At 73.0% G+C, this 55,669-nt stretch carries 52 protein-coding genes and 1 CRISPR repeat array (1 of these 53 cut by a window edge); of the genes, 25 read left to right on the forward strand and 27 right to left on the reverse strand.

From position 1 onward, the window contains the following. Positions 1 to 374: 374 nt before the first annotated feature. A complete protein-coding gene (locus ACH4E8_RS16820) occupies positions 375 to 1,037 on the reverse strand; it encodes a hypothetical protein (RefSeq protein WP_398448765.1) in 663 nt (220 codons plus the stop codon). A 275-nt stretch (positions 1,038 to 1,312) separates the two neighbouring features. Between ACH4E8_RS16820 and ACH4E8_RS16825 the strand changes: the two genes are divergently transcribed. The 10 genes from ACH4E8_RS16825 to ACH4E8_RS16870 all read left to right on the forward strand — a co-directional run bounded on the left by ACH4E8_RS16825 (position 1,313) and on the right by ACH4E8_RS16870 (position 11,773). After that, positions 1,313 to 2,551, forward strand: a complete 1,239-nt coding sequence (locus tag ACH4E8_RS16825) for a sensor histidine kinase (RefSeq protein WP_398448767.1) — start codon at positions 1,313 to 1,315, stop codon at positions 2,549 to 2,551. Next, on the forward strand, positions 2,548 to 3,195 hold the full coding sequence (locus ACH4E8_RS16830; protein WP_398448770.1) for a response regulator: 648 nt from the start codon (positions 2,548 to 2,550) through the stop codon (positions 3,193 to 3,195). Before ACH4E8_RS16825 ends, ACH4E8_RS16830 begins: the two co-directional genes overlap by 4 nt. A gap of 86 nt (positions 3,196 to 3,281) precedes the next feature. Then, entirely contained in the window at positions 3,282 to 3,893 is a 612-nt protein-coding gene (locus ACH4E8_RS16835; protein WP_398448772.1) for a dihydrofolate reductase family protein, read from the forward strand. Between the two features lie 164 nt (positions 3,894 to 4,057). Further along, positions 4,058 to 4,486, forward strand: coding sequence for a DUF3151 domain-containing protein (locus ACH4E8_RS16840; protein WP_398448774.1), 429 nt, complete (start codon positions 4,058 to 4,060; stop codon positions 4,484 to 4,486). A gap of 227 nt (positions 4,487 to 4,713) precedes the next feature. Continuing rightward, positions 4,714 to 5,571, forward strand: a complete 858-nt coding sequence (locus ACH4E8_RS16845) for a tryptophan 2,3-dioxygenase family protein (RefSeq protein WP_398448776.1) — start codon at positions 4,714 to 4,716, stop codon at positions 5,569 to 5,571. Next, positions 5,564 to 6,844, forward strand: a complete 1,281-nt coding sequence (gene kynU / locus ACH4E8_RS16850; RefSeq protein ID WP_398448778.1) for a kynureninase — start codon at positions 5,564 to 5,566, stop codon at positions 6,842 to 6,844. The genes ACH4E8_RS16845 and kynU overlap by 8 nt, the downstream gene beginning before the upstream one ends. Before the next feature lie 367 nt (positions 6,845 to 7,211). After that, positions 7,212 to 8,126, forward strand: a complete 915-nt coding sequence (locus tag ACH4E8_RS16855; protein ID WP_398448781.1) for an alpha/beta hydrolase family protein — start codon at positions 7,212 to 7,214, stop codon at positions 8,124 to 8,126. 72 nt (positions 8,127 to 8,198) lie between these two features. Then, entirely contained in the window at positions 8,199 to 9,020 is an 822-nt protein-coding gene (locus ACH4E8_RS16860; protein ID WP_398448782.1) for an NAD(P)H-binding protein, read from the forward strand. 387 nt (positions 9,021 to 9,407) lie between these two features. Beyond that, positions 9,408 to 10,127, forward strand: coding sequence for a response regulator transcription factor (locus ACH4E8_RS16865; protein ID WP_398448784.1), 720 nt, complete (start codon positions 9,408 to 9,410; stop codon positions 10,125 to 10,127). Continuing rightward, positions 10,124 to 11,773, forward strand: coding sequence for a sensor histidine kinase (locus ACH4E8_RS16870; protein WP_398448787.1), 1,650 nt, complete (start codon positions 10,124 to 10,126; stop codon positions 11,771 to 11,773). Before ACH4E8_RS16865 ends, ACH4E8_RS16870 begins: the two co-directional genes overlap by 4 nt. Positions 11,774 to 11,988: 215 nt before the next feature. On the opposite strand, the gene ACH4E8_RS16875 is transcribed toward ACH4E8_RS16870, so the two are convergent. Then, positions 11,989 to 12,483 (reverse strand): GbsR/MarR family transcriptional regulator, encoded by a 495-nt coding sequence (locus tag ACH4E8_RS16875; protein WP_398448789.1) that lies wholly within the window; start codon positions 12,481 to 12,483, stop codon positions 11,989 to 11,991. 105 nt (positions 12,484 to 12,588) lie between these two features. Here ACH4E8_RS16875 and ACH4E8_RS16880 point away from each other — a divergent pair, with 105 nt between their 5' ends. Next, complete coding sequence (locus ACH4E8_RS16880) at positions 12,589 to 13,539, forward strand: ATP-binding cassette domain-containing protein (RefSeq protein WP_398448790.1); 951 nt, start codon at positions 12,589 to 12,591, stop codon at positions 13,537 to 13,539. Further along, on the forward strand, positions 13,536 to 15,170 hold the full coding sequence (locus ACH4E8_RS16885; RefSeq protein WP_398448791.1) for an ABC transporter permease: 1,635 nt from the start codon (positions 13,536 to 13,538) through the stop codon (positions 15,168 to 15,170). The genes ACH4E8_RS16880 and ACH4E8_RS16885 overlap by 4 nt, the downstream gene beginning before the upstream one ends. Before the next feature lie 222 nt (positions 15,171 to 15,392). Here the strand turns inward: ACH4E8_RS16885 and ACH4E8_RS16890 are convergent, their stop codons facing one another. The 5 genes from ACH4E8_RS16890 to ACH4E8_RS16910 all read right to left on the reverse strand — a co-directional run bounded on the left by ACH4E8_RS16890 (position 15,393) and on the right by ACH4E8_RS16910 (position 20,523). After that, positions 15,393 to 15,749: a GntR family transcriptional regulator gene (locus ACH4E8_RS16890; RefSeq protein ID WP_398448792.1), complete on the reverse strand. Its 357-nt coding sequence runs from the start codon at positions 15,747 to 15,749 to the stop codon at positions 15,393 to 15,395. A gap of 1 nt (position 15,750) precedes the next feature. Beyond that, positions 15,751 to 16,758, reverse strand: a complete 1,008-nt coding sequence (locus tag ACH4E8_RS16895) for a DUF1648 domain-containing protein (protein ID WP_398448793.1) — start codon at positions 16,756 to 16,758, stop codon at positions 15,751 to 15,753. Between the two features lie 245 nt (positions 16,759 to 17,003). Beyond that, positions 17,004 to 18,209 carry a cytochrome P450 gene (locus ACH4E8_RS16900; RefSeq protein WP_398448794.1) on the reverse strand — a complete coding sequence of 402 codons (1,206 nt, stop codon included), beginning with the start codon at positions 18,207 to 18,209 and terminating at the stop codon, positions 17,004 to 17,006. Between the two features lie 260 nt (positions 18,210 to 18,469). Continuing rightward, entirely contained in the window at positions 18,470 to 19,117 is a 648-nt protein-coding gene (locus ACH4E8_RS16905) for a response regulator (RefSeq protein WP_398449217.1), read from the reverse strand. 20 nt (positions 19,118 to 19,137) lie between these two features. Next, positions 19,138 to 20,523, reverse strand: a complete 1,386-nt coding sequence (locus ACH4E8_RS16910) for a sensor histidine kinase (protein ID WP_398449219.1) — start codon at positions 20,521 to 20,523, stop codon at positions 19,138 to 19,140. Between the two features lie 223 nt (positions 20,524 to 20,746). Between ACH4E8_RS16910 and ACH4E8_RS16915 the strand changes: the two genes are divergently transcribed. Continuing rightward, entirely contained in the window at positions 20,747 to 21,007 is a 261-nt protein-coding gene (locus ACH4E8_RS16915) for a hypothetical protein (RefSeq protein WP_398448795.1), read from the forward strand. 20 nt (positions 21,008 to 21,027) lie between these two features. Here ACH4E8_RS16915 and ACH4E8_RS16920 read toward each other — a convergent pair whose 3' ends face one another. The 3 genes from ACH4E8_RS16920 to ACH4E8_RS16930 form a co-directional block, all read right to left on the reverse strand. Then, entirely contained in the window at positions 21,028 to 21,519 is a 492-nt protein-coding gene (locus ACH4E8_RS16920; RefSeq protein WP_398448796.1) for a hypothetical protein, read from the reverse strand. Positions 21,520 to 21,673: 154 nt separating this feature from the next. Continuing rightward, positions 21,674 to 22,249 carry an HD family hydrolase gene (locus ACH4E8_RS16925; protein ID WP_398448798.1) on the reverse strand — a complete coding sequence of 192 codons (576 nt, stop codon included), beginning with the start codon at positions 22,247 to 22,249 and terminating at the stop codon, positions 21,674 to 21,676. Positions 22,250 to 22,262: 13 nt separating this feature from the next. Further along, complete coding sequence (locus ACH4E8_RS16930) at positions 22,263 to 23,369, reverse strand: helix-turn-helix domain-containing protein (RefSeq protein ID WP_398448800.1); 1,107 nt, start codon at positions 23,367 to 23,369, stop codon at positions 22,263 to 22,265. 390 nt (positions 23,370 to 23,759) lie between these two features. On the opposite strand from ACH4E8_RS16930, the gene ACH4E8_RS16935 reads away from it, so the two are divergent. Together ACH4E8_RS16935 and ACH4E8_RS16940 are read left to right on the forward strand one after the other, a co-directional pair. Then, positions 23,760 to 24,092, forward strand: a complete 333-nt coding sequence (locus ACH4E8_RS16935; protein WP_398448802.1) for a hypothetical protein — start codon at positions 23,760 to 23,762, stop codon at positions 24,090 to 24,092. Between the two features lie 135 nt (positions 24,093 to 24,227). Next, positions 24,228 to 24,542 carry a hypothetical protein gene (locus ACH4E8_RS16940; protein ID WP_398448804.1) on the forward strand — a complete coding sequence of 105 codons (315 nt, stop codon included), beginning with the start codon at positions 24,228 to 24,230 and terminating at the stop codon, positions 24,540 to 24,542. A gap of 174 nt (positions 24,543 to 24,716) precedes the next feature. Here ACH4E8_RS16940 and ACH4E8_RS16945 read toward each other — a convergent pair whose 3' ends face one another. The 4 genes from ACH4E8_RS16945 to ACH4E8_RS16960 form a co-directional block, all read right to left on the reverse strand. Beyond that, complete coding sequence (locus ACH4E8_RS16945; protein ID WP_398448806.1) at positions 24,717 to 25,391, reverse strand: HAD-IA family hydrolase; 675 nt, start codon at positions 25,389 to 25,391, stop codon at positions 24,717 to 24,719. Next, the gene (locus tag ACH4E8_RS16950; protein ID WP_398448808.1) at positions 25,388 to 26,182 is read right to left on the reverse strand and encodes an SAM-dependent methyltransferase; all 795 of its coding nucleotides are present in this window, start codon (positions 26,180 to 26,182) and stop codon (positions 25,388 to 25,390) included. The genes ACH4E8_RS16945 and ACH4E8_RS16950 overlap by 4 nt, the downstream gene beginning before the upstream one ends. Positions 26,183 to 26,254: 72 nt before the next feature. Continuing rightward, positions 26,255 to 26,954: a CRISPR direct-repeat array (repeat unit 27 nt; unit sequence CGGACCACCCCCGCCCGCGCGGGGACC). A 190-nt stretch (positions 26,955 to 27,144) separates the two neighbouring features. Further along, positions 27,145 to 28,491, reverse strand: coding sequence for an MFS transporter (locus tag ACH4E8_RS16955; protein ID WP_398448810.1), 1,347 nt, complete (start codon positions 28,489 to 28,491; stop codon positions 27,145 to 27,147). After that, positions 28,488 to 29,162: an ArsR/SmtB family transcription factor gene (locus tag ACH4E8_RS16960; protein WP_398448812.1), complete on the reverse strand. Its 675-nt coding sequence runs from the start codon at positions 29,160 to 29,162 to the stop codon at positions 28,488 to 28,490. The genes ACH4E8_RS16955 and ACH4E8_RS16960 overlap by 4 nt, the downstream gene beginning before the upstream one ends. Positions 29,163 to 29,346: 184 nt before the next feature. Here ACH4E8_RS16960 and ACH4E8_RS16965 point away from each other — a divergent pair, with 184 nt between their 5' ends. Then, the gene (locus tag ACH4E8_RS16965; RefSeq protein WP_398448814.1) at positions 29,347 to 29,820 is read left to right on the forward strand and encodes a MarR family winged helix-turn-helix transcriptional regulator; all 474 of its coding nucleotides are present in this window, start codon (positions 29,347 to 29,349) and stop codon (positions 29,818 to 29,820) included. Between the two features lie 151 nt (positions 29,821 to 29,971). Continuing rightward, on the forward strand, positions 29,972 to 30,619 hold the full coding sequence (locus ACH4E8_RS16970; protein ID WP_398448816.1) for an isochorismatase family protein: 648 nt from the start codon (positions 29,972 to 29,974) through the stop codon (positions 30,617 to 30,619). A gap of 97 nt (positions 30,620 to 30,716) precedes the next feature. On the opposite strand, the gene ACH4E8_RS16975 is transcribed toward ACH4E8_RS16970, so the two are convergent. Beyond that, entirely contained in the window at positions 30,717 to 31,610 is an 894-nt protein-coding gene (locus ACH4E8_RS16975; protein WP_398448818.1) for a diacylglycerol kinase, read from the reverse strand. A 164-nt stretch (positions 31,611 to 31,774) separates the two neighbouring features. Here ACH4E8_RS16975 and ACH4E8_RS16980 point away from each other — a divergent pair, with 164 nt between their 5' ends. The 3 genes from ACH4E8_RS16980 to ACH4E8_RS16990 all read left to right on the forward strand — a co-directional run bounded on the left by ACH4E8_RS16980 (position 31,775) and on the right by ACH4E8_RS16990 (position 35,949). Then, the gene (locus ACH4E8_RS16980; RefSeq protein WP_398448820.1) at positions 31,775 to 33,058 is read left to right on the forward strand and encodes an adenylosuccinate synthase; all 1,284 of its coding nucleotides are present in this window, start codon (positions 31,775 to 31,777) and stop codon (positions 33,056 to 33,058) included. 326 nt (positions 33,059 to 33,384) lie between these two features. Next, complete coding sequence (locus ACH4E8_RS16985) at positions 33,385 to 33,945, forward strand: RICIN domain-containing protein (protein ID WP_398448822.1); 561 nt, start codon at positions 33,385 to 33,387, stop codon at positions 33,943 to 33,945. 360 nt (positions 33,946 to 34,305) lie between these two features. Then, on the forward strand, positions 34,306 to 35,949 hold the full coding sequence (locus ACH4E8_RS16990) for a TlrC/CarA/OleB/SrmB family ABC-F type ribosomal protection protein (RefSeq protein ID WP_398448824.1): 1,644 nt from the start codon (positions 34,306 to 34,308) through the stop codon (positions 35,947 to 35,949). Between the two features lie 61 nt (positions 35,950 to 36,010). Here ACH4E8_RS16990 and ACH4E8_RS16995 read toward each other — a convergent pair whose 3' ends face one another. Beyond that, entirely contained in the window at positions 36,011 to 36,745 is a 735-nt protein-coding gene (locus ACH4E8_RS16995) for a TetR/AcrR family transcriptional regulator (RefSeq protein ID WP_398448826.1), read from the reverse strand. 86 nt (positions 36,746 to 36,831) lie between these two features. On the opposite strand from ACH4E8_RS16995, the gene ACH4E8_RS17000 reads away from it, so the two are divergent. Then, positions 36,832 to 38,334, forward strand: a complete 1,503-nt coding sequence (locus ACH4E8_RS17000; RefSeq protein ID WP_398448828.1) for an MFS transporter — start codon at positions 36,832 to 36,834, stop codon at positions 38,332 to 38,334. 7 nt (positions 38,335 to 38,341) lie between these two features. Here the strand turns inward: ACH4E8_RS17000 and ACH4E8_RS17005 are convergent, their stop codons facing one another. Both ACH4E8_RS17005 and ACH4E8_RS17010 read right to left on the reverse strand, forming a co-directional pair. Then, positions 38,342 to 38,728 (reverse strand): cupin domain-containing protein, encoded by a 387-nt coding sequence (locus ACH4E8_RS17005; protein WP_398448830.1) that lies wholly within the window; start codon positions 38,726 to 38,728, stop codon positions 38,342 to 38,344. A gap of 8 nt (positions 38,729 to 38,736) precedes the next feature. After that, on the reverse strand, positions 38,737 to 39,633 hold the full coding sequence (locus ACH4E8_RS17010; RefSeq protein ID WP_398448832.1) for an alpha/beta hydrolase: 897 nt from the start codon (positions 39,631 to 39,633) through the stop codon (positions 38,737 to 38,739). A 117-nt stretch (positions 39,634 to 39,750) separates the two neighbouring features. Between ACH4E8_RS17010 and ACH4E8_RS17015 the strand changes: the two genes are divergently transcribed. Next, the gene (locus ACH4E8_RS17015) at positions 39,751 to 40,791 is read left to right on the forward strand and encodes a helix-turn-helix domain-containing protein (protein WP_398448834.1); all 1,041 of its coding nucleotides are present in this window, start codon (positions 39,751 to 39,753) and stop codon (positions 40,789 to 40,791) included. 595 nt (positions 40,792 to 41,386) lie between these two features. Here ACH4E8_RS17015 and ACH4E8_RS17020 read toward each other — a convergent pair. From ACH4E8_RS17020 to ACH4E8_RS17030, 3 genes are all read right to left on the reverse strand, one after another. Continuing rightward, positions 41,387 to 42,067: a DUF998 domain-containing protein gene (locus ACH4E8_RS17020; RefSeq protein ID WP_398448836.1), complete on the reverse strand. Its 681-nt coding sequence runs from the start codon at positions 42,065 to 42,067 to the stop codon at positions 41,387 to 41,389. 154 nt (positions 42,068 to 42,221) lie between these two features. Then, positions 42,222 to 42,557, reverse strand: coding sequence for a hypothetical protein (locus ACH4E8_RS17025; protein ID WP_398448838.1), 336 nt, complete (start codon positions 42,555 to 42,557; stop codon positions 42,222 to 42,224). 138 nt (positions 42,558 to 42,695) lie between these two features. Next, a complete protein-coding gene (locus ACH4E8_RS17030) occupies positions 42,696 to 43,685 on the reverse strand; it encodes a LysR family transcriptional regulator (RefSeq protein WP_398448840.1) in 990 nt (329 codons plus the stop codon). A 206-nt stretch (positions 43,686 to 43,891) separates the two neighbouring features. Between ACH4E8_RS17030 and ACH4E8_RS17035 the strand changes: the two genes are divergently transcribed. Then, entirely contained in the window at positions 43,892 to 44,314 is a 423-nt protein-coding gene (locus tag ACH4E8_RS17035) for a RidA family protein (protein WP_398449221.1), read from the forward strand. Continuing rightward, positions 44,311 to 45,171, forward strand: a complete 861-nt coding sequence (locus ACH4E8_RS17040; protein ID WP_398448842.1) for an NAD(P)-dependent oxidoreductase — start codon at positions 44,311 to 44,313, stop codon at positions 45,169 to 45,171. The genes ACH4E8_RS17035 and ACH4E8_RS17040 overlap by 4 nt, the downstream gene beginning before the upstream one ends. Before the next feature lie 103 nt (positions 45,172 to 45,274). Here the strand turns inward: ACH4E8_RS17040 and ACH4E8_RS17045 are convergent, their stop codons facing one another. From ACH4E8_RS17045 to ACH4E8_RS17065, 5 genes are all read right to left on the reverse strand, one after another. Then, the gene (locus ACH4E8_RS17045) at positions 45,275 to 46,117 is read right to left on the reverse strand and encodes a hypothetical protein (RefSeq protein ID WP_398448844.1); all 843 of its coding nucleotides are present in this window, start codon (positions 46,115 to 46,117) and stop codon (positions 45,275 to 45,277) included. Between the two features lie 32 nt (positions 46,118 to 46,149). Beyond that, positions 46,150 to 49,617 carry a hypothetical protein gene (locus tag ACH4E8_RS17050; protein ID WP_398448846.1) on the reverse strand — a complete coding sequence of 1,156 codons (3,468 nt, stop codon included), beginning with the start codon at positions 49,615 to 49,617 and terminating at the stop codon, positions 46,150 to 46,152. A gap of 267 nt (positions 49,618 to 49,884) precedes the next feature. Beyond that, the gene (locus ACH4E8_RS17055) at positions 49,885 to 50,811 is read right to left on the reverse strand and encodes a DMT family transporter (RefSeq protein WP_398448848.1); all 927 of its coding nucleotides are present in this window, start codon (positions 50,809 to 50,811) and stop codon (positions 49,885 to 49,887) included. A gap of 415 nt (positions 50,812 to 51,226) precedes the next feature. Beyond that, positions 51,227 to 53,107: an ABC transporter ATP-binding protein gene (locus ACH4E8_RS17060; RefSeq protein WP_398448850.1), complete on the reverse strand. Its 1,881-nt coding sequence runs from the start codon at positions 53,105 to 53,107 to the stop codon at positions 51,227 to 51,229. Between the two features lie 34 nt (positions 53,108 to 53,141). Further along, a complete protein-coding gene (locus tag ACH4E8_RS17065) occupies positions 53,142 to 53,846 on the reverse strand; it encodes a TetR/AcrR family transcriptional regulator (protein WP_398448852.1) in 705 nt (234 codons plus the stop codon). Between the two features lie 106 nt (positions 53,847 to 53,952). Between ACH4E8_RS17065 and ACH4E8_RS17070 the strand changes: the two genes are divergently transcribed. Beyond that, a complete protein-coding gene (locus tag ACH4E8_RS17070; RefSeq protein WP_398448854.1) occupies positions 53,953 to 55,158 on the forward strand; it encodes a hypothetical protein in 1,206 nt (401 codons plus the stop codon). 14 nt (positions 55,159 to 55,172) lie between these two features. Here the strand turns inward: ACH4E8_RS17070 and ACH4E8_RS17075 are convergent, their stop codons facing one another. Continuing rightward, on the reverse strand, positions 55,173 to 55,669 hold the 3' portion of the coding sequence (locus tag ACH4E8_RS17075) for a methyltransferase domain-containing protein (protein WP_398448856.1). The gene runs 604 nt beyond the window's last position; only the last 497 of its 1,101 coding nucleotides appear in the window; the start codon falls outside the window, past its right edge; the stop codon is at positions 55,173 to 55,175.

Below are 55,669 nucleotides of genomic sequence, written 5' to 3' on the forward strand. Positions count from 1 at the left end.
CCCGCGCCCCTAAATGCCCTCGCCGTTTCCCTTGCGGGGGTGTTGGTCTGTGCGGCCTCGTGGTGGGCTGGTCGCGCAGTTCCTCCGGGGGGACCCCACCTACGCCGAGGGCGTGGTGGTACCCCCAGCGCCCCTGTTTCGCTTGCCCTGACACTTGCCTGCCGCCCGGGGGGGGGCTCCTGGGGGGATGCGTGGGAGCCCTGTCCATCACGCCGCCGGGATGCGGGGGAGTTTTTAGGGGCGCGGGGAACTGCGCGACAAGCCCACCACCGGGTCGCAGGAGGCAATGGTCCGACAGGGAAACGGCGAGGGCACTTTGGGCCCTGGGGCCTGGGGCCGCCCTCCGGCGGTGAAGGCGCATGCGTCGGCATGGGCTAGCGCTTGGGCGTCGGGATCGCGCCGGACGGCAAAGGGGGCAGGTCGGTGTGGGCGACCTCGTAGCCGCCCTTGACCACGGGGGCGAAGGGCGCGGGGGCGAGGCAGGTCCCCACGCCCCCGTCGGGGCGGCCGTCGACGTTGACGACGCCCCAGCTGAAGCCGAGCCGGTCCGGTCGGCCGTGCTCGCCCTGCTGGATGCTGATGCCGACGCGCTTGCCGTCCTCGCCGGTGTTGGACTTGCGGACGACCGCGGAGAGCGTGGCCGTCTTGCCGCCCGTGACCAGGCAGTCCACGTCGGCTATCGCCCACCCGGTCCGGTCGGTGTCCGGGTCGTAGTGGCTGAACTTGAGGGTGCCGTCGGCGTCGGTCGGCAGGCCCTTCGGGGCGCCGGGGACCGGGTCGGTGAAGGGGGTGGCCTTCGCGTCGACCGAGAAGCGGATGGTGTCGTTGGCGGAGTACGAGAAGTAGATCTGCGCGGAGCCGCGGACGCTCGCGACGTCGGCCGCCTTCTGCGGCTCCCACTTCTGCGGCTCCCACTTCTGGAGCTTCGCCGGCTGCGCGGGGCCGGCGTGCGCGGTGGTGGCGGTGGCGATGCCGTCGAGCAGCGCGGTGGCGACGCCGAGGGCGGCGACGGTGCGGGTGGTGGCGGTGAAGCGCATGGCTGACTCCTGTGCCGAGGGGCGTACCGGTGACTGCGGTGCTCGTGGACGCGGTGCTCGTAGAGCTGCTTGCTGGCACCGCTGCTTGAACGATCACCAGCCTCGTCGTCCGCCCCCGTCCACGGCCATCCACCGATCGGTAGAAAGAACGGGCGCCTTGGGTGGATGCGCTCTGCCGATCGGGGGATGCGGCGGCCGCGGCCCGCCCCCGTACGCTGACGATCACGCACAGGGGATCGGGGGATCCCAGCGGATCAGGGGATCGGGGGAGGCCCGTGGAATTGGCTGCCGGCGCACCGCCGTGGAGCGCGGTCGTCGCCCTGCCCGCCGTCGCCGGCGCGGCGGTCGTCGTGTGGGCGCTGCTGAGGGTGCGCAAGGCCCCGGACGTACGGGCCCGGCTCGCCGCCCCGACCGCGGTGTGCGCCCTGGCCTCGTTGACCTCCACCGTCACGTCCGTCGCCGTCGGCGCGACCGCGGGCGGCGTGGGCACCGCCGGGGAGACCCGCGGGTACTGGAGCCTGGCGGAGGCCGGCGTACTGCTGCTGTTGATCGTGGCCGTGGTCCGCTGGTCGCCGGCGCGGGAGCGGCGGTACGCGGTCGCGCTCGCCGGGTTGGCGGTGGTGGTGTGGCCCGCGGCCCTGATCGAGGGGGCGTTCCTGGAGCGGGTGGGCGCGGCGGCGTTCTGGCTGCTGCCGGTGGCGGGCGCGGTGGCGACGGGCACGTATCCGCGGTTGGCGGCCCGGCGGCGCGCGGATGAGGTCGCCCGTGCTCGGCGTGCCCAGCGGCTCCAGCTCTCGCGCGACCTGCACGACTTCGTGGCGCACGACGTCAGCGGGATCGTGGTGCAGGCGCAGGCCGCGCTGTTCGTCGCGGCGAGCGACCCGGCTCAGGCGGTGCCCGCGCTGGAACGCATCGAGCGCGCCGGGCTGAGCGCGCTGGCGGCGATGGACCGTACGGTCGCGCTGCTCGGCGACGCCTCTGACGCCTCCGACTCTGATGCCTCCGACTCCGACGCCTCCGACGAGTCCGACGCCGCGTCGCGGGCGCTTCCCGGGCTCGACGCGCTGCCCGCGCTGGTTGCGGAGTTCGGCGCGACGGGCGGCCTGGACGCCCGCCTTGAGGTGTCGCCGGCCGCGGCCGACGCACTGCCGCGGGAGACGGGCACGGTCGCGTACCGCGTGGTGGTGGAGGCACTGACGAACGTACGCCGGCATGCGCCCGGCGCGCGTCGGGTGGACGTACGGGTCGTCCGGACGGCCGCAGCGGTCGAGGTCAGCGTCGTCAACGGCCCGGGCGCGGGCGGTCGGCGGCCGCTGTCGTCGCGCCGGGCGCGCGGCAGCGGCGGCCTCGGCATCCCCGCGCTCACCGAACACGCCGCGGCCGCCGGCGGCGCCCTCGCCGCGGGTCCGACCGCGGACGGGGGTTGGCGGCTGGCCGTCACGTTCCCCGACGCCTTCCCCCCGCGCCCGACGGACCCGCACCGGAAAGCCCCGCACCCGAGAGAGTCGCCGTGACCACCCGAATCCTCCTCGCCGACGACCAGGACGACGTCCGCCACGGCTTCCGGCTGATCCTCGACTCCCAGCCCGACATGACCGTGGTCGGCGAGGCTGCGGACGGCCTCACCGCGGTCGATTCGGCCCGCGAACTCCGGCCCGACCTGGTCGTCGCGGACATCCGCATGCCCGGCCTGGACGGCCTGGAGGTCACCCGCCGACTGGCCGGCCCCGGCGTCGCGGACCCGGTGCGGGTGCTGGTGGTGACCACGTTCGACCACGACGACTACGTCCGTACGGCCCTGCGGGACGGGGCGTGCGGCTTCCTGCTGAAGCGCTCAGGCCCCGGGCTGCTGATCGAGGGGGTGCGGGCGGCGATGGCGGGGGACGTGTTGATCAGCCCGCAATTGACGGTGCGGCTGCTGAGCGGGGCCGGGCCCGAGGAGGCGGCCGGCCCGGGGGAGGCGTCCCCGCTGACGGCGCGGGAGGAGGAGATCGCCCGGCTGGTGGCCGAGGGCCTGACGAACGCGGAGATCGGCGCGGCGCTGTTCATCGCCGCGGGCACGGTGAAGACGCACGTCGCGAACGTCCAGACGAAACTGGGAGCGCGGAACCGCGTGGGCATCGCGGCCTGGTCCTGGTCCCGGGCGCGTTCGCGGTAGCGCCGCGGCGGGCGATGAGTTTGTGCCCGCCGCACGGTCCAACCTCGGAGAAGCGTCCTTTCAGCGGCCGAAGTGAGTGGTGCTCGATGAAGCTGGTTGTGCAGCAGTTCCTGACGCTCGACGGCGTCTCCCAAGGTCCGGGGTCCCCGGACGAGGACACCAGCGACGGATTCACCGCGGGCGGCTGGTTCGTACCGCACTTGGACGAGGAGTTCGAGCGGCTGGCCACCCGGTGGCTCGGCGAGGCGGACGCGTTCCTGTTCGGCCGGCGCACGTACCAGAACTTCGCCCGGGACTGGCCGAAGATGACCGACCACCCCGGCGCGAGCATCCTGAACGGCCTGCCGAAGTACGTGGCCTCCCGCACCCTGACCGAGGCCGAGTGGAACCCGACCACGATCCTCTCCGGCGACGTCCCCGCCCAGGTGGCCGAAGTGAAGCGGCAGCCCGGCCGGGAACTCCAGATCCACGGCAGCGCCCGCCTGGCCCAGTCCCTGCTGGCCGCGGGCCTGGTCGACACGTTCCGCCTGGCGATCGCCCCGGTCGTGGTCGGCCAGGGCCGCCGCCTCTTCCCCGCCGGCGGCGCCCCGGCCGGCCTCCGCCCCGTCAGCCACGAGACGACTCCCGGCGGTCTGACGGTGCACGTCTTCGAGTCGTCGGGCCGCCCGGAGTACGGGACGTACGGCGCGGACGCGTAGCGGCCCGGACCGGTCCGCAGCCCCTGCGCACCGGCGGCGACTGACCGGCGGTCGCGCCGACGACCGGATTGCGCCCGCTCCGTACGGGCGCGGCGGAACGGCGACTCCACCGTCGCTCCTCGCGCATGCGGAACACCCGCACCGCATGCGCGAGACTGGGACGCATGGCCATTCACGAGAACCTGCTCGGGGGACCCCCTCCGACCCACCTGCCCGACGACCCCGCGCCGCGCGAACTGCTCGCCTCCGGGGTCGACCCCTCCGAGGTCGCCGCGAAGTACCCGACGTCGTCCCTGGCCTGGGCGCAGCTCGCGGACGACGCGTTCGCGAAGGGGCGGGCCGTCGAGTCGTACGCGTACGCCCGGACGGGGTACCACCGCGGGCTGGACGCGCTGCGGCGCAGCGGCTGGAAGGGGCACGGGCCCGTGCCCTGGGAGCACGAGCCGAACCGCGGTTTCCTGCGGGCCCTGAACGCGCTCGCGCGCGCCGCGGGTGCGATCGGGGAGCAGGAGGAGTACGAGCGCTGCGCGACGTTCCTGCGGGACTCCTCGCCGCTCGCCGCGGACACCCTCGACGCGAGCCCGACCGGCTGAGCCGGGACGACGCCGTAGGGCGTCGTACGCGCCTTGCGCCCGGGTAGCACCCCGTACGACCGCCGCCGTCACCCGGACGGCCCCGCGCCCGACCCGTGCCCGACGATCTTCAGGACGCAGATGCCTGGAGGGGGCACGGGTCAGCGCCTAATATGCGCCGTAGGGGACCGGGGCTCCCAAGCCAACAGGAAGGAGCGGACCGCTACCCGGACAGTCAGGAGACAGCGATGTCCCAGTCCGCAGCAGCCGCCGCGCATGACGCGCGGGACGCGACCGCCCTCCCGCACCTGGATTTCGCGGGTACGACTCCTTACGAGGACTACGTCCAGGCCGACGTCCTCACCCACCTCCAGCGCACCCTCTCCGACGACCCCGGAGAGATGGTCTTCCTGGTCACCACCCAGGTGATGGAGCTGTGGTTCACCGTCATCGTCCACGAGTGGGAGACCGCGACCGGCGCCCTGCGCGAGGACCGCGTCCCGGTGGCGATAGACGCCCTGAAGCGCTCCGTGCGCGAACTGGAGGCGCTGAACGCCTCCTGGCGACCCCTCGGACAGCTCACGCCCGCGCAGTTCAACGCGTACCGCAGCGCGCTCGGCGAGGGGTCCGGCTTCCAGTCGGCGATGTACCGGCGCATGGAGTTCCTGCTCGGCGAGAAGTCCGCGTCCATGCTGGTGCCGCACAGGGGCGCGCCCCGGGTGCACGCCGAACTGACGGCGGCGCTCGCGCAGCCGAGCCTGTACGACGAGGTGCTCCGGCTACTCGCCCGGCGCGGCAAGGCGGTGCCGCAGGCCGTGCTGGAGCGGGACCTCTCGCAGCGGTACGACGCGGACGCCGGCGTCGAGGCCGTGTGGGCGGAGATCTACGCGAACCCCGACGCCGAGGGCGAACTGCTCCGCCTCGGCGAAGCGCTCACCGACGTCGGCGAACTGGTGTGGCGCTGGCGCAACGACCACCTCGTGGCGACCCGGCGCGCCATGGGCGCGAAGCCCGGCACGGGCGGTTCCGCCGGTGTGGCCTGGCTGGAGAAGCGGGCCCGCAAGAACGTGTTCCCCGAGCTGTGGACGGCCCGTAGCCATGTCTGAGACCACATCCGAGACCACATCCGAGACCGCCTACGAAGGCACTCGCCCGCTGCGGGAGCGCGCCGTCGAGCTCGACGCCGTCGACCCGCTCGCCGCGAAGCGCGACCTGTTCGCCCTCGACGACGACGTCGTCTACCTCGACGGCAACTCGCTGGGCGCCCTGCCCGCGCACGTGCCCGCCCGGGTCGCGGACGTCGTCCAGCGCCAGTGGGGCGAACTGCGCATCCGCTCCTGGACGGAGAGCGGCTGGTGGACCGCGCCCGAGCGGATCGGGGACCGGATCGCGCCGCTGGTCGGCGCGGCGCCGGGGCAGGTCGTGGTCGCCGACTCGACCAGCGTGAACGTCTTCAAGGCGGTGGTGGCGGGCGTGCGGCTGGCGTCCGCGGACCCGCGCCGTACGGACGTCGTCGTCGACGCGACGACGTTCCCCACGGACGGGTACGTCGCCGAGTCCGCGGCCCGGCTGACCGGGCACCGGATCGTGCCGGTGGACCCCGCGGACCCCGCCGCGCTGCGGGCCGAGCTCGGCCCGACGACCGCGGTCGTCCTCCTCAACCACGTCGACTTCCGCTCCGGCCGGCTGCACGACCTTCCGGCGCTGACGGCGGCGGTGCACGACGCCGGCGCGGTCGCGGTCTGGGACCTGTGCCACAGCGCGGGCGCGCTGCCGGTGGGGCTGGACGCGCACGGCGTGGACCTCGCGGTCGGCTGCACGTACAAGTACCTGAACGGCGGTCCCGGCTCCCCGGCGTTCCTGTACGTCGCCGAGCGCCACCAGGCCGCGTTCGACTCGCCGTTGCCCGGCTGGAACTCCCACGCCGACCCGTTCGCGATGAGCCGCGACTACGCGGCGGTGGACGGTGCCCGCCGCGGCCGGGTCGGCACGCCCGACATCCTCTCCATGCTGGCGTTGGAGGCGGCGCTGGACGTGTGGGAGGGCGTCACGATCGAGGAGGTGCGGGCGAAGAGCCTGGCGCTGACGGACTTCTTCCTGCGGTGCGTGGCGGAGTACGCGGGCGGGGCGTCGGTGACGTCGGTTGCGCAGGTGACGCCGGTTACGCCGGCGGAGCACGCGGCCCGCGGCAGCCAGGTCGCGCTGCGGTGCGGGGAGGCGCCGGTGGTCATGGAGCGCCTGATCGCCCGCGGCGTGGTGGGCGACCTGCGCCGCCCCGACCTCCTGCGCTTCGGCTTCGCCCCGCTGTACGTCTCGTTCGCGGACGCGGAACGCGCGGCGTCGACCCTCGCGGAGGTCCTGGCGGAGCTGCGCGCCTGACGGGAGCGGTGCGCTGTGGGGGGCGCCCCTGTGCCTTTCGGGCAACGGGGCGCCCCTCGGTGCCCGTGACTTGCTCGCCGTTTCCCTGCGGGTGCGTTGGTCCCTGCGAACAGCCCACCACCGGCCCGCGGGCGACAATCTGCCTTTCGTGTCACAGCGGGTGGGGGCTTTGGGGCGCGGGGGACTGCGTGAACGATCACGGACAGCCCGCGGAGAGCGAACGCACCCGCAGGGACGCGGCGCGCGCGGGCCGAGGCGCACCGGGACGTGCTCGCGGGTGGGGCCACCGCAGGGGACTGGTAGCGTCCCCGCTGGTCAGATAGTTTCCGCGGTAAGTCCGCGGCTCCTTCGGAAGGTTGGGCCCCGCATGCCGGAGGCAAACGCGTCGGACCCGAGCGCCGCCGCCGCGGCCCGTGACGCCGTCGAGTCGGCGTCCGCGTTCGCCCACCCCGCCGTCGCGCCGGACGCGACCGCGGCGTACGGCGAGCACCCCGACCAGCTCGTCGACTTCTACGCGCCGCGCGACGTCCCGACCGAGGGCGCGCCGCTCGTCGTGCTGCTGCACGGCGGGGCGTGGCGGACGCCGTACGACCGGGTGCACGTGAGTCCGTTCGCGGACTTCCTGGCGCGGCGCGGCTTCGCGGTCGCGAACGTGGAGTACCGCAGGGGGCGGGAGGGCGCCCTCCCGCAGCAGCGGGCCGCGGGACAGGCCGCCCCCGTCGCGGGGCGCTGGCCGGAGACGTTCGACGACGTCGCCGCCGCGATGGACGCGCTGCCGCGCCTCGCCCCGCCCGCGCTGCCCGGCGTCGACCTGCGGCGCACGGTGGTGACCGGTCACTCGGCCGGTGGCCAACTCGCCCTGTGGGCCGCGGCCCGGCACGTACTGCCGGCGGACTCGCCGTGGCGACTGGCGCGGCCGCCGGTGCTGCGCGGCGTGGTGGCGCTGGCCCCCATCGCGGACCTCGCGCTCTCCGTGGAGTTGGACGTGTGCGGCGGCGCCGTGGGCCAACTCATGGGCGACGCAGCGGACTTCGCGCAGCGGTCCGCCGCCGTCGACCCGGCGCTGCTGCTGCCGACCGGCATGGCGACGACCGTGGTGCACGGTCGCGACGACATCGTCGTCCCGGTCGCGGTCTCGGAATCCTTCGTCACGGCCGCGGCGAAGGCGGGAGAGACGGTGGGACTGACGCTGCTGGAGGACGTCGGCCACTTCCCGTTGATCGACCCGGCGACGGATGCGTGCGCGGTGGTCATGGAGGAGCTCGCCCAACTGGCCTGGTGACCCGCGGGCAGGTCGTCGTGCCGCGCCCGCTTGCGGACCGCAGTTGTCCGCAAGGCTTCCTACGGTGAAGCCATGACGAATCTTGTGGCAGGAGCGACCGGTACCGTCGGACGACAGGTCGTCGCCGAGTTGTTGCGCCGCGGGCACGCGGTCCGCGCGCTGACCAGGGACGCGGCGCGGGCCGACTTCCCCGACGGCGTCGAGGTCGTGGAGGGCGACCTGACCGACCCCGACACGCTGGTGGACGCGCTCAAGGGCGTGACCGGGCTCCATCTGATCACCTTCGGCGGGGAGTACCTGGTGCCCCTGGACACCGGGCCCCGCATCGTGGAGTTGGCGCGGGCGGCCGGGGTGCGGCGGGTCACCGTGCTCAACGGCGGCGGCGAGACGCCGTTGGAGAACGCGGTGCGCGCCAGCGACCTGACCTGGACCGTGGTCATGCCGGTGGAGTTCATGGCGAACGCGCTCGGCTGGGCCGACGGCGTCCGCGCACGGGACGAGGTGCGCGAACCCTTCGTGGACCGGCTCAGCGCGATGGTCCACGAGGGCGACATCGGCGCCGTCGCGGCGGTCGCGCTCACCGAGGACGGGCACGGCGGCCGGACGTACCTGTTGAGCGGGCCCGAGGTGCTGACCGTGCGGGACAAGGTGGACGCGCTCGCCGCGGCCCGCGGACGGGCGATCGGCCTGGTGGAGTTGAGCGAGGCGGAGGCGCTGGCCGACTGGCGGGCGGCCGGGCACTCGGACGAGGTCGTCGACTTCCTGTTGGAGGTCTACCGGGACACCCCCGAAGTCGGCCGTACGGTCAACCCCACCGTCGAGCAGGTGACGGGCCGCCCCGCCCGCACCTTCGCGGAATGGGCCCGCGACCACGCCGACGCGTTTCGCGCCTGAACTGTTGAAGAGTTGAGGGCTGAGGAGGCGAGCGCCAAACAGCCGAGAACCAAACAGCCGAGTACCAAACGGCCGAGCGCCAAACAGTTGAGCGGTGGCGAGCGGCAACTGAGTGGCGATCAGTAGGCGGTGAACGGGGTGGGTGAGGGAAAGATCCGGCCGACTATCACGGCGTGATAGCCGGCGGTGAATCCGGCCCGCCCCGCTCGTCGTCGAGGTCACGCACTGTGCCCCGGTGACGACCCGCCGCGTTGGCCAAAAACCGCTCCCACCTGGCCAAATGATGAAGAGAATATGAAGCAAAGTTCTATGCCCGATGAAAGGAACCCTTAAGTCATTTCGGCGTAAGGTCCGGGAGAGCACGGAATTCACCTCGAAGGAGTTCCCTTGAGCCCTCGCATCCTGGTCGCCGAGGACGACGCCAAACAGGCGTCGCTGATCCGCGTCTATCTGGAACGCGAAGGCAACGAGGTCCACCTCGTCTCCAACGGCAGGTCCGCCATCGACCACGCCCGCGCGCACCGGCCCGACCTCATCGTGCTGGACGTGATGATGCCGCTCGTGGACGGGCTCGATGTCTGCCGCGTCCTGCGCGCCGAGTCCCAGGTCCCGATCCTGCTGCTCACCGCGCGCACCACCGAGGAGGACGTCCTGCTCGGACTGGACCTCGGGGCCGACGACTACATGACGAAGCCCTACAGCCCGCGGGAGTTGGCGGCACGGGTCCGGGCGCTGCTGCGGCGCTCCCGGGTCTCTTCCGGCAGCGCGGCGGACCTCCCCGGCGGGATCGTCGGCGGCGACGACATGGTGATCGACCCGCACCGGTTCGAGGTGCAGATATCCGGGGAGGCGGTGCCGCTCACCGCCAAGGAGTTCGCGATCCTCCAGGTGCTCGCGCTGGAGCCGGGGCGGGTGTTCACCCGGCGGGAGATCATCGAGCGGGTCTTCAGCGTGGAGGAGGGCGTCCTGGAGCGGACCGTGGACGTCCACGTGGTCAACCTGCGGCGCAAGTTGGAGGCGGACGGCCGCCGGCGGCGCTTCGTGGAGACCGTGTACGGACGCGGCTACCGCCTGTCGGTGCGGCACGTGTCCATGCCGCAGCGGTGAGCTTCCGGCTGCGGGTCGTGGGGCTGCTGGTGGTCGTGGCGGTGGTGGCGGCGGCCTCCAGCGCGACGCTGACGTGGCGTCAGGCCAAGGACGAGTTCAAGCGGAACACCACGGCGGACATGGCCCTGATCGACTCGATCGCCGACAGCCTGAAGGACTACGCCTTCTCCCACGGCACCTGGACGGGCGTCGGCCCGCGGGTGCTCAGGCTCTCCGACGACACGGGCCACCGCATCCGGGTCTCCATCGGCAAGGACGTGCTGGTCGCCGACTCGGACGTGCTCAGGGGGCGTTCGCCCCGGAGCATCAGCCCGCGGCCGGCGGCCACCGTCGATCCGATGCCCCGGATGGTGCTGACCTACGACAGGACGTCGATCGCTCGCGCCGATCGGACCCTGGCCCAGATCGCCGACTACGAGACGACCGTGCACATGCTGACGTGCCTGAGCACCATCGGGCACCCGCTCAAGGCCGCACCGGACAAGTTCGGCAATCCGGTCCTCCTCGAAGGGTGGGTGTACGAGGAGAAGTGCCACACGGCGGTCGAGCGGATGCGGGCCCGGCCCGACGCCTTGGTGTCGCCCAAGGACCGCAAGGTCGCGTTCCAGTGCCTCGGCTTGGACCCCAAGGCCCGGGAGCGCCTCAACGACTGTCTCCAAGAGGCGTTCCGCAAGGGAGTGCAGGACGTCGCACCCCCGCGCCTCGACGTGTACGTGGGCGAGGGCAACACGCCCCCGTTCCGGCTCTCCACCGCCCCGGTCGCCGGTCTCGCCGCCGGCGTCGCCGTCGTCGTCGCCCTCGCCGCCATCCTCCTCACCAGGACCGTCCTGCGTCCCGTCCGCACCCTCACCGCCGCGACGAGTTCGCTGGGGCAGGGGGACCTGGGACGGCGGGTGCCCGTCGAAGGGCGGGACGAGATCGCCCGGCTCGGCCGCGCCTTCAACCGGATGGCCGGCTCCATCCAGGCCGGCGAGGAGCGACAGCGCCGGCTCACCGGGGACGTGGCGCACGAGTTACGCACCCCGCTCGCGAACATCCGCGGATACGTGGAGGCGTTCCAGGACGGATACCTGGAGCCCACCCCGGAGCTGTTGGCCTCCCTGCACGAGGAGGTGATGCTCCAACAGCGCATCGTGGACGACCTCCAGGACCTGGCGCTCGCGGAGGCGGGTGCCCTGACGTACCACTTCTCCGCCGTGGACCTGGGCGAGTTGCTGGAGACGTGTCGCGTCGCGCACCGGGCGCGCGCCGAGGAGGCGGGGGTGCGGCTGGAGGTGTCGGTCGGCGCCCGGGCGGTCGCGGTCTGCGCCGACCCGTACCGGCTGCGGCAGGCGGTGGGGAACCTCGTCAGCAACGCCGTACGGGCCACTCCGCCCGGCGGCGCGGTCACCCTGGAGCTCGCGGAGGACGGGGAACGCGCGCTGGTGCGGGTGCGGGACACGGGCGCCGGGATACCCCAGGAGCACCTGCCGCACCTCTTCGACCGGTTCTGGCGCGGGGACGCGTCGCGCGGCCGGCGGACCGGGGGGAGCGGGCTGGGGCTGTCGATCGTGCGGCAGATCGTCCGGGACCACGGGGGGTGGGTGGACGTGACGAGCACGGTCGGCGCGGGGACCACGTTCACGGTGACGCTGGAGAGCCTCTGACGGCGACGAGCGACGGCAACAGAAGGCGGCAACAGAAGGCGGCAACAGAAGGCGGCGTCGGCAAGGCGGCGACGGCGTCGGCGATGCGCGACGGCAAGGCGGCGAAGGTCACGGCGCCGACGTCCGCTTCGGTGCCGCACGCGCCCGTTGCGTACGTCTCCCGAACCCCCTGCGCCCCGGCACGCCCCGCCGTCCGCGAATCCGCCCCGCAGACCTCAATTCCCGAAGAGTTCCTCCCGGCGCTCGCGCCACCGGTCCATCATCAACGGCAGTTCGGTCTTGATGAACTCGAAGAACGCCAGCGTCTCCGCCAGCCGCTGCCCGGCCGGGGTGTCCCGGCCCAGCGACGTCACGCCGTCGCGCATGGTGTCCTCCCAGCGCTTGATGATCTGCTCGCGGCTGGCGATCGCCTCGTACCACTGGTCCGAGTGGACCCGGTAGCGCTCCCGCCGCGAGCCGGGCTCGCGCTCGCGCGTGAGCATCGCGACGTGGGAGAGGTAGCGCACCGCGCCCGACACCGCGGCCGGGCTGACCTGTAGCTGCTGCCCGATCTCCGTCGAGGTCATCACGCCCCCGTCGGAGACGAGGATCGCGGCGAACACGCGCGCGGGCATCCGGGCCATGCCGGCGTCCACCAACTGCGCGGCGAAGCGTTCGACGAACGCGGAGACCGCCGCTTCGTCGCGCTGCTCGCCCTGCTTCTGCTCCATGGCTCGGCCTCATCTCCCCTGGTCGCCGTCCCCATGCCGTCGCCTCCCGACTTTATACGGTTTCTTAACTTCACAAATTTCTGAAGAAACCGTACGCTCGAAATCATGACGAAGGCCATCACCGTCTCCGGGCTCCACAAGTCGTTCGGACGGACGCACGCGCTGGACGGGCTCGACCTCGCGGTCGAAGCCGGCGAGGTCCACGGCTTCCTGGGGCCCAACGGCTCCGGCAAGTCGACCACCATCCGGGTGCTGCTCGGACTGCTGCGCGCCGACGCCGGCGCGGCGCAGCTGCTCGGCAAGGACCCCTGGCGGGACGCCGTCGACCTGCACCGCAACATCGCGTACGTCCCCGGCGACGTGACCCTGTGGCGCAATCTCTCCGGCGGGGAGGTCATCGACCTGTACGGCAGGCTGCGCGGTCGCCTCGACACCGCGCGCCGCGCCCGGCTCATCGAACGCTTCGAGCTGGACCCGACGAAGAAGGGTCGGACGTACTCCAAGGGCAACCGGCAGAAGGTCGCCCTGGTGGCCGCCTTCGCCTCGCAGGCGGACGTGCTGATCCTCGACGAACCGACGTCCGGGCTCGATCCGCTGATGGAGGAGGTCTTCCAGAGCTGCGTCGCCGAGGAGCGCGACCGCGGGCGCACCGTCCTGCTCTCCTCGCACATCCTCAGCGAGGTCGAGACCCTCTGCGACCGGGTCAGCATCATCCGCAAGGGCCGCACCGTGGAGACCGGCGCCCTCGCCGACCTGCGCCACCTCACGCGCACCAGCATCAGCGCCGAGTTGGCCGGCCCGCCGAACGGCATCTCCGGCCTGCCCGGCGTGCACGACCTGGTGGTCACCGGCCACCGGGTCAGGCTCCAGGTCGACACGGACAAGCTGGACGCGGTGCTGCGGGCCCTGACCGACTCCGGCGTACGGTCCCTGACCAGCACCCCGCCCACGCTGGAGGAGCTGTTCCTGCGCCATTACGCGGCCGACGGCAAGAACCTGTCCGCCGGTGACGGCACGGGCTCCGCCGCGCACGACTCGACGGCGGTGGCCTGGTGACCGCCTCGTACGCGCCCCCCGGCACCCCCGTCGTCCCCGTCGCCGACCGCGGCCCGCAGCCCTTCGCCGGCACCGGCCCCCTCTTCCGGCTCGCCCTGCGCCAGGACCGGGTGATGATCCCGGCGTGGGTGCTGGTGCTCGGAATGGTCGTGGTGGGTGGAGTCGGCTCTTTGGAGAGCCTGTACGACACCCCGGCCAAGCGCACCGACATCTTCGACTCGCTGTTGACGAACGGCTCGCTGCGCGCGCTCACCGGCCCCGCCTTCGACGACTCCCTCGGCGGTCTGGTCGCGTGGCGGTTCGGGATGTTCACGGCCACCATGGCAGGGCTGATGAGCCTGCTGATCGTGGTGCGGCACACCCGCGAGGAGGAGGAGACCGGCCGGCAGGAGATGCTGTCGTCGATGGCCGTGGGCCGGCGCGCCTCCCTCACCGCCGCGCTGCTGACCGCGCTCGTCGCCAACATCTCGCTCGCCCTGCTGGTCGTGGTCGCGACCGCCGGGCCGACCGGTTCGGCGAGCGGTGCGCTCGCGCTCGGGCTGACCGTCGGCACGGTCGGCATGCTCTTCGCGGGCGCGGCGGGCATCACGGCCCAGCTCACCGAGAGCGCCCGGCTGGCCCGGGGCCTGGCCGGCGCCGTCCTCGGCCTGGCGTTCGCGCTCCGCGCCGCGGGCGACTCCGCCGAGGCCGCCGGCAACTCGGTGCTGACCTGGGTGTCCCCGCTCGGCTGGGCGTCGCAGGTGCGGCCCTTCGCCGGCGAACGCTGGTGGCTGCTCCTGCTGCTGGCCGCTGCCGTGGTGGTGCAGGGCCTGGTCGCGTACGTCCTCGCCGGCCGGCGCGACGTCGGCATGAGCTTCCTGGCGACCCGACCGGGGCCGGCCGTCGGCCGGTTGACCACCGCCACCGGCCTCGCCTGGCGGCTCCAGCGCGGCACGTTCCTCGCCTGGACGCTCGCGTTCCTGGCGCTCGGGATCGTCTTCGGCGGCATGGCCGACGGCGCTTCGGACCTCATCGGCGACAACGAGGACACCCGGCAGATCATCGAGCGCCTGGGCGGCCAGGCCGGGATGACGGACGCGTTCCTCGCCGCGATGGTCGGCATGCTGGGCATGGTCGCGGCGGTGTACGTCGTCTCCGCGGTGCTGCGGCTGCACGGCGAGGAGACCTCGCAGCGCGCCGAACCGATCCTGGCGAACGCGGTCAGCCGCACCGGCTGGGCGTTCGGACACCTGCTGATCGCCTTCGGCGGCGCAGCGGTCGTCCTCGCGGTCGGCGGCCTCGGCCTCGCGATCGGCCACGGCGAGTCCTTCGGCTCGGTGCTCGGCGGCGCCCTGGTGCTGATCCCGGCGGTCTGGCTGCTGGGCGCGATCGCGGTGCTGGTGTACGGGCTGCTGCCGCGCTTCGCCACCGCGGCCTGGGCCCTGGCCGGCCTGTGCCTGGCCATCGGCTGGATCGGCCCGGCGCTGGACCTCCCCGACGCGGTGCTGGACCTGTCGCCGTACGCCCACCTGCCCAAGATGCCGGGCTCCGCGATGAGCTGGCCGCCGGTGCTGGTGCTCACGGCGCTGGCGGCGGTGATGGTGGGCGCGGGGCTGGCCGGTCTGCGCCGGCGCGACATCGAGACGACGTGACGGGCCCGTCTCGTGCCCGGAAGTTCTGCGTGTCGTCGCACCGGGCGCGCGCGGTGGCACCGTGACGGGTGTGCGCTCATGGCGTCCACGGCCCGCCTGTGGCCCACCGCCGGCCGGCGGAGACCGACGCTCCCCCGGGGAACGGCGGCTGCGTCCAAAGGCGCAGGGACGCGCGCGGGACTTCGCGGACACGGCCCGGGTCCTTGAGAGAGGGCCCGGGGGCTACGGCTCCTCCGACCAACTCGTACGCAGCAGGTCGACGGTCTTGTCCTGCGAGAAGCCGGCTTCGCGGGCAGCGGCCACGAGTTGACGGGCGGCCTCGCGCAGCCGTGCCTGCGCCGGGGCGGCGACGACGACGGCGCCGCGGCCGCGCCGCAGGTCGATCAGCCCCTCCTCGCGCAGTTGTTGGTAGCCGCGCAGCACGGTGTGCACGTTGACGTCCAGCAGCCGCGCCACTTCCCGGGCGGCGGGCAGCCGGTCGCCGGGGTTGAGGGCGCCGTCGGACAGCGCCCGGCGCACGGAGGAGGCGACCTGCTCCGCCAGCGGCACGGCGGAGCAGGTGTCGATGCGGATCAGCATGTCAACGGTCGTCCCGTCGCGCGTTCCCGGTGTCCCCGGCCAGCAGGTCGGCCAGCAGCCCGGCCGCGGTCGCGGCGTCGTCCACGACCACGACGAACTCCTTGCCGTCCGCCAACTCCAGCCACACCGCGGCCCCGGACCGCAGCGCGATCCCGCGCCGCCCCGGCTTGATCCGGTACCCCCAGCCCCCCAGGTCCGCCAGCGGCCGGGCCTCCGCGGTCCACGCCCGGACGATCCGGTCCAGCGGCACGTGGATCCGCGGTCCGGGCAGCACCGGCGGCCGTACGGTCAGACCGGAGCCGTCGACGATCACCCGGGAGCCGGGCAGCGCCCCGACCAGCAGCCCCAGCGGTGCCAGCCAGAAGCCGGGGCTCCAGCCGAGCGCGCCGGCCGTCACGGCGGCGACCGTGCCCAGGACGGCGGAAGCGGTCAACCACCGCGGGCCGACGCTGCGCACCCACACCGCCCGCTCGCCCTGCCGCAGCCCCACGGAGGACGTGACCACCGGACGGTCGGAGCGGTCGGCGCGGGCCGCCGGCCCCTCGGGAACCAGCGCCCGCACCCCGACGGCGGCGACCACGGCCGCCCCCGCCGCCACGGCCAGGTGCCACAGCGGCAGCCGCGCCTCGTCCGCGCTGGCGGCGTCGGCGTTCACCAGCACCACGACCGTGAAGAGGTACCCGAGGCCGACGGCCGTGGCCGCGGACGCCGCGTACAGCGCCCGCAGGTCGACCTTCCGCAGCAGCGCGCCGCGCACCAGCGCCGCACCGAGGCCGAGCAGCAGCACCTCGCACAGGAGCAGGAGTTGCGCCGGGGACCCCGAGCGGTTCACGTCGCCGCGCTCGTCGAAGCGGACGGCCATGGGGTCCGGCAGGTTCGACCACGACGCGGCGAACACCACGGCCACCACCAGGGCGGCCAGCAGGCAGGGCAGCCCGGCGGACCAGCGCAGCGGTGCGGACGGCAGGGCGGGCGGCGGGGCGTGAGAGGTCCGGTCGGGGCGGTCCATGCTGCCTCCTCGGCGGAGCGCGACGCTCAGCATTGTTCGTATAGGACTAGAACAACTAGAGGATAGCGCAGGCCGTTCCGCCCCGCGGAAGAGCAGACCGCTCCGCACCTCGAAACAGGCCGCTCCGCCCCTCGGGAAGCGGGACAGGTCCGCCCCTCGAAAACGGGACAGGTCCGCCCCTCGGGAAGCGGGACAGGTCCCGAGCCCCACGAGGGCCCGGGACCTGTTCGGTCATCCGCGGTGCGTCACAGCTCCACGCGCAACTCCGTCACACCCCGGATCACGTACCCCGGCTTCCACTCCGGCTCCCCGACCATCCGCATCGTCGGCGCCTCGCGCAGCAACTCCCCGAACGACGCGACCAGTTCGAGCCGCGCCAGCGGTGCGCCCAGGCAGAAGTGGATGCCGGCCCCGAAGGTGACGTGCGGATTGTCCTGCCGCCCCAGGTCCAACGCGTTCGGCGCGGCGAACCGCGCCGGGTCCCGGTTCGCCGCGCCGAACAGCAGCGCCAGCTCCGAGCCGCGCGGCACGACCGTCCCGTCGATCTCGACGTCGTCCAGCACCCAGCGCTCGAACATCTGCAACGGGGTGTCGTACCGCATCAGCTCCTCCACCGCCGTCGGCAGCAGCGCGTGGTCGGCGCGCAGCGCCGCGAGCTGCTCGGGGTGGCGGAAGAGCGTCCACCAGCCGTTCGCGGTGGTGTTGACGGTCGCCTCGTGCCCCGCGTTCAGCAGCAGCACGCAGGTGGAGACCATCTCCTGCTCGGTCAGCCGGTCGCCCTCGTCGTGCGCGGCGATCAGCGCCGAGATCAGGTCGTCCCCCGGGTCGGTGCGCCGCTTCGCGATCAGCTCCCGCAGGTACGCGGAGAACTCCAGCGACGCCGTGACGGCCTTCTGCGCCGTCTCCCGCGACGGGTTCAACTCGAACATCCCGCAGATGTCCGCGGACCACGGCCGCAGCAGGTGCCGGTCCGGCTCCGGGACGCCCAGCATCTCCGCGATCACCGCCACCGGCAGCGGCTCGGCGACGTCCGCCAGCAGGTCCCCGCCGCCGCGCTCGACGAGCCCGGCCACCAGCTCGGCGGCCAGCCGCCGCACCGTGGGCTCCAGCGCGGCGACGGTCCGCGGCGTGAACGCCTTCGTCACCAGCCGTCGGATGCGGGTGTGGTCCGGCGCCTCCAGATCGAGGATGCCGTGGTCGTTGAGGGTGTGGAAGGGCTCGTGCTCCGGCGGCGGGGGAGTGCGCCCGAACTCCTCGTGCGTGAAGCGGTGCAGATACGTCCGCCCCAGGCGGCGGTCGCGCAGCAGCGCCGACACGTCCGCGTAGTGGGGTACGAGCCACTGCCGGGTCGGCTCGAACCAGTGCACCCGCCCGGCGGCCCGCAGCGCGTCGTACGCCGGGTAGGGATCGGCGACGAAAGCGGGTGACCACGGCTCGAATGTTGCGTCCATATCCGGACGCTAACCTCCGAAATGCCCGTCTGACCAGGGTTGCAACCTGAGCGTGACGCGCCAGACGTTGTTGCAGGTCGCGCTTCCTCGCGCCTCGGGGCGCGCCCGCCGTGGCCCCTGCGGGGGCGTCGGTCCCTGCACCCACCGGGCCCGCGGGCACCATCGCTGCGCACCCACCGGGCCCGCGGGCACCATCGCTGCGCACCCACCACGGCGTCACCGCGCCCGCCAGCAGCGCTCGCCAGCAGCGCCCGCGGCAGCTACGCCGGCGTGACGAGCCGCGCCTCGTACGCGAAGACCGCGGCCTGCGTGCGGTCGCGCAGCCCCAGCTTCACCAGCACCCGGCTCACGTGCGTCTTGATCGTCGACTCGGCGACGACCAGGTGCGCGGCGATCTCCGCGTTCGACAGCCCCTGCGCGATCAGCACCAGGACCTCCGTCTCGCGCTCCGTCAGATCCCCGACCTGCGCGGGCGCGCCCACCTTGGGCGCCGCCTGGTTGAGCCGGGAGAACTCGGTGATCAGCCGACGCGTCACGGTCGGCGCGAGCAGCGCCTCGCCGGCGGCGACGACCCGTACGCCCTCCGCGAGCTGGCGCGCGGAGGCGTCCTTGAGGAGGAAGCCGGAGGCGCCGGCGCGCAGCGCCTGATACACGTACTCGTCCAGGTCGAAGGTGGTCAGCACCAGCACCTTGGACTCGGCGTTCGAGGCGACGATCTCGCGGGTGGCCTCGATGCCGTTCAGCTCCGGCATGCGGATGTCCATCAGGACGACGTCCGGGACCAGCTCGGCGACCTTGGCGACGGCCTCCCGGCCGTTCACCGCCTCGCCGACGACCTCGATGTCCGGCATCGCGTTCAGCAGGACCGAGAAGCCCTCCCGGACCATGATCTGGTCGTCGACGATCATCACGCGGATGGTGCGCTCGCTCACGCCGTGCCCTCCTTGTCGTTCGTCTGCGTGCTCTCGGAGAGCGGTACGGGCACGAACGCGGTCACTTCGTACCCGCCGTCCTCCGTCGCCCCCGCGGTCAGCTCGCCGTTGAGCATGCTCACCCGCTCCCGCATCCCGGTGATGCCGTGCCCGGCGCCCGGCGACGGCTTGACCAGCCCGCTGGGCGCGGTGTTGACCACCCGCAGCCCGAGCCCGCCGAGCACGTACGAGACCTCCACCTTCGCCGACGACCCGGGGGCGTGCCGCAGCGCGTTGCTCAGCGCCTCCTGGACGATCCGGTACGCGGACAGCTCGACCCCCGGCGGCAGCGGCCTGACCGCGCCCGTGCCGGTCTTCGTCACGTCGAGCCCGGCGTCGCGGACGTTGGCCAGCAGGTTCTCCAGGTCGGCGAGCACGGGCTGCGGCGCGTCGGGCGCCTCGTAGTCCTCCGCGCGGACGACCCCGAGGATGCGCCGCAGCTCGGTGAGGGCGGCGACGGCGTTCTCCCGGATCGTCGCGAACGCCTTCTCCAACTCCTCCGGCGGGTTCTCCACCCGGTAGGGCGCGGCTTCGGCCTGGATGGCGACGACGGACATGTGGTGCGCGACGACGTCGTGCAGCTCGCGGGCGATGGTGGTGCGCTCCTCCAGCAGCGTGCGCTTGTCCCGCTCGACGGCGGTCACGGTCCGCTCGGCCTGCACTTCCTGCTCGGCGGCGCGGACTTCCTGCTCGGCGGAGCGCCGCACGTTGATCACGGTCGCACCGAGCAGCACCAGCGCGGAGAACAGCAGCATCTGCGGAATGATGCTGTCGTAGTAGCGCGCCATGAAGATGTCGGCGAGCAGCCCCGTGAAGGCGGTGAGCACCCACATCCACACGGCGGTGCGCGGCCGGGTCCGTATCGTCACCACGAACATGATCAGCAGGTGCGCGGCGAACGCGGCCGGGGTCCAGGGCCAGAGCCCCCACGATTCGAGCGACGACAGCACGGGCGCGGCCAGCAGCGAGACCCAGAAGGCGCCGACGGGCCGCACCAGCAGCATGAGGGTGATCGCCGCGGGCACCAGGGCCTGCGACAGCACCCGTACGTAGTCCCCGCCGATGAAGGTCGCCGCACTGAGGCACATCACGGCGGCCACCCCGACGATCAGCGCGTGCAGCCCCCACTGCGCACGCTCCCGAATCCGTTCGGGAAGCTTGCGCATCAGGGGCCCGTCGGTGCGCAACGGCGCCAGCGGACGGTACGCGAAGGCGTCGTGGAAGAGATCCTGCCGGAGGCCCTGGAGGACCCCGACGGCCAGGCGGTATTCGGGGCTGCGGGTCGTCTCAGTCACAGGTTGAACGGTACGGGGGCGAGGGGGCGGGGTCGTCCGCACAGGTATGGATCCTGGCGGGTCCGTCTTGAGGACTACGGGGCCGTCTTGCGACCTAGCCGCAGGTCACGGCGGTGACCACGACGACGAGCGGCCCCCCCGGGGTGGTCCGGCGGCGCCGCTTCGAGGAACCGGCTGCCCAACGGCACATGGATCCCGCCGCGGCGGGGCACGCTTATGCCCGTCGGCAGAGGCGTTCGACGGGGGGCGGGGAATGAGACGGTTACGGGGAATGCGATCGGCCGCCGCCGGGGTGGCCGCCGCCGCGGCGGCGCTGCTGCTTGCGGGGTGCAGCCAGCCGACGGACTACAGCGAGATCGTCACCTTCACCGACGAACACGGCCGCGCCTGCACCGCGGCGGTCGTCGTCGACCAGGAGCAGAACGAGGGCGACGACTACCAGGTCTCCAGCCTCGACTGCGACTACCCACCGGAGGGCCGCACCCCGGGTCCGACGCGGTACTCGCCCCTGCCGGAGCGGAACGGGGGCTGACCGGCCCCCACGGCCGGCCCTCAACCTCGCCGCGCGGCGCCTTCGGGCCACACGACATCAACGGGTACGCCGGCCGCTCGGGCTTCGAGCACGGTGTCTGCGGTGCCGCCGCCCTTACCGGTGGGCGGCTGGCCGTCCCACACCGCCACGAGCCGGTCGGCACGCTCGATGAGAACCGCATTGGCGGCTTCGTACGCCTGCCGGTTGGCCGTCTCGTGGGAAAGGGTCACGGTCTCCTCGGCGGCTTCGACGAGGCGGTCGAAGAGAGCAGCGTGATCGGGCTTGACCTTGTTCCGTCGGTAGTCCCGGGAAGGGACGACGACCGTCAGCCGCCCGCCCGCGGCGAGCACGGCCTCGGCGAAGACCGAGTCACTGCCCTTCGCGATGCAGGAGACACCGACGAGCCGCCCCTCGCGGGCGTGCTGCCCGAGGAGGTCGTCCAGAGCTGCGCGGACGAGGGGGACGCTGTCCTGGGTCAGGTCCATGTGGCCGGTCACGGCGATGGTCGTCACGTTTCCCTCTTCCACGGGTGAGAGTTCCTGCGGCGCATCACGGTGGAGCACTTGGGCGAAGCGCCCGGCGAGGAACGGAGTCTGTGAAGCGTGCGGGCCTGGGGCGTGGTGCGAGTCAGGTGGTCGCTGCGACGCGATCGGCCGGTCGGGACGTTCAGCAGGGCTTCAAGGCGTTGTGCAGCCAGTCGAGAGGGCCTTGGGACAGCAGTTCGTCCGCGAGCTTGCGGGCGGTGTCGGTGGTCAGGCGGGCGCGGCTGTTGTCGATCCACCGCTGGGCACTCTCGTGGCCCCGGGCTCGGTACTCGATCCCCTGGAGCATGCATTCGAGCTTGTCGGCGTCGCGGGCGCAGACGGCTTCGGGTGTCTCTTTGGCCTCGTACTCCGCGACGATGTCACGCACCCTCGCCGCGAGCACCTCCGGCATGCCGGTGGTCTGGTCTGCTGTGACGACCTCGGGATCCGCGCTGGGCGCGTACTTCTTGCCGAGGTGGTTCACGTCCCCGGTGCGCGTCTCCTGGGAGTCATGCCACACGGCGAGCAGCGCTGCCCGTGCGGGGTCTGCCCCTTCCAACTCCGCGATGACGGACGCGATCAGAGACGTGCGCCACGAGTGCTCGGCCACGCTTTCGGGGTCCCGGACGCCCGCCATCCACCAGCCTGTTCGGCGGGCGTGCTTCAGTGTGCCCGCCTCGTACAGGAAGTGCGCCACAGCGGACAGGCCGTCAGCCACGGTCCATCTCCTCTCACGCCTCGGTGAGGCGGATTGCGTATCGGATGCCTTCCAGCTCACGGCGCGCCCGCGCCGACAGCTCTGAGCCATCCAACATCACGGGCAGGTGGTCGCGCAGTCGTTGGACGACTGGGGATCCGGGGCGGAGCAGATTTGCGCGAGCGGTGAGCAGGGCCCACAAGGTGTGGACGTTCAGTTCAAAGAAGCCGTGCTGAGGTGTGAGGCCACGTACCAGGTGAGTGATCAGCCGTTCTCCTTGCCACACACCGACGCCTGCCGCGATGAAGTCGTCCGAGAGTTCGACGGGAGTTTCACCGATCCAGTTCGCCCAGTAGTTGAGGTTGGCGGTCTCTCCTGCGTCGTTGTCGGCGAGGGCGTGGGAGATGAAGTGCTCCATGCGTTCGCGATCACCTTGACGGGCAGCCACAGTCGCGACGGAGCGCGCGTTGAGCCACCGCTTCAGCCAGTCGTCCGGGCGCTCAGTCTGCTGCTGGTGAGCCAGCCAATCGGTGGTGTCGGGAGCGTCGTCGTAGCCAGACAAGTAGAGAGCTTGCCGACGCAGCAGGAAACAGTCCGGCCCGCGAGCGTGTTCGGCGGTGTGGCGTGTCGCGATGAAGAACCGTCGCCGCTCCGAGTCGGGTAGTTCGGGGAATTTCGGCACGGGGCCCCGTCGGGGCCTCGGCGGCGGGGGGAGGTCCCTCAAGGGCGTGGGGGTGACCCTACTGAGCGGCCATGCGAGGACTTCCACGAGATCGCGCTGCATCACCCAAACCCCCATGGGGTTCTCCTCCGAAGGAGGATCGTCCAGCACGCTGGTCAACAGGATGTCCGCCTCCATAGCTCGATCCAATGTGAGCAAGAGCGCAGGGGCAGTGCCCAGCCGGAGAAGATGGTGCCGATGGGCAAGCATCTGCCCGACGGGCACCGCGGTCAGTGGTCTGCGTCCGGATTCCCAGCCCGCGATGGTGTCGACCGAGGTGCGGAGGCGCTCGGCAAGGGCGTCTTGGGTCAAGCCGAGTTGTTCTCGGACGAGGCGGAAGACGTACCCGGAAGTCGTCCCGCCGCGCTTGCGCGGCGTTGCCTTACCCCCGGTCAGGGTTGAGGCGTTCGACGTACCCATAGTGCCTCCTCACAGCCCGAGTTGAGGTCAGATACCCGTACCCACAGTCACTTCAGGCGGCGTTCGCAGCTTCCTAGAGTCGGAATCGTGATGACCGGCTACTGAGCGTAGTAGGAAGGCGGCTGTCGTGGACCCTGAACACAATCTGCGTGACACGTATGGGGAGTCAGGTGCTGAAGCATTCGCGAGGATGACGCCCTGCGCGAGGGAACAGCCGCCACGTCCGGCGCCCGAGCCACCTGCGATGACGTTGCGGGTGTATCGGGTGGGTGCGGATGGGACGCGGTGGCCGGTGGAGCGGGAGGTGCGGGTGCGGGCGTCGGATGATGTCGTGCCGGAGCCGATGAAGTTTCCGCCGTGCTCGTGCCCGCGTTGCTCCGGGAGGGCCGGGTGAGCCCCGTCGTGAGCTTGGTGGATGTGACCCGGGACGTACGTCTCGCGGGCGCGGTCTGTCTGACTCGGCCGCCGAACAGCGCCGTTGAAGGGCTACGGGATCGGTTGCGGGCCCACATCACCATGTTGGCTGGGCCTGCTGAGGCGTACGGGCGCAGTCTGGGCGGGGAGTGGTACGGGCAGTACGTGTTGACGTGTGTTGCGAGTGCGCGGAAGGCGGCGGCGGGGGTCGAGCCGGAGATTCGGATCGATGAAGAGCTGTTGCTGTTGGCGGAGTACGTGAAGACGCTGCTGATGTACACGGGGCGTAAGCCGCGGCACAGCGCGTGATCTCCGTGTGCCGACGCGACGCGACGTGACCCGGGCAAGGGGCCAACGCGTCGGCACACGGGTCCAACCGGCCCCGGTCCTGTATCTCCGATCCCCCGCGACAGGGCCGGGGCCACCCACCCACAGGAGAACAACATGCTGATCCTGATCCCCATCGGCCGCGCCAAGCTGACCACGGCCGACGTCACGACGTGCGAGGCGTGCTGGCGCCAACCCGTGAGCGTGATCCGCAGCGCACCCGGTGTCCGGGACCTGCTGTGCGATGCCTGCGCCACCGAGGGCAACCCCGTACGCGTCGAACTCTTCCCGCCGCTGGGGGTCTACCGCCTCACCGAACGTCGACTCGAAGCCGGCAAGCACGGGAAACCAACCCCGCAGTTGCCACCGGACCCCGGCCCACACCCACCACGACCCGCGCCGACACCCACACCCGGCGTACCCCCGGTGTAGACCCCGGTCCGGTTCTTCGCACACGCGGAGACCACGACGCGCGGTCGGTGGCGATCATCACCGTCCGCGGAACACCTCCGCTGGGCGGAGACCACGTCAAGCTCAAGAGCGACATCGAGGAGGCTGGCGGAACAACTCCGCGTGCGCGGAGACCACCCTTCCCGACCTGCGGTGTCAACGTCGCTTTGCTGGTTCTTTGCCTGAGGCAGGCTCGGCCACCACCCCCAACACTGGAGCCAACGCCGCCTCCAGATCCTCGGGCCCGCGGTAGTGCACCCCCGTCATCCCCAGGTCGATCGCCGCCGCCACGTTTTCGAGGCGGTCGTCCACGAAGAGGCACCGATCCGTGGCCACGCCGGCGCGCTCGGCGGCGAGTTCGTAGATGGCGCGGTCGGGTTTGGCCAGGCCCACGCGTGCGCTGCTGACGACGTGGTCGGCGAGGTTGGTGAGTCCTAGCGACTCCAGGTCCCGTTCCAGGTCGAGCGTCGCGTTCGTCACCAGGACCAGTGGTACGTGTCTCCTGGCCTGACGGAGTAGGGCGACAACGGCGGCGTCAGCGTGGAAGGGCACGTGCACGAAGGCCGTTCCCAACTCGCGTGCCTGCGAAGGCGAAACGTGGGGCTCCAGTGCCCGTGCGATGGAGTCCACCCACTGGTCCGTGGTGATCTGGCCGAGGACCAGGGGGCCGTCCACCTCCGGTGCGAAGGCGATGCCCGCGGTGGTTCCTTCGGTCAGCCCTGCGCGTCGTTCCAGTGCGTTCACATGGGTCTGGTCGTAGAACCGGATGACGTTGTCCAGGTCGCACAGCACCGCGGACCAGGGGCGCGTGTGCGTGCCGCGCGTCGTCATGGCTTGCGAGCCACCCCGCCCCAGCCGGCCCGTACGGTCAGCTTGCCGGTCGTGGGCTCGGGGCGCCAGTTGGGCCAGGAGACGAAGCCGGGTTCGACCAGTTCGAGGCCGTCGAAGAAGGCGCGCGTCACCTCGGGCTCGCGGAAGATGTACGGGATGGCGCCGCTGTTGTTGTACTCGTCCTGTGCCCGCCGATGGGCCTCGTTGTCCGCGGTGGCGTGGCTGAGGGAGAGGTAGCTCCCCGACGGCAGCCGGTCGACCAGCCGCCGTACGAGGGACAGCGCGTCGTCCCAGTCCACGATGTGCCCGAGCACGTCATTGATCACCAGCCCGATCGGCTGGCTGAAGTCCAGCGTCTTGGCAGCCCCTTCGACGACCGAGTCCGTGTCCCGCATGTCCGTGAGGACGTAGTCCATGGACCCCTCGGACGTGCTCTCGCCCATGGATTCGACGTGCAGGAGGACGAGCCGGTCGTGATCGACGTACACCACCCGCGACTCGGGTGCGATCCGCTGCACCACCTGGTGGGTGTTGTTGGCGGTCGGCAGCCCGGCCCCGACGTCGAGGAACTGCCGCACGCCGGCGTCCCGCGTCAGATACGTCACGGCCCGTACGAGGAAGTCCCGCGACTCGCGCGCCATCGGCTCGATGAGCGGGAACTTCTCCCGGTAGGCGTCACCGGCGACCTGGTCGGCGGCGTAGTGGTCCTTGCCTCCGAGCCAGTAGTTCCAGACGCGTGCGCTGTGGGCGACGGAGGTGTCAATTGCTGGTGGCTGCTGGTCGTTTGGCATGAGGTCTAGCCTTCGGCTGGTGGGGCTATGACGCAAGAATGCATGTGTGATTCACGGGGTGTACGCCGACGAGATGGAGACCCCGCCCGCGCGGGGACCCCCTCGGAAACGCGATCAGCTCGGCGAACAACGGCGGACCACCCCCGCCCGCGCGGGGACCACACCAGCCGCCAGCAGCAGGAAACCAACGACCTCGGACCACCCCCGCCCGCGCGGGGACCACGTGCGCGGTGGACACGACCATGTCCGCCGACTCGGACCACCCCCGCCCGCGCGGGGACCACTCCAGGGCCTCCTGCACGGCAGTCTTGATGCGCGGACCACCCCCGCCCGCGCGGGGACCACTCCATGCCCTGCGGCATGGACACGGGCCTGGCCGGACCACCCCCGCCCGCGCGGGGACCCCCTCTGCATCGCCGTTCGAGGTGCGATGCAAGGCGGACCACCCCCGCCCGCGCGGGGACCCCGAGGAGGCGGCCGACTTCGGCGAGGGACCGTCCGGACCACCCCCGCCCGCGCGGGGACCCCTGGTCCATGGGCATCCGCCTCCACGGGTTCGGCGGACCACCCCCGCCCGCGCGGGGACCCCGGTCGGCGGGTGCCCGAGCTCGGGCGGCGCGCCGGACCACCCCCGCCCGCGCGGGGACCCCGATCTCCACGGTGGCCTCGGGGTTCTCGGTGACGGACCACCCCCGCCCGCGCGGGGACCACGTCGACCGCGACGTCACCGTTGATCAGCTCGTCGGACCACCCCCGCCCGCGCGGGGACCCCCTTCCCGACCCGCGGCGTTCAAGGGGCGTTGCTCTTCCTTTGCCTAGGCCGACACCGAGGGCCATGAGCGCATGATGCCAGGAAGGGAACAACCCCTGCACGCCCCGGAGTTGCAGCCAGCCAACATGAGCCGAATCCGCGGCGCGTACCCCCTCCCGACCGACGAGGCGGCGCCAGGTTGGGCACGGGTTCACTCGTGAGTGACAGCCCGTCCCCCACGCTCCCCAGCGCCGTCGGGTTCGGCAGAGGTGGCGCACGGCCGGGACGCGGAGCCACCCCGGAACCCCCACAACAGCGCCCCGGCCACCAGCGCAGCGACCGCCAGCAGCCACGGCAGTGGGCCCGATGGCAGAGCGGTGACGAGCAAGCCGGTCAGGGCGGCGGTCAGTTGGAGGGAGAGGGACTGGACTGACAGGGCGGTGGCGCGGCCCGTGCTGGGGACGCGGCGGTGGAGGAGGTCGTTCTCGTTCGGGCCCGTTGCGCCGAGGCCGAGGTAGATCAGGGCGTAGCCGATGGCGGCGAGGGACAGGGGGAACGGGCCCGCGAACGCCGTCGTCAGGCTGAGGAGTAGCAGTCCGGCCGCGCTCGTGCCGAGGCTGGTCACGACGGCGCGTTCGCCGCTGCCGGTCAGGCGGGCCGTCAGCGGTGCGAGGTGGGCGCCGACGGCGGCGCAGGCGAAGCCGGTGCAGGCGAGGGCGGCGAAGAGGACCGCGCCGGACTCGGATGCGCCGGTGAGGTCGGCGGCGCGGCCGGGGGTGAGGAGTTCGACCGTGGCGAGGGCGCTGCCCGCGGCGGCGGCGCTGAGGAGGACGCGGCGGACCAGGGCGTCGCGGCCGCCCAGGCGTAGGCCGCCGGCGACGGTGGTCGGGACGTCGCGGAGGACGTTTCGTAGGGTGGCCGGCGGTCGGGGCGGTTCCGGGAGTGCGGTCAGGGCGTAGGAGACGAAGGCGATCTCGACGGCCGCGCCCAGCAGCAGCGGTACGGAGAGCGGTACGACCAGCCCGGACGTCGTCTCGGCCAGCCGCGCCCCGAGGTCGGGGCCGAGTCCGAGCAGCCAGGGCAGGGCGCCGCCGATGAGGGTGCCGGCGGCGAGGGCGGCGTCCGTTGCGGAGGCGCCGCGGGCCAGGCCGGTGCGCAGTTCGGCGTCGGGGCCGGCGTGGGCGTGGACGGTGTCGACGTACCAGGCTTCCGCGGGCCCGCTGGACAGGGCGCGGGCCGCGCCCATCAGGGCCATGCCGAGGCCGAGGAGTACGGGGGTGCTGCCCAGGCCCAGCAGGGTGAGCGCGGCGAGGTTCAGCAGGCCGGCGGCGGCGAGGACGGCGCGGCGGCCGAGGACGTCGGACAGCCCTCCGGTGGGCAGTTCCAACGCGGCGGTGGTGAGGGAGTGCGCGGCGAAGAAACCTGCGACGGCCGCCATCGCCATGCCGCGTTCGGTGAACAGCAGGACGAGGGGGGCGATGCTCAGCCCGAGCGGGAGCCAGAACAGGGCGCTGACGGTGACGTACCGGCGGCGCGCGGTCCGTACGTCCAGCGTCACGAAACGTCCTCGTCCTTGACGCCGGGCGGGCGGGGGGCCAGCGGCAACCCCGCGGCGAGGAACATGACCTGGGCGGCGCGCGGGTCGTCCGCGTCGCGGGCGGTCAGTTCGTTCAGGGTCCGGTCGATCACGTCCCAGAGTTCGGTGAGGGACTCGGGGGTCAGACGGGGCATCAGGTCGCTGATCCCGGACGGTTCCACCCACGCCTCATCGAGCCGTCCTTCGGCCATGTCCGCTTCGTGTTGTACGAGCGAAGCCTCCAGGTGCTCGACTTGGACCCGGCGCGTCACGGTGACGTAGGCGCGGCTCCCGGGCGACGCCTCCATGGCCTTGTTGCTCCAGGAGGTCACGGAGTGCACCGCCCGCCAGCGCCGCTCGCGCCCGTCGCGGTGCTCGGCCTCGGCGACGAACGCGTACTTCGCCAGTACGCGCAGGTGGTAACTGGTCGACGCGGACGACTCCCCGGTCCTGGCGGCGAGTTCGCTGGCGGTCGCGGGGCCGTCCTGCCGGAGGTAGCCGAGGAGGCGGATGCGCAGGGGGTGGGTGAGGGCCTTGAGGGCTGCGGCGTCCTGCTCGGGGTCGAGTACGCGCTCCTGGGAGCGCCGGTCCTCCTGGCGGGGCTGCCGGTCGTCCCGCTGGTTGGGCTGCTGGTTGGGCTGGTCACCGGGCATGACAGGGAGAGTAGGGCCGGCCGACGGGTTTCCCAAAGGAATTTTTGCAAAATTTCTTTGGGAGTTTGGATGAGGGGCCGCAGCCGTCGGGCGGCGGCAGCATCAGCCGCCCGTCCGGACGAGCCCGCCCGCATCCGTCCCCCTTGGCTGAGAATGGTGTCGTTCAACCGTGCGAGGAGAGCAGATGCCGGAAAGCAAGCCGGTCATGTCCCGGGCGTTCAAGGTCGGGGTGTGGCGGTCGTACATGGAGGTCCACCAGCGGGTGCTGGCGGAGATCGGACGCGCCCTCGACGAGCGGCACCGGCTGTCGGTGAGCGAGTTCGACACGCTCGTGAACATCCCCCTGGACGGCGTCCGGCTGAAGGTCCTCGGCGAGCGCACGGTACTGACGCAGAGCGCGGTGAGTCGGATGTGCGACCGGCTGGCCAGGCGCGGGCTGGTGACCCGCACCCCCGTCGCGGAGGACCAGCGGGGCGCGCTCGTACGGCTCACCGACGAGGGGCGGACGCTGCTCAGGGAAGCCGTGCGGACCAACGCCGAGGTGGTCGAGAAGACCTTCACCTCGCATCTCTCCGACGACGACCTCGTGGCCCTGAACGCGGTGCTCGGCCGACTCGCTCCGGAGTCCGTCGACGAGCAGTGCGACACCCCGCGGTGATACGGGCCGCGCAGGCAGTGGCGTAGCTCACATCCAAAACCCGACTTGGCTGGAATGAGACCACACCCATGACGGTTTAGATGTATGCGCACGCAACAAAAAGCGCACCTGAGACGGCCGTCACCGCGGCCCCTTCCAAGGGACACAGGACATGAGCAGCAACAGCTACGTCACCAACCGCCTCACCCCCGAGAACACCGGGATCCTGCTGGTCGACCACCAGGCCGGGCTGATCCTGGGCGTCCAGGACCACGACCAGAACGAGGTCCGCCGCAACGCGCAGGCCCTGGCCCGTACCGCCAAGGTCTTCGGCCTCCCGATCGTGGCCACCACCTCCGCTCCCCAGGGCCCGAACGGACCCCTCCTCCCGGAGCTCGTCAACGAGCTGCCCGCGGGCGCCCCGATCATCCACCGCAGCGGTGAGGTCGACGCCTTCGACGACCCGGCGTTCGACGCCGCCGTCCGCGCGATGGACCGGCCCAACCTGGTCATCGCGGGCGTCATCACCGACGTCTGCTTGATGTTCGCCTCCCTCTCGGCGCTCGGCCGCGGCTACGAGGTCCACTCCGTCACCGACGCGTCGGGCACCACGAACAAGCTCGCCCGCGAGACCTCCCTGCTGCGCCTCCAGAACGCCGGCGCGACGCTCAACAGCACGGTCGGCGTGATATCCGAGCTGCTGCGCGACTGGAAGAACCCCGGCGGCCCCGGCACCGCCGACATCTTCAGCAACCTCGCGATGCCGTTCTACGGCGCGGTCAGCGCGGCCCACGCCTCGGCGAGCGGCAACAACGGCTGACCGGCTGATCCGGAGCGGTCGGAATCCCCCGCGGGGGCGGGCACGGCGCCCGCCCCCGCGCTGCGTCGCACCCGGAAACGGCGTCCACCCCCGCCCCTCACGGCAGCGTCAGCCCCCACGCCCCCGCCCGCACCACCCACGTGCGGGTGCGGACCGGGCCCGTGGGCTGGGTGTCGGCGCGGTAGCGGAAGTCGGGGCCGGAGACCGTGATCGTCGTGGCCGTCGCGGTGAGCGGGGGGCCGGGGACGCGGGGGTGGACGGTGACCTCCGCGCGGCCCGGGGCGTGCGGGTGGAGGGTGCGGAGCGTGACCGCGTCGACCTCCTGGTCCAGGTCGCACAGGAGCGCGCCGTCCGCCTCGACCCGGAGGCGGTGCGGGCGGGGGGCGGACGGCTGGCGGGCGGGAGCGCGGACCAGGCCGCGCAGGAGCGTGCGGTACGCGTGGCGCAGGCCGCCCGCCGCGACCGGCACCGCGGCGGGGGGCGGGTCGAGCGGGGCGGGGCCGTGCGCCGGCAGCTCGGGCGGGGCGTCGGGGCACGGCCCCGGCGCGGCAGGTGCGGTCGGCGCGACCGCCGGGATCGTCACGTCCCCGACCACCACGCCGTCGCTCTCGTCCACCAGCAGGTCCAGCCGGCGTACGCCCCCGTCCAGCACCGCCCGCGCCGCCGCGACCGGGCCGGGCGGGACGCCCAGCGCGTGGGCGAGGTGGACGTCGGCGCCCACCGGGACGTGGCCGAGGGCGCCGTCGCCCAGCCAGCGGTCCCGGTGCAGCAGGGACACCGCCCGCAGCAGCGCCCGGTCGTCCCCGACGATCACGGGGCGCCGCTGGCCCCTGCGGGCCAGGGCCCGCGCGAACTCCTCAGGACTCTCCGGCAGGCTGATTTTCGCTGCTGAGCCACCACACAAAACGTCTTTCGCGATCCGCACGGACTCGCCGTCGATTCGGCGGGCGACCGGGTCGATGACCACCAGCAGCTGGTCGTGAGCCGACACCTCGGTCCTTCCTCGGGTAGCATCTTTGTGCAAGAGCCCCTTGCGCTATTGCGCCAGGGGCTTCGTCTATTCCGGGGCAACCGGTCCAACGGATCCAGGAACAACAAGGGACGCACTGATCCCCCTGACCTTGGACATGCCCCGCCCGGAAGGGGTGTACGCCTGTGCCCGCACTTGTGCTGCTCGGTGCTCAGTGGGGTGACGAGGGCAAGGGAAAGGCCACCGACCTGCTCGGTGGATCCGTTGACTACGTGGTGCGTTACCAGGGCGGCAACAATGCCGGCCACACGGTCGTCGTAGGCGACCAGAAGTACGCACTGCACCTCCTCCCCTCCGGGATCCTCTCACCGGGGTGCACCCCGGTCATCGGCAACGGCGTCGTCGTCGACCCCGCCGTGCTGCTCTCCGAGCTGAGCGGGCTCAACGACCGGGGCGTGGACACCTCCAAGCTCCTGATCAGTGGAAACGCTCACCTGATCACCCCGTACAACGTCACGCTCGACAAGGTGACGGAACGGTTCCTCGGAAAGCGCAAGATCGGGACGACGGGCCGTGGCATCGGCCCGACCTACGCGGACAAGATCAACCGCGTCGGCGTCCGCGTCCAGGACCTGTACGACGAGTCCATCCTCACCCAGAAGGTCGAGGCGGCGCTGGAGTCCAAGAACCAGCTCCTCGCCAAGGTCTTCAACCGGCGCGCCATCGAGACCGGCCGGATCGTCGACGAGCTGCTCCAGTACGCGGACCAGATCAAGCCGTACGTCGCGGACACCACCCTCGTTCTGAACGACGCCATCGACGCGGGCAAGGTCGTCCTCTTCGAGGGCGGCCAGGGCACCCTGCTCGACGTGGACCACGGCACGTACCCCTTCGTCACCTCGTCGAACCCGACGGCCGGCGGCGCGTGCACGGGTGCGGGCGTCGGCCCCACCAAGATCAGCCGGGTCATCGGCATCCTGAAGGCGTACACCACCCGCGTCGGCGCCGGCCCGTTCCCGACGGAGCTGTTCGACGAGGACGGCGAGGCGCTGCGGCGCATCGGCGGCGAGCGCGGCGTGACCACCGGTCGCGACCGGCGCTGCGGCTGGTTCGACGCGGTGATCGCGCGGTACGCGACCCGGGTCAACGGCCTCACCGACTTCTTCCTCACCAAGCTCGACGTGCTGACCGGCTGGGAGCAGATCCCGGTCTGCGTGGCGTACGAGATCGACGGGAAGCGGGTCGAGGAGCTGCCGTACTCGCAGACCGACTTCCACCACGCGAAGCCGATCTACGAGATGCTGCCGGGCTGGTCCGAGGACATCACCAAGGCGAAGACCTTCGCGGACCTGCCGAAGAACGCGCAGGGGTACGTGAAGGCGCTGGAGGAGATGTCCGGGGCGCCGATCTCGGCGATCGGCGTCGGCCCGGGCCGTACCGAGACGATCGAGATCAACTCGTTCCTCTGAGCCCGCGGGTCTGAGCAAGTGGCCCGCGGCCTGAGCCCGTGGCCGGGGGCGTGAGCCAGTGGTCCGGGAGGTGAGCCCGTGGTCCGGGGCGGCGGACGTCGCCCTGGGCCGAGTGGGTGTCAGCCGTACGGCCGAGGGCGTACGGCGCTGCTGAACCGTTTATCCGGGCCGGGGGTCTGAACCGACCCCCGGCCCGGACGGCTTTCCGGACCGTCCGGCCGTTGCGCCGTCCGCTCGAACTCGCGCCTACGCGCGGCACTTGATGGTTACGCATGGTGGCAACCCGCGCTCTGTCCGTGAGCGCGAGAGTGTGAGGAGTGCCTCTGATGCGTCCTGTCCTGAAGACGGCCGCGGTGCTGACCGCGGTGGGTGCGGCCCTGACCCTGGGACTGCCCGGCACCGCGACGGCGACGGCCCCGGTGCCGCTCGGCGAGCAGAAGGCCGCCGCGGTCAGCGTCCAGAAGGTCACGCTGCGACTGGCGAGCGACCCCGGCCAGGCGGCCGACGTCAAGGGTGCCTCGACCGCGAACGGCGCCGAGGTCATCCAATGGGCGCTGCACCGCGGGGCGAACCAACTCTGGGAGCCGGAGGCCACGGGCGGCGGCTACTACCGCTTCAAGTCGCTCAACAGCGGCCTGTGTCTGAACGTCCGGGGCGGCGGCAACGCGGACGGCGCCCAGATCATCCAGTGGACCTGCGGCAACGCGGCGAACGAGCAGTGGAAGTTCGTCGCCAAGGGCACCGGCTACCAGCTCGTGGCCCGCTCCAGCGGCAAGTGCCTGAACGTCCAGGGCGGGGTGGGACAGGGCCGGAACCTGATCCAGTACACCTGCACGGCCAACGGCGTCGCCAACGACGTCTGGCTGCCGGTCTGGGAGACCGTCTGACCTTCGGTGCTCGTGCTGCGCGCCCCGGCGATGGCGTCATCGCCGGGGCGCGCCGGCGGGCGGCGGAATGCGGGTGACGAGGGCACGTGCCGGGTCGTACGGTGGTGTGCATGGGTTCTCTGTGACGGTCCCCGCGTGACCGCGTCGAGCATCGGCTCCGCGTCGCGCGTTCTCATCCGTGCTTCCCAGGCCCCTTTTGGCGTGCGCGGATGCGTCCATCTGCCCGTTCCCACCGGCTCGGCCGAGAACAGGGGACTGCTCATGCGTTCTGCACTACCGGCAAGTTCTGCACCACCTGCAAGCTCCGCGCTTCCTGCCCGTTCTGCGCTTCCTGCACCTCCCGCGCTTCCTGCCGGTTCTGTGTTTCCCGCGCAACTGTCACTGCACGACGTCACCCGTCGCCACGGCGACCACGTCGTCCTGGACCGGGTCTCCTTCACCGTCAAGCCGGGCGAGAAGGTCGGCGTCATCGGCGACAACGGCGCCGGCAAGTCCACCCTGCTCCGGCTCGTCGCCGGGGTGGACCGGGCCGACGGCGGCGAGGTGACCGTCGTCGCGCCCGGTGGCGTCGGGCACCTCGCCCAGGCGTTGGCGCTGCCGCCCGGGGCGACCGTCCAGGACGCCGTCGACCTCGCCCTCGCCGACCTGCGGGAGCTGGCGGCGCGGATGCGGCGGGCCGAGGTCGAGCTGAGCGGCCTCGACGGGGCGGAGCTGGCCGGCGCGTTGGACGCCTACGCAGGGCTCGTCGCCCGCTTCGAGGCCCGCGGCGGCTACGAGGCGGACGTACGCGTCGACGTCGCGCTGCACGGGCTCGGGCTGCCGAACCTCGCCCGCACCAGGCCGCTGGACACGCTGTCCGGCGGCGAGCGTTCGCGGCTCGCACTGGCCGCCACCCTGGCCGCGCAGCCCGAGCTGCTGTTGCTGGACGAGCCCACCAACGACCTGGACGACCGGGCCGTGGGCTGGCTGGAGACGCATCTGCGGGCGCACCGCGGAACCGTCCTCGCGGTCACCCACGACCGCGTGTTCCTGGAGCGGGTCACCTCCACGGTCCTGGAGGTCGGCGAGGGGCGGGTGACGCGCCACGGCGACGGCTACGACGGCTACCTCGCCGCGAAGGCCGCCGAACGCCGGCGCCGAATCCAGGAGTACGAGCAGTGGTGCGCGGAACTCGCCCGCAGCCGGCGGCTGGCCGAAGCCGGCGCGGCCCGGCTCGACGCCATCCCGCGGAAGCTGCCGCTGGCCGGGTTCCGCCCCCGCAGCCGCGGGCACGGCACGACGGGCCGCATCCGCAACGCGAGGGAGCGCGCAGCACGGCTGACGGCGAACCCCGTCGCACCGCCGCCCGACCCGCTGGTGTTCGCCGGCCGCCCCACCGCCGCGGCCGGGGTCGAGGAGGCGTCGCAGCCGGCGGCCGAACTCGTCGGCGTACGGGTCGGGGACCGGCTGCACGTGCCGGAGCTGCGGATCGGCCACGGCGAGCGGCTGCTGATCACCGGCCCCAACGGCGCGGGCAAGACCACGCTGTTGCGGGTGCTCGCGGGCGAACTCCGCCCGGACGACGGCACGGTGCGCACCCACGGCCGCGTCGGGCACCTGCGGCAGCAGCCGACCGCCTGGCCGGACGGGCTGACGCTGCCGCAGGCGTTCGCCCACGGCCGGCCGGGCCATCCGGACGAGTACGTCGACGAGTTGCTGTCACTGGGCCTGTTCGCGCCGGCCGCGCTACGGCTGCGGGTGGGCGAGCTGTCCTACGGCCAACAGCGCCGGATCGAACTGGCCCGCCTGGTCAGCGACCCGGCCGACCTGCTGCTCCTGGACGAGCCGACGAACCACCTCGCGCCGGCCCTGGTGGAGGAGGTGGAGGACGCGCTGACGGACCACCCGGGCGCGGTCGTGATCGTCACCCACGACCGCCGGGCACGGGCCCGGTTCACCGGAACGCGCCTGGAACTGGCCGCAGGCCGGGTCGCCGACCGTACGGAGGCGCCGGTGGCGGGCTGAGCCGGTGCGGGCACGTACGGGCGGCGACCTCGGGACTCCGCCCGTACGTTGACCGCACTGCTCACGCCTGCTCCTCCGTGCGCTGGGCGGCGAGGCCCTTGACGAGGGTCTGCGCAGCGATCTCGAACTGGGTGTCCCAGTCGCCGAGGAAGTCCTCCAGATGTGCGGCCAACGTCGGGTACGAAGCGTGCCGTTCGGTGATCAGCCCGCGCAGCGCGTCGCGGCTGCCGACCTCGGCCCGTTCCGCCCAGGCGGCCTGGGTCGAGGCGGTGGCGATGACGAGGTTCGACACCGCCGCGGCGGTCGCCGCGAGCGTGGGGCCCGCGAAGCCGGCCCGGGTCAGCGCGGCGTACACGCTCTCCGAGCGCTCCAGCGCGTGCGGCCCGGCCAGCGGTCGGGTGCCGGCGAGCGACGCCGCCCACGGGTGGCGCAGCAGCATCGCCCGTAGCTCCCGCATGTAGGCGAGGACGACCTCCCGCCAGTCCCGGGTGCGGTGGCCGTCGGGGAGGCGGATCTCGGCGAACACCTCGTCGAGCGCGAGGTCGAGCACGTCGCCCTTGGTCGGGACGTGCCAGTACAGGCTGGTGGCGTGGGCGCCGAGATCGCCGGCGATCTTGCGCAGGCTCAGTTGGTCCACGCCCTCGCGGTCGAGCCGGTCGACGGCCGTCGCGACGATCCGTTCGCGGCTCAGCCCGGGCGCCTTGCGGCGGCGCTGCGGCTCGCGGAACCACACCGCGCCGGGTGCCCCGTCCTTCGCTCCGCCGTTCCCTGCGTCGTTCTTCGCCTTCTCCGCCACGTGCCGCAGTTTATCGACAGGGGATTCCTCCCCCGTCGGGTTCTCCTACGCTGTAGGTTTTATGCATGACTGTAGGAGACGAGGTAGTGGGTAGTGCCGCGGGCGAGGAACGCGATCCGCGGCGGTGGGTGATCCTGGGCGCGGTCTGCGTCGCGCTGATGGTGATCGTCGTGGACAACACGGTCCTCCACGTCGCGATACCGACCATCGAGGACGACCTGGGCGCCGGCCCGGCCGAGTTGCAGGCGGTGGTCAATGCGTACGTCGTCGTCTTCGCCGGGCTGCTGGTCGCCGCCGGGCTGGTCTCGGACCGCTACGGGCGCCGGCTGGCGGTCGTCGTCGGGTTGGGGATCCTCGTCCTGACCTCGGTGGTGGCGGCGTTCGCGCCGTCGGTGGGCTGGCTGATCGCGGCCCGTACGGTGATGGGCGTCGGCGCTGCGCTGGTCATGCCGGGGACCCTGGCGATCCTCGTGCACGTCTTCGACCCCGACGAACGCGTCAAGGCGTTCGCGGTCTGGTCGGCGGTCGGCTCGGTGGCGATGGCCGCGGGGCCGCTGGTGGGCGGGGTGCTGGTGGACGAGTGGGGCTGGCCCGGGGTCTTCGCCGTCAACGCCGCACTCGCCGGCGTCGCGATCGTGCTGATCGGTCGGCTGGTCCCGGAGTCCCGCGACCGGCAGAACCGGCCCGTCGACGTGCTCGGCGCGGCGGCGATGACGCTGGCCATGGGCTCGTTCGTGGCCGCGGTGACCTTCGTCGCCGAGCACGGCCCGCTGTCGCCGACCGTGCTCGGCTCCCTCGCGGCGACGGTCGTCGGCGCGCTGGTGTTCCGGGCGCGGCAGCGGCGCGCGCGGTCGCCGATGGTCGATGCGCGGCTGTACCGGGACCGTTGGTTCGTCGGCGCCAGTGCCGCGGTCGCGGTCCTCGCCGTCGGCACCGGCAGCGTGCTGTTCGTGCTGACCCAGCACCTGCAACACGTCATGGGCTACTCGCCGGTGCGGGCGGGCCTCGCGATCGTGCCGCTCGCGATCGGGGTGGTGCTCGGCTCGCCCGTCGGAGTCCGGCTGCCCGCGAGGATCGGCCACCGGCGCACGATCGTCGCGGGCTTCACCGTCACCGCGGCCGGTTTCGCCGTGCTCGCCCTGCTGACGCCGAGCAGTCATTACGCGGTCGTCGCGACGGGGCTGCTGCTGGCCGGCGGCGGCTCGGGGCTCGCGTCGCCGGCCGTGCACGCCACCGTCCTCGGGGCGGTGCCGCCGGACCGCGCCGGCATGGGGTCGGCGCTCAACGACACCCACCAACAGCTCGGCATCGCACTGGGCGTGGCGCTCGTCGGCTCGACCGTCGCCGCGGGCTACCGGCACTTCGCGCCCGCGGCGCTGGACGTACGGGCCGGTTCCTCCCTCGGTAGTACGTTGGGTGAACTCTCCGTCGAGCAGCGGGACTTGGTCGACGCCGCGCACTTCGCGTTCACCCGGGCCCAGTCCGTCGCGATGCTCGTCTGTGCCGCGTTCGCCGTCGCCGGTGGTGCCATCGCCTGGCGCGCGCTGGCGCCCGTTCGTCCACGGGAGCCACGGGAGCCACAGGAGTGACGGGAGGTCAGCTCCGTGGTTCCAGCCGGCTGCCGCGCGGCAGCGTCACCGACAGGACGTCGCTGGGGGCGGTGAGTTCGATGCGGTGCCAGCGGCCGCGCGGGACGACGGTCGCGGTGCCGGCCGGCAGTTCGACGGATTCCGGCTCCGCCGCTTCCTGCGGGCGGAGGTGGAGGCGCATGCCGCCGCTGAGACAGGCGACGATTTCGTCCGCCGCCTCGTGCACCTCCCAGTGGTCGGCGTGGACGTCGGCGTCGGTCTCCGCGCGGAAGGCCATCATCTGCCAGGAGTCCCACGCGGGGTCGAACTCCTGTGGCGCTACGGTCACTCGACCGTCGCGGTGGAGGCGGAGGAAGGAGGCGAAGAGGTCGATCGGGGGCACGTTCGCGGCCATGGCGGGGCTCACTCCGCCAGCGCCCGGCGCAGGGCCGTGCACAGGCCGGTGATCTGGCGCCGGGAGACGTCGGCTGACAGCACCGCCTGCGAGCCGTGGAACGTCCCCGCCCACTGGTGCAGCTCGACGGAGACGCCCGCGCGCAGCATCCGCACCGCGTAGTCGACGTTCTCGTCCCGGTTCGGGCAGAACTCCGCGGACGAGACGTACGCGGGCGGCAGCCCGGACAGGTCGGTGGCGCGCGCCGGTGCCGCGTACGGGGTGGCCGGCGTCGTCCCGAGGTAGTGCCGCCAGCACGCGCCCACCATCTCCCGGTTCGCCCACGGGGTGTCGGTGAAGTTCCGCTGCGACCAGGTCTCCTGGCGGTCGTCGAGCGAGGGCTCGTTCAGGAGCTGGAAGTGGATCGACGGGCCCTGTTCGTCCCGGGCGCGCAGGGCGAGCGCCGCCGCGATGTTGCCGCCGGCGCTGTGGCCGCCGACCGCGATGCGCGCCGGGTCGACGCCGAAGTCGGCGGCGTGCTTCGCGGTCCACTCCAGTGCGGCGTACGCGTCGTCCAGCGCGGCGGGGAAGCGGTGTTCGGGCGACACCCGGTACCCCACCGAGACCACCACCGCGCCGGACCCCGCGGCGATCCGGGCGGCCCAGTGCTGCTCGGTCTCCAGGTCGCCCATGACCCACCCGCCGCCGTGCATCCAGACGACGGCGCCGCGCGCCTGGTGCGGCACGTAGATCCGTACGGGCACGTCCGGGTCCCCGGGGACCGTGCGGTCCTCGACGGTCATGCCCGAGGTGTCGGGCGCGGGCCGGGAGGCGGAGCGGTCGGCGTAGTCCTTGCGCATCGCGAACGGGTCGGACAGGTCGGGGCGGGCGAACAGGGGCAGGAAGGCTTCGAGTTCGGGATCCATGCCGACGATCCTCGCCGGTGCGGGCCGCGGAGCCGTCCGCCGTCCGTCGGGCGTCCCGGCCGGATCGTGCGCCGATCGTCGCGCCGCCGGTCGGGGGCCGCGACCTATCCTCCAGCCATGGAGGCACTTGCCGCACGGTTGTCGCACCTGGACGCGCAGGCCGAGGGAGCGATCCGGATCGTGATGTTCTACGACACGCTGATGCGTCGCCGGGTGGACCTGCCGGCGCTGGCCCGGGCGACGGCGGGGCTGGCCGAGTGCGTGGTGGGGATCCGGCTGCACGGCACGGGGTGGACGGTCCGGGTCGGCCCCGACGGCCGCGAGCTGCCGGAGCCGTCCGCCGGTGCGTCGACCGAGCTGCCGATCACGCTCGACGAGGAGGCGATCGGCACGGTCTGGCTGGAACGGCCCGAGGCGACCGGCCCCCTCGACGAAGAGGTCCTCGACCGGCTCGCGATCGCCGCCACGTCCGTCGTCGAACGGTACGGACCGGCCCGTACGACCATGGCGGACCCCGCCCTCGTCGAGCTGGTGGTCAGCGCGGACTGCGACGAGGCGGCCCGGGCGCGGGCGCTGCGGCTGCTCGGCTTCGCGGTCGACGCGCCCGTACGCGTCGTTGCCGTCCGGTCGCCACTGCCGCTCGACCGGATCGGCGCGCTGCTCTGCCCGGCCGGCCTGGTGAAGGCGGCGCCGCTCGCGGACGCGGGCGTGGTGCTGGCCACCGCGGTGGACCGGCGCGAGCTTCCGCCGGGGGTTCGGGCGGGGGTGGGCGGTACGGGCAGCCCCGACCGGTCGTGGTGGCAGGCCCGCACCGCCCTGCGCTTCACCACGGAGCGCGAACCGGTGGTCGACTACGCCGAGTTGGGCGCGCTGGCGCTGCTCGCGCAGGTGCCGGCCACGGCGGTGCGGGCCGACGGTGACGTGGCCGCGGTGGCGGCCCTGGCCGCTGCCGCCGCCGACGACTTGGCGACCCTGGACGCGTACTGCACCACCGGCTCCCTGCGCCGCGCGGCCGACCTGCTGCACCTGCACCACAGCAGCGTCGCCCGCCGCGTGGAACGCATCGGGGCGGCGCTGGGCGTCGACCTCACGTCCCCGGTCGGCCTGGTACGGGCGAGGCTGGCCCTCACGGCGTGGCGCCTGCTCGACGACGCGTAGCCCGCGGTGCGGGTGGGGTTGTGGGGCGGCCTCGCCGTTTCCCTGCGGGATGCGTTGGCCTCTGCGGGCCGTCTGTGGTTGTTCGCGCAGTTCTGCCCCCTGTGCCCAAAGGGCATGGGGGCCCCAGCGCTCCTGATTCGCTCCCCCAATCGCATGCCTGCGGCCCGGTGGTGGGTTGGCCGCGCAACTCCGCCCCCTATGCCCAGAGGGCATGGGGACTCCAGCGCTCCTGAAACCCCCACGCCCTTCGGGCGTAGCGGGGTGCCGCACTACCGGTGGTTGAACGACGGCGGCAACCACATCAGGGGCGCTGGGGGTCCCCCCATGCCCTCTGGGCATAGGGGGCGGAACTGCGCGAATAAGCCCCACCGGGCAGCAGGGGCCGACGCGCCCGCAGGGCTGTGGCGAGTGTGCCTAAGGGCGCTGTGGGTCCCCCCGAGCACGCAAGGGCACAGGGGGCGGAACTGCGCGAACAACCCCCACCGGGCCGCAGAGACCAACGTGCCGGACCGGTAGGGACTACGGCGCTGGTGTCCGGGTAGTGCTGGTGCCCCTTGCCCGCAGCACGGGGGGATTCAGGGGCCCGGGGAGGGGTTCAGCGCGCGGACTTCAGGGTGCCCAACGCCAACAGCGTCAGCCAGCCGCAGCCCGTTGTGATCGAGGCGCGTTGGGCGAGGCCCGCGCGGTGGCCCGCGGCGTCGGTGCGGTCGAAGGCCCAGCCGGAGTAGAGGAAGGTCGCCGCGGTGACGGCCGCCGCCGCGGCCGAGCCGGCCGCCCAGCGGTGCTCGCCGCGGGCGCGGCAGGCGCGGGCGTGGCTGGTCTCCGCCGCGATCAGCGAGCCGAAGGCGAGGAGCGAGAACGCGTCGTGCAGACCGCCCGGCAGGGTGATGTCCGGGTCCGACGGGGCGTCGGGCGGATAGTCGCCGACGGGGTCGGTGACGAAGGCGCCGGCGCCCAGCAGGCCGACACCCCAGCCCGCGACCAGCCGCGGGACCCACGTCGCACCCTGTCCGGGCGCCCGGCGCAGCCCCTCCGCAAGGGCGAGGGTGAGGGCGCCGGTGGTCAGGAAGTTCGCCGTCTGGACCCGGCCGTACGGGCCGAGCGCGAGGGAACTGACGGGGTGGCGCCGTCCGTCGTAGTGCGCGCGCAGGGCGCCCTGGACGGCGAAGGCCGAGACGAAGAGGGGCCCGGCAGCGGCGCCGGTGGCGAGCAGTGCGCGGATGCCGGACGTACGCCGTCGGCCGCGCGGGGCGATCGAGGGGACGGGCGCGGGCAAGCGCAACGACAATCGCACGGGCAACCGAACGGGCAAGCGCACGGGCAAGCGCACGGGGACCTCCGAAGGGCGACGGGCCGTGTGCTGTCATCCTGGGTTGACATCTGGGCCGATGTCAACCCCGATTGACGTGCGTTGGAGCTAGTTCCCGTGGTCAGGCCCCGCCGGGTGCGGGGCGGTCGGGACGGCGGCTGCGCCCGTTGAGGCGCTTGTCCGCCAGTGCCCAGACGGCGAAGAGCACCGTCAGCGCCGTGGCGGTCCACAGCACCGGGGGGACCCAGGCCGGGGCGGACGACACCTTGGAGACCTGACCGGTTTCCTCGTACTCGCACCACTGGTCAGGCGGGAAGGGGTCGTAACCCGTGTCGGTCATGTCGCCGTTCGCCGACGCGGCGTAGCGGCAGTCGTTCGACTCGGGAAGGAGCACGAGCAGCGCGGTCGCGTACGCCACGCTCAGTGCGATGAAGGACCAACTGAAGGCAGCCCACAAGGGGTTGCGGTGGACGGGGTGGTTAGTCGGATCGCAGGCTCTCATTTTCCTGCCTAGGGGGTAGGGGACTGGGTGGAGGTGCACGCCGGGGAGCGTTCTGGCGCCCCGGCGTTCCCTCCATGATGCCGATGCCTTGGGCTACGACCTGGACCCGGCCCTGCGTAGCGCTCGTACGAACCGTTCGGCGGGGGCGGACGGCCGCGGGCCCGCCGCCGCGTACACCCCCCGGTACGGCGGGTCGACGAGCGGCCGGATCAGCAGGTCGGGACGGAGGGCCGGGACGAGCAGGCCCGGCACCAGCATCACGCCGTGGCCGGCGGCCACGAACGCCTGCTTGCCCAGCCAGCTCCCGCAGGCGATGTCGACGCGCGGGGCGAAGCCGGCGCGGGCGCAGGCGGCGGACAGCACGGCAGCGGCGCCCTCGTAGTCCTCGACCCAGGTTTCGTCGGCGAGTTCGGCGAGGTCGATCGCAGCGCCGTCGTCGCCGTCTCCGTCGTCGCCCTCTGGAGCGTGGGCGGCGAGCCGGTGATCGCGGGGGAGCGCGCATCGCAAGGCGTCGTCGAGGAGGTGGGTCAGCGCGATGCCGTCGCGGTTGCGGCCGCGGTCTTCGGCGGGGGCGCCGGCGGGCAGCCCGGGCGGGTAGTCCGTGACGACGGCGACGTCCAACTCACCGTCCCGGAGCCGTTCGAGCAGCCGCGGCGTGAAGTCCTCGACGAAGACGACGCGTACGTCTGGACGTACGTCGGGGCCTGCGTCGGGGCCTGCGTGCCCGCCTGCGGCGTCGGCGAGGAACAGGCTCAGCGCCCGCGGAAGGAGCGTCGCCGACGCCGTGGGGACGCCGCCCACCCGGAGCGTGGTCACGGGGCGCTCCCGGGACGCCGCGACGTCCCGCTCCGCACGTTCCACGCGCTGGAGGATCGCCGTCGCGTGCTCCAGGAGCACCGCGCCCGCCGCGGTGGGCCGGACGCCGCGCGCGTGCCGCTCCAGCAGGGGGACGGTCAGCCGGGACTCCAGCGCGGCGACCTGGCGGGACAGCGCCGACTGCGTGTAGCCCAGCGCCTGCGCAGCCGCGCTGATCGAGCCCAGGAGGCAGACCTCGCGGAAGGAGCGGAGTGCGGTGACGTCCATGAGGGGCACGGTGCCACGATATGCGTCTGGCGCATGGGTGATCTGCGGGATATGCGCTAGTGGAATGGTGCGGTGCGGGTCAGGATTCCCGCATGAGCAACGTGAACGACACAAGCAGTACGAGCGACGCCGGCAGTACGAGCGACGCCGGCAGTACGAGCAACGCGGCGCCGGCTGAGTCCACTCCGCCGAGCCGGCTCACGTACGTGCCGAACCCCCGGGGCGTCGCCCCCGGCACCGGCTACACCAACGTCGTCATGGGCACCGGCCGGCTCGTCGCGATCTCCGGGCAGATCGCCAACGACGAGAACGGCGACATCGTGGGCGAGGGCGACCCCGCGGCCCAGGCGCGCCAGGTCTTCGAGAACCTGCGCCGCTGCCTCGCGCACGTCGGCGCGGACTTCGGCGACGTCATCAAGCTGACGTACTTCGTCACCGACATCGCCCATCTGCCGGCGGTGCGGGCCGCGCGTGACGAGTACGTGAGCGCCGATCGGCTGCCCGCCAGCAGTGCCGTGCAGGTCGCCGCGCTCTTCCGGCCCGAACTCCTCCTCGAAGTGGAGGCGTTCGCGGTGCTCCCGGAGGAGCGGACGGACGGCGTGCCGACGCGAGGGGAGGGCGTTCGATGAAGGTCGCCGTGTGCGGTCTCGGCCGGATGGGTGCGGCGTTCGCCGCCGCGCTCGCCGCCGACGGCCACGAGGTGAGCGCCTGGAACCGCACGCCGAAGCCGGAGTCGACCGCGGCGACCCCGGCCGAGGCGGTGCGGGACGCCGAAGTCGTCGTGGTCATGGTCTTCGACGGGCCGGCGGCGGACGCGGTGCTGCTCGGGCCGCACGGCGTCGCGTCCGGCGCGTGCCCGGGCGCGCTCGTCATCAACGCGACCACCCTGGCGCCGGCCGAGGCACGCCGGTTGGACAGCGAGGTGCGGGCCGCGGGCCTGCGCTACCTGGAGGCGCCGGTCCTCGGCTCGGTGCCGGCCGTACGGAAAGCGGCGCTGCACGTCCTGACCGCGGGCGACGAGGACGACGCGCGCGCCGCCGAGCCCGTACTGCTGTCCTGGTCGCGCGAGGGCAGCCGGCGCCACACCGGTCCCGTGGGCACCGCGGCCGGCCTCAAGCTGATCGCCAACCTGACGCTCGGCACGGCGATGGGCGCGCTGCACGACGCCGTCCAACTCGGCGCCGAACTCGAACTGCCGCGGGCGCAGGTCCTGGACATCCTCCAGATGGGGCCGCTCGGCCACGTCGTGGGCCGCAAGCGCGAACGCCTGGACCACGACGCGTACGACGACGCGGACTTCACCGTCGACGGTCTCGTGAAGGACCTGGGGCTGGTGGTGTCGGTGGCGGAGGGCGCATCGGCAGCCACGGGGGTGTTGCCGATGGCCGAAGCGGCGGCGGGGCTGGCGAAGCGGGCGGCGGCCCGGGGCGACGGCGCCGGCAGCCTGGACCTGGCGGTCCTGGCCCGTACGCCCGACCTGCGTTAGCCCGCAGGGCCGCTGTCCTGGCCCCGTTCACCCACCCGGATGCCACGCACTGAGCGGGGACGGGGCGGGCCGGGCCGCGAAGGAGTGTGCGGCCCGCCCCGCCTCACAGGTACGGCGCGAGCGTCGCCGCCAGCGCCGGGCTGCGCAGATAGCTCCGCGCGCAGTGGAAGTCCACGAGCCGCACGCTCTCCGGCAGGTCCAGGTCGATGTCGGGGAAGTAGCGCTTCAACGGGCGGGGGACGGCGACGGGATCCCCGTGGTCGGCCAGGTTCACCCAGCGGGCCACCCCCGGCGGCCGGCTGCCGCGGCCGTCGACCGGGGCCGGGAGCAGCCGGTGGAAGACCCCGTGCGGCAGGGCGAGCGGCGACCCCAACGTCACCAGCAGCTCCACCTCCAGCTCCGGGTGGGCGTGCAGCGCCTCGTACGCGACGACCGTGCCCAGCGAGTGCGCGAGCACCACCCGCGGCCGGTGCGCCGCGATCACCGCGGCGACCTCCTCGCGCGCCGCCAGCCGGGCCGGCGCGTCCGGGGCCCGCAGATAGGTGTTGACCTCGCGGGCGGCCAGCGCGATGAAGGCGCGGGTGAGCCGGCCGTCCAGGGAGAAGCGCTTGGCCACCACGGAGGCGAGTTGCCGCAGCGGCACCGCGAGGCGCCCCTGCGCGGTGATCCGGGGCAGTTCCAGCTCCGCCGTCCACCGGGTCACCAGCGCTACCTCCTCCGGGGTGAGCCGGTCCAGCGCGTCATCGGACCGGCCCTGGGACACCGGCATCGCCGCGTGCAGATGGTGCGCGTAGTACGCGAAGGCCAGCGCACCTGCGGGCAGCTCGGCGCCCGACCCCTGCGCGAGGTGCGCGCTCCATTCGCCCGCCCGGTGGGCGGCGACCTCTTCCGGCGCGCGGCCGGCCTTGTGGTTGCCGATGCCGTGGACTGCGACGACGAGGGACATGACGATGTGCTCCCGGGTGTTGGCCGTACGGGTCAGGGGCAGGGCGTCAGAGGCGGCAGGTGGGGACCGGGTGCCAGAGGTGGCAGGTGGGGGCCGGGCTTCAGGGCGACGACGGTGTCCTTCAAGGCGACGAGGAGGCTGCCGTCGGACGCGACGGCGAGGCTCCGCGGCACGCTCGGCAGCCGGAGCGTCTCCCGCACGGCGCCCGTCGCCAGGTCCCAGACGCGTACGGTCCGGTCCGCGCCGCCCGTGACGGCGTGGGGGCGGTCGCCCAGGGCGGCGGAGGCCACGCACCACACGGTCTGGCCGTGGCCCGCGAGGGTGTGCACGGCCGCGCCCGTCGCCAGGTCCCAGACGCGTACGGTGCCGTCCGCGCCGCCGGTCACGGCGTGGGGGCGGCCGTCGACGGCGACGGTCGTGGCCGCCACGACGGGCCCCTCGTGGCCCGTGAACGTCCGGACCCGGGTCCGCGCAGACAGGTCCCACAGGCCCACCGTGCCGTCGTGGGCGCCGGTGACCACGTGCGCCGTGCCGTCCGACGCCGCCGCCACACAGCCCAGCGGCGCGCTTTCGTACACCAACGGCTCCCCGAACGCCCGGTGTTCCCGCAGGTCCCACATCAGCAGCACGCCGTCCGGGGTGCGCCACCGCGGTTCCCGGCTGCCGCACAGCACGGCCACCTCACGGCCGTCCACCGTGGTGCAGGTGACGCTGCCGAGGTCCAGCCGATCGCCGAACCTCTCGTGCCGGACCGTCTGCATCTTCGGCAACTGCCACAGGCGCAGCTGGGAAGAGGGTGCGCCGGGGAGGGAGTACGTGTGCACGGTGACCGCGAAGGGGTTCCCGTCCAAGGAGGCGAAGCTCGCGTCGGACGCGTGCTCGGCGTTCCCTCCGCCGCTGTACCCGGCTGACTCGCGCCCCTCGACCAGGTCCCACAGGTGGACGTGCCCGCCCGCCGAACCGACCAACAAATGGGGTCGTCCGTCGACGTCCGTCGTCATCGTCGTGTGGATGGGGGAGCGCCGGTCCACCGTGGCCCATTCGTTGTCGGGCATCTGCACATGGGCCTGGCTCAGCGGCATGGACCCGATCTGCCGCACGCGCCACGGGCACCCCGGGGACAGCGCTTCGACCACCTTCGACTTCCCTTTGGCCGCGGCTGCGACGGCCAGGAACAGATGGCGCTGCGAGGGGTCCAGATCGCGCAGCGAGTCGACGTGCTTGGCGTACAACTCGGCGGACGGCGGCACCTCGTGCAGGCGCAGGGCCGCCCAGCCCAACGGTGCGAGCAGCGGCATCAGGTGCTCCGGCGGGGAGTGCACCAGGAACTGGGTGTCGCCCAGCAGCTCCGCCAGCCGGTCCGCCTCGGCGGCGTGCCGGGCCGCGTGCCGCAGGACGTACGGTTCGGCCGTGTGCCAGTGGCGGGGCGTGCCGGCGAGCGCGAGCAGCCGGGTGAGGACGGCGTCCGTGCGCGTGGGGCCGGCGGCGGCCCGCAGTCGGTCCGCGAGCCCCTGGTGGAAGAGGCGGTACACGGTGCGTCCCTCGGCGTCGACGTCCCGCCGCAGGTAGAAGCGCGCGGCTTCCATGACCGTGCGGACTTCCTCGATGTCGGGACCCCCGCCCGTGTCGCCACCGATGTCGGGACCCCCGTCCGTGTCGGGATCTCCACCGTCCTTGCGGAAGGCCGGTGCCGTCGCCCGTACGACCTCCTCCGGCATCCCCGCGCCCCGTGCGTACGCGAGCGCCGACAGCACCTCCCGCAGCCACGGCGTCTCCTGCGGCCCCTCGTCGCCGTCGAGGTCCAAGCCCAGGTCGAGGTGGAGCAGTTGTCCCAGGTCGCGCGGTACGGCGGTGCTGAGCCGGTGCACTTCGCCGGGGTCGACCGGGGCCGCCCGCAGCACCAGGTGCCGCAGATACAGCGCGGCCACCAGGAACTCGCCGTACTGCTTGTTCTTCCTGCGGGTCAGCGTCCGGGCGATGCCGTCGGCGAGTTCGTCGACGGTCGCTTCGAGGCCCGCGGCCGAGTACCGCGGTGACACCCGCAGGACGTCGCGCACGTAGGCGCGCAGCTCGCCGTGGAGCCGACGCCGCGACACCTTGTTCAGGTCGACGCGTCCCGCGCGGCCGGCCCGCCGGAACAGCGCCCGGAACCGGAGCTCGGGACGGACGCCGACGAGCATCCGGCACACCGGCGCGAGGGTGAGCAGCGCCGCCGCCAGCTCGCGCGGGTGCTCGGCCTCGTCCAACGCGTCCAGCACCAGCACGGCCCGCTGGCCGTCGAGCGCGGACACGACCTCCTCCGCGGTGCTCACCCGTCCCAGCTCCCACTGCCGCCCCAGCGCACCCATCACGTCGGCCACCGAGCGCTGCCGCGCGTGCACCACCGCCAGCCGGTCGACCACCGGCGGCGGTTCGCTGAGCGACTGCCACAGCCAGTGCGCCTTGGCCCGCAGGAGCGGGTGCGCCGCGCACACCAGCATCCCGAGCAGCGCCGACTTGCCCACGCCCGCCTTCCCCGTGAGCACGCACAGGTCCCCGCCCTCGCCCCGCAGCCACGCGGACAGCGCCTGCACTTCCGCGTCCCGGCCCCGGAACAGGCCCTTCCGGTCGTCCCCGAAGACGCCCTCGGTGCCGGACGCCCGCCCGGTGAAGTGCCGTACGTCCGCCACCTCGTCGAAGAGCGGCGCGGCCACCCGGTCCAACTCGGCGCGCGGCCCCTCGACGGTGCCCGTTCCGTAACGGGGATTGGGGAAGAAGGCGAAGTGCGGCAGGTCGGCGCCGGACTCCGGGGCGGGCGGCAGCACCCGCTGCACCTGGCCGGCGCCCTCCGCCACGTACGCCGCGACGCGCTGACGCACCTCGCGGGAGAAGAAGTCCAACGGGACGTGCGACACGGACGGGTCGACCCGGAGCCGGCCGTTGACGAACGACTCCAGCACCTCGGCGACGGCCCGCGACAGCCAGCCCTCCCAGGCCGGTTCGTCGATCTCGTTCGCGGACATCACCCACGTCCGGCGCTCCTCCGCGCGCAGCGCGTGCTGCCACGGCAGCCGGGCGGTGCCGCCCGCGAAGCACAGGTCCAACAGGAACAGCACGTACGGCGCGGAGTCGGCGGGCTCGGCGTCCTCGACGGACCTCAGCCACTGCTCGACGCCGGTCCCGGTCCGCTCGCCGTCTCCGCCGACGGCGTACAGGGCGCCGCTCCTGCCGAGTTCGCCGTGCGTGAGGAGGTGCACGACGACGTACCCGGGCCCGGAGGCGAGGACGCGCTCGACGGCGCTCTGGAGCGCGGGTGCGGTGGAGGCGGGGTCGTGGGGGTGGTCGGGGGTGCGGTAGCCGAAGGCGCGCAGGGCGTTTTGGATGCGGGTGGCGTAGTCGGGGGCGTAAGGGAGGTGGGCGCGTGGGGGCGTGCCGGTGCGGTCGAGGTCGTCGGCGTCGGCCGCACCTTCGATCCCCACGACCAACGCGCGGTGCACTGAGTGCTGTTGCTGCCCGTCCATGATGCGCTCCCCCGATCCGCCCGCGCGCGCGTCCGCGGTCAGCCACTGTAGGCGCGGGACGCGGCGCGCGAACGGGGTTTGCGCATGCGGGGTGCGCGGTGACTGCGCAGGGGCGCTCGCGCTGTCCCTCCCCTGCGCCTCGCGGGCACGGGAACCCCCAGCGCCCCTCAAACCTCCGCCCCAGCCCGCAGGCGAATGACGGGGGAAGCGAAACAGGGGCGCTGGGGGTACCGCCACGCCCTCAGGGCGTAGGGGGCGGGGCGTGGGCTAGCCCGAGACGGCGGGGCGCTCGGGGCGCGGCCCCGAGGACTGGAGGGCGATGGAGGCGAGGACCACCACCGCGCCCGCCGTCTGCGCGGCGGAGAGACGTTCGCCGGCGAGGGCGACGGACAGCAGCGTCGCCGTCAGGGGCTCCAGCAGCACGCCGATCACCGCCGCCGTCGGGCGCACGACGCGGAGGGCCGTGAAGTACGCGACGTACGCCACCGCGGTCGGCAGGAGGACGAGGAAGGCCAGGGCGCCGAGCGCGTCGGGGCGCAGCGGGAGCGTCATGCCGGACGCCGCGGCGAAGGGGAGCAGTACCAGGCCGCCCGTCAGGAAGCCGAGGCCCAGGTCGGCCGCGTTCGCGGGGGTGGTGCGGCGGGCGAACCAGAGGGAGAACGTCGCGAAGCTCGCCGCGGCCAGCAGCGCGAGCGCCGTCCCGGCGAGCAGCGGGCCGCCGGCCGCGCCGTCCCCGCCCAGCAGCAGGAGGAGCCCGGCGACGGCGAGCGCTACCGCGCCGGCCGTGCGGGCGTCCGGCAGCCGACGGTCGAGAACCGCCGCGCCCACCGTGATCAGCACCGGCACCGCCACCATCGTGGTGAGCGTGGCGAGCCCCACCGACGTCGCGGCCACCGCCGCGAAGTACGCCGCCTGGAAGGTGGCGAGCAGCAGCCCGGAGAACCCGACCCGTAGCCACACCGCCCTGCCGGCCCCCGCCGGCCGGGTGCCGGTGGCCATCGCGTACAGCACGATCAGCGCGCCCCCGCACAGCAGTCGGTACGCGGCCACCGCCACCGGGTCGAGGCCGGCGCGGTCCGCGAGGTACGACCCGGCGAGCCCGCCCGCGCCCCACAGCACGCCCGCGACGACGAGGAGTGCGGTGCCGTTGAGCGGCGTTCGGGCAGGGGAGGGTGAGGTCCTTGTTGCAGACATGAAAGGAAGCTCCGTCTTCGAGGCGTGTTCAGAGGTCGCCGGAAGCGGGGCACGTCGCGCTCGCGCGGACACGCGCGAACAGGGCCTCGGCCGCGAGGAGTTCGCTCAGCGGCCGGGCCCGGAGGTCACCCCGCTCAGCCGCGGGGAGGCGGGGTGCTGGTGCGCCATCGATGCATGCGGCACAGGCTACGGGACGGCACTCCCGCCCGGGCCGTCGTACGGAAACCGTCGGCAACCTCACCCCGGGCCCTCGTGCGGAATCAGCCGGCAACCTCACCCGGGGGCCGGCGTACGGAACGGCCGGCACCCCACCCGGGGCGCCGGCCGTCCTCAAGCCGTACACCGTCACCTGACGGCGGCCGTTCTCAAGCCGCCCGCCGTCACCCGACGCCGGCCGTACCGAATCCGCCCGCCGTCACCCGACCGCGGCCTCCTCCCCGCGCGCGAACTGTGTCCGGTACAGCTCCGCGTACCGCCCCTCCTGCGCCAACAGCCCCTCGTGCGTGCCGCGTTCCACGATCTCGCCGCCCTCCACCACCAGGATCTGGTCCGCCGAGCGGATCGTGGACAGCCGGTGCGCGATGACCAGCGCCGTACGGTCCGCGAGCGCGTCCGTCAGCGCCGCCTGCACCGCCGACTCCGAGGTGTTGTCCAGGTGCGCCGTCGCCTCGTCGAGGATCACCACCCGCTGCCGCGCCAGCAGCAGCCGCGCGATCGTCATCCGCTGGCGCTCGCCGCCCGACAGCCGGTAGCCGCGTTCGCCGACGACGGTGTCCAGACCGTCCGGCAGGGACCGTACGAGGTCGGTCAACCGGGCCCGCTCCAGCGCCGACCACAGCTCGTCCTCCGTGGCGTCCGGCCGGGCCAGCAGCAGGTTCGCGCGTACGGACTCGTGGAAGAGGTGCCCGTCCTGGGTGACCATCCCCACCGTGCCGCGCAGCGCGGCCGCCGACAGGTCCCGCACGTCGACCCCGCCGATGCGGATCGCGCCGCCGTCCACGTCGTACAGCCGCGGCAGCAGGCCCGCGATCGTCGACTTGCCCGCGCCCGAGGTGCCGACGAGCGCCACCGTCTGACCGGCCTCCGCGCGGAAGGAGATGCCGCGCAACACGTCCTCGCCGCCCCGGGTGTCGAGCGTGGCGACCTCCTCCAGCGACGCGAGCGACACCTTGTCCGCCGACGGGTACGCGAACGTCACGTCCGTGAACTCCACCGACACCGGCCCCTCCGGCGTCTGCCGGGCGTCCTTCCGCTCGTCGATCAGCGGCTTGAGGTCCAGCACCTCGAAGACCCGCTCGAAGCTGACGAGCGCGCTCATCACCTCCACCCGCGCGCCGGCGAGCGAGGTCAGCGGCGCGTACAGTCGGGTCAGCAGCAGCGCGAGCGCGACGACCGAGCCGGGCTCCAGGCTGCCGCGCAGCGCGTACCAGCCGCCGAGTCCGTACACCAGCGCCAGCGCGAGCGCGGACACCAAGGTCAGCGCGGTGATGAAGACGGTCTGCACCATCGCCGTCCGCACCCCGATGTCCCGCACCCGCGCCGCCCGTGCGCTGAACTCCCGCGACTCGTCCTCCGGCCGCCCGAACAGCTTCACCAGCGTCGCCCCCGGCGCGGAGAAGCGCTCCGTCATCCGCGTCCCCATCTCGGCGTTGAGCTGGGCCCCTTCGCGCTGGAGCGCGGCCATCCGGTTCCCCATCCGGCGCGCCGGGACGACGAAGAGGGGCAGCAGGACGAGCGCGAGCAGGGTGATCTGCCAGGACAGCGTCAGCATCACGACGAGGGTCAGGACGAGCGTGACGAGGTCCCCCGCGACCCCCGACAGGGTGGTGCTGAACGCCCGCTGCGCGCCGATGACGTCGTTGTTGAGCCGGCTGACGAGCGCGCCGGTGCGGGTGCGGGTGAAGAAGGCGACGGGCATCTTCTGCACGTGGTCGAAGACGGCCCGCCGCAGGTCGAGGATGAGCCCTTCGCCGAGCCGCGCCGAGTACCAGCGCTCGACGAGTCCGAGGCCGGCTTCGGCGACGGCGATGAGGGCGATCAGCAGCGCGAGTTGCACGACGGTTTCGGCGGCGCCGTCGGACACGATCGCGTTGACGACGCGGCCGGCGAGTACGGGCGTCGCGACGGCGAGCAGCGCGATCAGCACGCTGAGGACGAGGAAGACGCCGATCGCGCGGCGGTGGGGTCGGGCGAAGGACCAAATGCGCCGCATGGTCGCGGGGTTGAAGGGACGCCGGTCCTGTTCGGCGTGCATCGCTCGGTATGCCTGCGTCCAGGCCGTGGTCTCCATGCTCATGACCGGGACGCTATGACCTCAACCAATCTTGAGGTCAAGTGGTGGGCGTGTGGACCGCGATTCCGTCGAGAACGGTCTCCAGGCCGAGCCGGAAGGACGCGTCGAAGTCGCCGCCGCTGCCGCTCGGTGCGGCGTGCTGGGCGAGCGTGGGATACAGCTCCGCCCGGCGGTCCAGGTACTCCTGGGTCCGGCGCCGCAGCGCGCCCTCCGCGGCGGGGTCGCGCTGGCGGGTGCGCCACACGTTCTCCGCGGCCGTGTAACCCTGGACGAAGTAGGTCAGGGCGCCGACGGCGGTGGTGAGCCGGGGCCCGTCGAGCCCGGCTCGGTGGAGCAGGGCGTACACCCGTTCCGAACGGGCGAGGGCGTGCGGGCCGAGCAGCGGGCGGGTGGCCATCAGGGCGGGCAGCCAGGGGTGCCGGCGCATCACGCGTCGACTGCGGGTCATCTGCCGGGTCAGGGCGTCGCGCCAGGACGGGTCGTGGCTGTCGTCGTCGAGTTCGATCTCGGCGACGGCCGCGTCCACGGCCAGGTCCAGGACGTCCTCGCGGCTGCCCACGTACTCGTACAGCGACATCGTGCCGGCGCCGAGGCGGGCCGCGAGCCGCCGCATGGACAGCCCCTCCACCCCCTCCGCGTCCAACAGCGCGACCGCGGCGCCGGCGATCCGGTCCCTGGTCAGCCGCGGCTTGCGGACGGGCTCGTCGGCGAACCAGACGGCGGACGGCGGTCCATGGCCCACTCCCGCGCTCCTTCCAGACGTTCCGTACGGTGTACGGAAAACCGTACAACTAGCTTCGCCGGTGCGAGGAGACGCCAGGGATCTCCGACGGCACAGGGAGGAAGCGATGTCCACGACCCCGAGGGAGTGGCTGTGCGCGTACGCGTTGCTGGCGCTGCGCGTCGACCGGCAGACGGCCGGCAGCGCCACCGGAACGGTGCTCATCTACCGGGGGCCCGAGGAGTGGCGGGCGCACGTGGCGCAGGAGGCGCCGCCCCCGGCCGGGCTGCTGGTGGAGGACGCCGACGCGCTGCTGGAGCGGATTCCCTTCCCGCCCGACCGGGCCCGGTACCTGGCCGCACAGGTCCGGGCGCTCAGGGCGGTCGCCGGGCGGCTGGCGGGCGTGGAGCTGCCGTTGCCCGAGTACGCCCGCGCGTGCCTGGGCGTCGCGGCGCAGTGGCTGCCGGAGGACCTGTTCGAGCAGGCGCACGCCCTCCTGGACGCCGCCCTGCCCCACGGCGCCGGCACCCTGGCGGAACGGCTGCACGCCTGGCAGAAGGCCCACACCCTGCCGACGGACCAGTTGGGCCGGCTCCCTTCCCTCGTGCACGCGGCCGTCGCCGAGACCCGCCGGCGCACCGGCGCGCTCGTACCGCTGCCGGCAGAGGAGAGGGTGCGCTGCCGGCTGGTGTCCGGGGTGGCGTTCCGGGCGGCCGGTGAGTACGAGGGCGGGGTGCGCTCCACCCTGCACATCAACCGCGACCTGCCGTTCAACCTGGCCGACCTGCTGTATGTCGTCGCCCACGAGGGGCACCCCGGCCACATCGCCGAATCCCTGTTCAAGGAGCGGGAGTTGGTCGAGGAACGCGGCTTCCTCGACCAACAGGTCCGGTTCATGCTCGGCCCCAGCTTCGTCATCAGCGAAGGGCTCGGCCTGCACGCGCAGGACATCGTCTTCCCGGACGACCAGGCCCAGGCGTGGCTGACCGACCACGTGCTGAGGCCGAACGGCATCGCCCCGGACGGCAGCGACTTCGCCGCGGTCCACCGGGCCCAGAACATGCTGTTCGGCGTCTGGGCGAACGCGGCGTTCCTGGCCGCCGAGGGCCGCCCGGATTCGGAACTGGCCGCGTACCTATCCCGCTGGGCGCTGCTCGCCGACACCGAGACGCCCACGGCCCTGACCACCCTGCGGTCCACGGGCATGGCCCTGTACGTCCTCGGCTACTTCCACGGCTGGCGCCTCCTGGACACCTGGCTCGCCGGTCCTGAACGTGAGGTGCGGGTGCGCCGGCTGCTCACGGAGCAGTTGCTGCCGGCGGACGTGGGCTGACTCTTCTGCGGGCCCTACGGCCAGCGGGGCCCCGTCGCGGGGTCCCGCGCCCACGCGTACTGCCGGTGCTCCTCGACCGTCAGCCCGAAGTCGTACCGCGAAGGGCTCCCCATCGCGTGCCACGCACCCCACGCTCGGTCGAGTTCGTCGGCCAGTCGGCGGGTGCCGCCCTGGTGGGCCGTGGTGGTTCCGTCGCCGTTCGCGGCGAGCACGGCCCAGGAGGCGTCGTCGTGCAGCCACGCGTTCAGCCCGTCGTCATCGGCCGCGACGGTGACGTGGAGATCGGGAAGGGCGACGCGCAAGGCGAAGCGAAGGTCCCAGTCGTCACGCAACGGCGTCAAGTCGCGCTCCCAGGGCCGCTCGTGCTGCGGTCCGCCACTGCCGCGCACGGCGGCGAAGTCCTGCGACGCGGTGGCGGCGGCGGTGGCGGCGTTGCGGTCGGGCATGAACTGCGCGAGCCCCTGGACCCATCCCGACGCCGAGCGACCGTCGTCGGCGACGGTGAGTGCGA

Origin of the sequence: Streptomyces sp. NPDC017979 (genome assembly GCF_044328175.1) — a bacterium.
In the GTDB taxonomy this organism is placed as follows: Bacteria; Actinomycetota; Actinomycetes; order Streptomycetales; family Streptomycetaceae; genus Streptomyces.

Coding starts and splice junctions, on each gene's coding strand:
- ACH4E8_RS16820 (WP_398448765.1), bottom strand. CDS start 1,037: ATGCGCTTCACCGCCACCACCCGCACCGTCGCCGCCCTCGGCGTCGCC.
- ACH4E8_RS16835 (WP_398448772.1), top strand. CDS start 3,282: ATGAAGCTGGTTGTGCAGCAGTTCCTGACGCTCGACGGCGTCTCCCAA.
- ACH4E8_RS16840 (WP_398448774.1), top strand. CDS start 4,058: ATGGCCATTCACGAGAACCTGCTCGGGGGACCCCCTCCGACCCACCTG.
- ACH4E8_RS16845 (WP_398448776.1), top strand. CDS start 4,714: ATGTCCCAGTCCGCAGCAGCCGCCGCGCATGACGCGCGGGACGCGACC.
- kynU (WP_398448778.1), top strand. CDS start 5,564: ATGTCTGAGACCACATCCGAGACCACATCCGAGACCGCCTACGAAGGC.
- ACH4E8_RS16855 (WP_398448781.1), top strand. CDS start 7,212: ATGCCGGAGGCAAACGCGTCGGACCCGAGCGCCGCCGCCGCGGCCCGT.
- ACH4E8_RS16860 (WP_398448782.1), top strand. CDS start 8,199: ATGACGAATCTTGTGGCAGGAGCGACCGGTACCGTCGGACGACAGGTC.
- ACH4E8_RS16875 (WP_398448789.1), bottom strand. CDS start 12,483: ATGGAGCAGAAGCAGGGCGAGCAGCGCGACGAAGCGGCGGTCTCCGCG.
- ACH4E8_RS16880 (WP_398448790.1), top strand. CDS start 12,589: ATGACGAAGGCCATCACCGTCTCCGGGCTCCACAAGTCGTTCGGACGG.
- ACH4E8_RS16890 (WP_398448792.1), bottom strand. CDS start 15,749: ATGCTGATCCGCATCGACACCTGCTCCGCCGTGCCGCTGGCGGAGCAG.
- ACH4E8_RS16895 (WP_398448793.1), bottom strand. CDS start 16,758: ATGGACCGCCCCGACCGGACCTCTCACGCCCCGCCGCCCGCCCTGCCG.
- ACH4E8_RS16900 (WP_398448794.1), bottom strand. CDS start 18,209: ATGGACGCAACATTCGAGCCGTGGTCACCCGCTTTCGTCGCCGATCCC.
- ACH4E8_RS16905 (WP_398449217.1), bottom strand. CDS start 19,117: ATGATCGTCGACGACCAGATCATGGTCCGGGAGGGCTTCTCGGTCCTG.
- ACH4E8_RS16915 (WP_398448795.1), top strand. CDS start 20,747: ATGCGATCGGCCGCCGCCGGGGTGGCCGCCGCCGCGGCGGCGCTGCTG.
- ACH4E8_RS16930 (WP_398448800.1), bottom strand. CDS start 23,369: ATGGGTACGTCGAACGCCTCAACCCTGACCGGGGGTAAGGCAACGCCG.
- ACH4E8_RS16940 (WP_398448804.1), top strand. CDS start 24,228: ATGCTGATCCTGATCCCCATCGGCCGCGCCAAGCTGACCACGGCCGAC.
- ACH4E8_RS16945 (WP_398448806.1), bottom strand. CDS start 25,391: ATGACGACGCGCGGCACGCACACGCGCCCCTGGTCCGCGGTGCTGTGC.
- ACH4E8_RS16950 (WP_398448808.1), bottom strand. CDS start 26,182: ATGCCAAACGACCAGCAGCCACCAGCAATTGACACCTCCGTCGCCCAC.
- ACH4E8_RS16960 (WP_398448812.1), bottom strand. CDS start 29,162: ATGCCCGGTGACCAGCCCAACCAGCAGCCCAACCAGCGGGACGACCGG.
- ACH4E8_RS16965 (WP_398448814.1), top strand. CDS start 29,347: ATGCCGGAAAGCAAGCCGGTCATGTCCCGGGCGTTCAAGGTCGGGGTG.
- ACH4E8_RS16970 (WP_398448816.1), top strand. CDS start 29,972: ATGAGCAGCAACAGCTACGTCACCAACCGCCTCACCCCCGAGAACACC.
- ACH4E8_RS16985 (WP_398448822.1), top strand. CDS start 33,385: ATGCGTCCTGTCCTGAAGACGGCCGCGGTGCTGACCGCGGTGGGTGCG.
- ACH4E8_RS17005 (WP_398448830.1), bottom strand. CDS start 38,728: ATGGCCGCGAACGTGCCCCCGATCGACCTCTTCGCCTCCTTCCTCCGC.
- ACH4E8_RS17010 (WP_398448832.1), bottom strand. CDS start 39,633: ATGGATCCCGAACTCGAAGCCTTCCTGCCCCTGTTCGCCCGCCCCGAC.
- ACH4E8_RS17015 (WP_398448834.1), top strand. CDS start 39,751: ATGGAGGCACTTGCCGCACGGTTGTCGCACCTGGACGCGCAGGCCGAG.
- ACH4E8_RS17030 (WP_398448840.1), bottom strand. CDS start 43,685: ATGGACGTCACCGCACTCCGCTCCTTCCGCGAGGTCTGCCTCCTGGGC.
- ACH4E8_RS17040 (WP_398448842.1), top strand. CDS start 44,311: ATGAAGGTCGCCGTGTGCGGTCTCGGCCGGATGGGTGCGGCGTTCGCC.
- ACH4E8_RS17045 (WP_398448844.1), bottom strand. CDS start 46,117: ATGTCCCTCGTCGTCGCAGTCCACGGCATCGGCAACCACAAGGCCGGC.
- ACH4E8_RS17050 (WP_398448846.1), bottom strand. CDS start 49,617: ATGGACGGGCAGCAACAGCACTCAGTGCACCGCGCGTTGGTCGTGGGG.
- ACH4E8_RS17055 (WP_398448848.1), bottom strand. CDS start 50,811: ATGTCTGCAACAAGGACCTCACCCTCCCCTGCCCGAACGCCGCTCAAC.
- ACH4E8_RS17060 (WP_398448850.1), bottom strand. CDS start 53,107: ATGAGCATGGAGACCACGGCCTGGACGCAGGCATACCGAGCGATGCAC.
- ACH4E8_RS17070 (WP_398448854.1), top strand. CDS start 53,953: ATGTCCACGACCCCGAGGGAGTGGCTGTGCGCGTACGCGTTGCTGGCG.